Source organism: Acetobacter indonesiensis (genome assembly GCF_000963945.1).
In the GTDB taxonomy this organism is placed as follows: domain Bacteria; phylum Pseudomonadota; class Alphaproteobacteria; order Acetobacterales; family Acetobacteraceae; genus Acetobacter; species Acetobacter indonesiensis.
In genome coordinates this window covers 230,318-287,988 of record NZ_BAMW01000015.1, presented here as the reverse complement: position 1 = coordinate 287,988, position 57,671 = coordinate 230,318, and the positions used below count along the sequence as shown (strand labels likewise).

Genomic DNA, 57,671 nt, shown 5'->3' with positions numbered 1-57,671 from the left:
CGGAATTCACCAATCGGCAGGCCAGTGTCCTGTGCCAGAGCCGCAACCTGGTTTCGCAGGTCAACAACCGTGTCGCTGTGCTTGGCAACAAAGTTTTTCCATGACTTACCAGGCAGCGCGGAAATCATGTCCATCCATGACGGATCAAGTTCGCGACCACGATATTTCAGCAGGAAGTCATCGCGTGACACGCGGCAGCTTTCAGCCAGACGCAGCATACGGCCTTCCAGCACGTTCAGGCTGCGGAACATTTCCTTCAACTGCATCACCAGATCTTCAATCCGGTTGTTATGCAGATGAACCTGCTCAACCTTGCCAACCAGCTCATCACGCAGCTTGGCGTATTCTTCTTCCGACTGATCCTGAACTTCGGCACCGGCCGTCAGCACATCAATACGCTGCACCTGCAACTGACGCAGTTTTTCGTACAGCGGCTCAATTTCTTCAAGATGGGCCAGAATTTCAGGCTTCAGCTTTTCTTCCAGCGCGGAAAGTGACAGGCCGCTGCCTTCACCTTCAACACCTTCGGCTTCCCCTTCAGACTCGGAATCAGACTCGTCTGACTCCTCGGCCTCGTCACCTTCAAAACCTTCGCCGCCTTCACCCGGCGGGTTACCGCCAGCCTGCATGGCTTCCAGGTCAACAATGTCACGCAACAGCATTTCGTTGTTACGGATCATTTCATGCCAGGAGATAATGGCGCGGAACGTCAGCGGGCTTTCACACAGGCCGCCAATCATTTCATCGCGGCCAGCCTCAATACGCTTGGCAATTGCGATTTCGCCTTCGCGTGACAGCAGCTCAACGGTGCCCATCTCGCGCAGGTACATGCGCACCGGGTCGTCAGTGCGGCCCAGATTTTCAGTATTGACGTTGCCAGAAGGTGTTTCAGATTCCTCGGCTTCTTCCTCGGACGCTTCTTCGCCGTCAGCGTTTTCGCTTTTGGCGTTTTCCGCGTCGTCACCTTCTTCGCTTTCAACCACCTGAATGCCCATTTCGGACAGCATGGCCATGATGTCTTCAATCTGTTCTGAAGACATCTTGTCCTGCGGGAGAACAGCATTCAGCTCATCAAACGTGATGCACCCATGCTCACGCCCTTTCGCGATCAGCTTTTTGACCGCGGCAGACTGCGTATCCAGCAGGGTGGTGTCACCATCCTGCTCTGCCTGTGCTACGTTACCTGATGCTGTTTTTGTCGCCATGCCAGACCTGCTCCCTCCCCGCCTGCATCCCCAACAGAATGCAGAACGACCAGTTCACCATACATACTGTTTAGTTTTTCAGGGCGGGCAGGACGTGGGATATCCTGCCTCCGAAGTCAAGAGGAACGCTCCCTGAACGCTTCCAACGCCTACAGCCCATGTTCTTCCATTTCGCCGCGTTTGAGGCGCGCTAACGCTTCCAGACGTGGCTGTAACCGCTTCCATTCTGCCGAATCTCCCCCATTCTGCCAGAAGCGCGCCACCTCGTGCTCAACCTGCTGCTGGAACTGAGAAAAATTTAGTAATCCGTAAAAATGCCACCACTGTGTTCTAACGGCCACAGCCAGAGATGAGTCTTTTTCTTCAAAAGATAAGGGCAACGCGCCGCCGGTCAGAACCCGTTGTACCAGCATCTCCTCATCCTGTCCGGCCAGTGCAGACAGCAGGGCATCGCCCGTTTCAGGCAACGCCCCCTCCGCCGAGAGGTCAAGCAGAATCCCCCTGACGTCTGAAAACGCATCAGACAAATTCAGGCGGCACAGTGCCTCCTCCACTTCTGGCACCATTTCCGGGTAGTGAAGCAGTAACGCCAGCAGAATACGCTGCCGTTCCTGCACGGCGTCCAACTGTATGGGGGCTGCTTCGACAACGCTGGAACGGGACGGGAAAGAGCCACCCGAGCCATTCCCTTTCCCCTTTTTTCGCCTGAAAGTCTCAAAAAAGCGATCAAGCAGCGTTGAACGATATTCTGACGCCAGCGCCTTGTCAGGGATAAGGGCCGCGGTCTCGACCAGTTTGTGGCGCAGTGCCGCCCGTTCTTCCGGCCCCGGATTACTGACACCACCCGCCAGCAGGTCAAACAGAACGTCAGCCAGAGGGCTGGCCGTAGCAAACATTTCCCCCACCACCTGCGCCCCACGGGACCGAACGAGACTATCCGGGTCCTCCCCTTCGGGCAGCAAGCATAAACGCAGGGAGTGATCGGCTTTCAGCAAAGGGAGTGCGACTTCCGCCGCACGCGCAGCAGCCCTCCGGCCTGCGCCATCTCCGTCAAAACAGAGGATGGGCGCACGATCAACCTGCCAGAGAACCTCAAGCTGTTCAGGCGTCAAAGCTGTCCCTAGTGGTGCCACAGCGCCCCGAAACCCGGCCTGATGCAGGGCAATGACGTCCATATAACCTTCAACCACCACCAGATCAGTCACAGGCGCGCCTTTGGGGCGTGGCGCACGCACTGCGGCGCGTGCCTTATCCAATCCGAACAGCAGCCGGCGTTTGGAAAATAACGCAGTTTCTGGGCCGTTGAGGTATTTGGGCTGACCATCCCCCAAAATACGCCCGCCAAATGACACCAGACGGCCCTTGCGGTCGCGTATGGGAAAGGTCACGCGGCCCCAGAACAATTCCCCTTTCGGGCGGCCTTCGTCGTCCAGACGCATCAGACCTGCTTCCGCCATCATCTGCGGAGTGATGTTTTTTGCCGCAAGAGCATTTGTTAGCCCGCCGCGCCCATCACCGGCCCAGCCCAAGCCAAATTCTTCAATCGTCTGGCGGGTCAGCCCACGACCCAGCAGATACTCCAGCCCGGCGCGGCCCGCGGGCGTGTATAGCGCCTGAGACCACACGGATTGTGTCTGCGCCAGAACATCTTCCAGAGACTGGCTATGGGCAACTTCCTCGTGCGTGCGGCGGGTATCTTTTGGCACCGCCATTCCCGCAGAAGTCGCCAGTTCTTCCACTGCTTCAGGGAAGTTTTTACCTTCCATTTGCATGACAAAAGAGATGACATCGCCATGCACGCCACAACCGAAACAGTGGAAGTGATCGTCATACACATAAAATGATGGTGTTTTTTCACCATGGAAGGGGCAGCATCCCTTCCAGTTACGGCCAGACCGCACCAGCTTGACACGCCGCCCGATAACCGATGCCAAAGGTGTGCGGGCACGCAGTTCGTCCAGAAAGCCCGACTCAATACCCATGATGTGCCAGCCCTCCTTTCCCGCCTGTCCGCACTGTTATTATGCGCCTTACTTAGCTTAAGCGGGCTTTTACGGTGCCATTGGCGCGACCCATATCAAGCTCGGCGCCAAATTTGGCTTTCAGGGCCGCCATCACCTTGCCCATGTCTTTCATGGAAGCAGCACCCGTGGCAGCAATCGCTTCGTCCACAGCGGCAGCAAGAGCCGCATCATCCATTTCAGCAGGAAGATAGGCACGGATAACGGCAATTTCACCGTCTTCCTTTTCCGCCAGTTCTGGGCGGCCAGCGTCACGATACATGGTGGCGGATTCGGTGCGGGACTTCACCATGCCGCGCAGGGCGGAAATCGCTTCGTCTTCGTTCAGACCTTCCGCACCCTTGGCACGGCCAGCAATTTCAACATCCTTCAGTTTTGCAGTGATCATGCGGATGGTCGAGACACGCCCGCTTTCTCCGGCTTTCATTGCCGTTTTCAGATCAGCCATCAGGCGTTCACGTAAAGACATGATCCCTCATTCTCCTTTAATTATTCCGTAACGCGATACCACGCTGGACCGTGGCAAAAACTCATCATGCGGGAAAAAACTTCCCACCCATCCAGAGAAAGCCCTTTGCCAAGTGGGAAATTTCTTCCCACCTTGCTTACAGACTGCTAGATGATGTGCCACGGGAGGAACAACTAAGCCATGCCCATGTCAATCGATACCATCATTGCCCGACTAGGTGGCCCCGAAGCAACAGCCCGTCTGACCGGCGTTGGCACGGAAGCCATTCGCAAATGGCGGCAGGCGCAGGCCATTCCTTCCCGCCACTGGCCCATTATTGCACAAACCGCAGGCCTTTCCCTGGCTGACCTTCAGCCCTCAGAGTCCACGCTTCCAGACAAATCCTCCCCGACGGGAGGCAGCATAACAGGATCATCCATGCCCGATGCCCGCCCGGATGGCGCAACAGCCGCCCTTGTTCTTGCAGACGGAACCATTCTGTGGGGCAAAGGCTTTGGTGCCTTCACCCAGCAGCCCAGCATTGGGGAAATCTGCTTTTCCACCAGCATGACCGGGTATCAGGAAACCCTGACTGACCCATCCTTTGCCGGGCAGATTATTACCTTCACGTTTCCACATATCGGCAATGTGGGCACCACTGGCGAAGATGACGAAGCTGATAAAGTTGCGGCCCGCGGTCTGGTGGTCAAGGAAGACATTACAGACCCAGCCAACTGGCGTTCAACCGCCAGCCTGGATGCGTGGCTGAAAAAGCGTGACGTGCCGGGTATCGCCGGGATTGATACCCGCACCCTGACCCTGAAAATTCGTGATCAGGGCGCGCAGAATGCAGCCCTGTTCTTCCCGGAAAATGGCAAGTTTGACCTGCCCGCGCTTGAGGCCGCCGCCAAGGCGTGGCCAAGCCTTGAAGGCATGGACCTTGCAAAGGAAGTCACGTGCAAGGCCCCCTACACATGGGCTGACAGCGTGTGGGAATGGCCTGCTGGCACGCGCCCGGTCTCTGGCCCGCGCCGCAAGGTTGTGGCTGTTGATTACGGCGCCAAACGCAACATTCTGCGCTGCCTTGTTGCCGCCGGATGTGATGTCACGGTTGTGCCTGCCACCACCAGCGCAGAAGAAATTCTGGCCCTGAAGCCGGAAGGCGTGTTCCTTTCCAACGGTCCGGGTGACCCGGCTGCAACGGCCACTTACGCCGTACCTGCCATCAAGGGTGTGCTTGACGCCGGTATCCCGCTGTTTGGTATCTGCCTTGGGCACCAGCTTCTGGCGCAAGCGCTGGGTGGCAAGACCTACAAGCTGGACCGTGGGCACCGTGGGGCCAACCAGCCGGTAAAAGACCTGTCAACTGGGCGTGTGGAAATCACCAGCCAGAACCATGGCTTTGCGGTTGATGCAGACAGCCTGCCTGCTGATGCACACGTGACCCATGTCAGCCTGTTTGATGGATCAAACGAAGGTCTGGCCTCTGACCGCTACGCCGCATTTTCCGTGCAGTATCACCCCGAAGCCAGTCCTGGCCCGTCTGACAGCTTTTATCTGTTTGAACGGTTTGTGGCGATGATTGATGCCCATGCTGGCAAAAACTGATCTGACCCAGCCAGCCATGTGCCCGCACATGGTTACGGCCGATCTTACCCCGTCTTTTTCCCGCTTTTTCAGCCCCTTGCGGGCTACCTGTCAGGACTGAACGCATCATGCCCAAACGGACAGATATTCGCTCCATCCTTATCATTGGCGCTGGCCCCATCGTAATCGGTCAGGCTTGCGAGTTCGATTATTCCGGTGCGCAGGCCTGTAAAGCCCTGCGGGAAGAAGGCTACCGGGTTATTCTGGTTAACTCCAATCCTGCCACCATCATGACTGACCCCGGTCTGGCGGACGCAACGTATGTCGAGCCGATTACCCCGGAATGTGTTGAACGCATCATCCTGAAAGAAAAGCCGGATGCCGTGCTGCCAACCATGGGTGGACAGACCGCGCTGAACACCGCCATGGCACTTGATGCCTCCGGCTTTCTGAAGAAGCACGGGGTCGAACTGATTGGCGCAGATGCGGAAGTGATTGACCGTGCGGAAGACCGTCAGAAATTCCGTGAAGCCATGGATGCCATCGGCATTGAAAGCCCCCGCAGCTTCATTGCCCACACCATGGCCGAAGCACAGGAAGCACTGAAGAAGATCGGCTTCCCCACAATTATCCGCCCCTCTTTCACCATGGGTGGTTCTGGCGGCGGTATTGCCTACAACCGTGAAGAATTTGAACAGATTGTCACATCGGGTCTGGATGCCTCCCCCACCACAGAAGTGCTGATTGAAGAATCTCTTCTGGGCTGGAAAGAGTACGAAATGGAAGTTGTGCGCGACAAAGCGGACAACTGCATTATTGTCTGCTCCATTGAAAATATTGACCCAATGGGCATCCACACGGGTGACTCCATTACGGTTGCCCCGGCGCTAACGCTGACAGACAAAGAATATCAGCGCATGCGTGATGCGTCGCTGGCCTGTCTGCGTGCCATTGGCGTGGAAACAGGTGGGTCAAACGTGCAGTTTGGCGTCAACCCGGCAGATGGCCGCATGGTGGTTATTGAAATGAACCCCCGTGTGTCCCGCTCCTCGGCGCTGGCATCAAAAGCCACCGGCTTCCCGATTGCGAAAATCGCGGCAAAGCTGGCTGTTGGCTACACGCTGGACGAACTGAAGAACGACATCACCACAACTACTCCGGCATCGTTCGAGCCGACGATTGATTACGTTGTGGTAAAGATTCCGCGCTTCACGTTTGAAAAATTCCCCGGTGCGCCAGCCCTGCTCTCCACCTCCATGAAATCTGTGGGCGAAGCCATGGCCATTGGCCGCTCCTTCCCGGAAGCGCTGCAAAAAGGTCTGCGCTCCATGGAAACAGGGCTGCATGGGCTCGATCCGGTCGAAGTGCCGGGTGATGGCGGCGAAGATGCGTTCCGCGCAGCACTGTCCCAGCCGCGCCCGGAACGTATTCTTATGGCGGCACAGGCGCTGCGTGCTGGCCTTTCGGTTGAAGACATCAATGAAGCCTGCCGTTTTGAGCCGTGGTTCCTGCGCCAGCTTGAAAAGCTTGTTCATGCCGAACGTCAGATTGAAAATCACGGCTTGCCGCGCGATGCACAGAGCCTGCGCCGCCTGAAAGCCCTCGGCTTTTCCGATGTGCAGCTTGCCCGCCTTTCCGGCCTTCAGGCTGATGAAGTAGCCAAACTGCGCACGGAAGCTGGCGTTACCCCGGTTTATAAACGCATTGATACCTGCGCGGGCGAATTCGCATCCAGCACGCCTTACATGTATTCCACCTATGAAGGCATGTTCGCGCCTCCAACCTGTGAATCTGACCCAACCGATCGGGAAAAGATTGTCATTCTGGGTGGCGGCCCTAACCGGATTGGGCAGGGGATTGAATTCGATTACTGCTGTGTGCATGCAGCCTACGCCCTGCGTGAAGCTGGTTTTGAAACCATCATGGTCAACTGCAACCCGGAAACGGTTTCAACTGACTATGACACGTCTGACCGCCTGTATTTTGAACCCCTGACGGAAGAAGACGTCATTGCGCTGATCCGTCGTGAGCAGGTCAAGGGTAAGGTCAAAGGCTGCATCGTGCAGTATGGTGGCCAGACACCCCTGAAACTGTCCCATGCGCTTGAAAAAGCCGGTATCCCGCTGCTGGGCACCCCGGCTGACGCCATTGACCGTGCAGAAGACCGTGAACGCTTCCAGTCCATGCTGCACACGCTTGGCCTGCGCCAGCCTGCCAACGGCATTGCCCGCTCCCCTCAGGAAGCGGAAGATGTGGCCGAACGCATTGGTTACCCGGTTGTTGTGCGTCCGTCCTACGTTCTGGGCGGTCGGGCCATGGAAATTGTGTATGACCGCACATCCCTGCAACGCTACATGCGCGTGGCACTGCAACTGGCCGGGCATGAAATCGCATCTGGCCCCGTGCTGATTGACCGTTACCTGAACGAAGCCATTGAAGCCGATGTTGACTGCATTTCAGACGGCACAGAAGTCTATGTGGCTGGCGTGATGGAGCATATTGAAGAAGCGGGCATCCATTCTGGTGACAGTGCCTGCGCCCTGCCACCCTACACACTCTCCCCCGCCATTGTAACGGAACTGAAAGCCCAGACCGAGGCCATGGCACGCGAACTGGGCATTGTTGGCCTGATGAACGTGCAGTACGCCATTAAGGATCAGGAAATTTTCGTTCTGGAAGTTAATCCGCGTGCCTCGCGCACCGTGCCGTTTGTGGCCAAGGCCACAGGCGTTCCGGTTGCCAAGATTGGCGCACGGGTGATGGCTGGTGAAAAACTGAGCGACTTCAATCTGGATGACCGCGCGGTAACCCCGCACGTGGCAGTCAAGGAAGCCGTCTTCCCCTTCAACCGCTTTGCGGAAGTTGACACCATTCTTGGCCCGGAAATGCGCTCAACCGGCGAAGTGATGGGTCTGGATACATCGTTCGAGCGTGCATTTGCCAAATCCCAGCTTGGGGCTGGTGTACGCCTGCCGACAGAAGGCACGGTATTCCTGTCCGTGCGCGAAAGCGACAAGCCGCACCTGCCAGCCCTTGGCCGCCAGTTGATCAAAATGGGGCTGAAAATTCTGGCCACACGCGGCACAGCCAAAAAGCTGCGTGACGCTGGTATTGAAGTCTCACTGGTCAATAAAGTGCTGGAAGGCCGCCCGCATTGTGTGGACGCCATTCGGTCAGGCGATGTGCAGATGGTCATCAACACGGCGCAGGGCGCACAGTCCGTTGCCGACAGTTTTGACATCCGCCGTTCGGCTCTGGTGTTGGGTATTCCGCACTACACAACAATGGCTGGAGCACGTGCTGCAATTCATGCAATTGCCGCCATGCGGGAAGGACCGCTTGATGTTGCGCCACTTCAGTCATACTTTAGCGGCACATTCTGATCAGAACGGGCAGGTCTAACAGCCTGCCCGCCCTGCTCCGGACGGGTGGCTGCCCGCTTTTTAGCGGTGCGGTGCGTGCCCGCTTGTTTGTGTAACTTTAATGCCAGCCTACGTGCTGGCCAAATCACTTTGGGGATACGCCTTGCAGAAAACTCCGATGACGGGCAAGGGCTTGCAGCGGCTTGAAGACGAACTGCGCAGACTCAAATCCGTTGAGCGTCCTGCCATTATCCGCGCCATTGCGGAAGCCCGCAGCCATGGCGACCTGTCAGAAAACGCGGAATACCACGCTGCGCGTGAACGTCAGTCCTTTACCGAAGGGCGCGTGCTGGAGCTGGAAGAAATCATCTCGACCGCCGAAGTGATCGACCCCACCACGCTGTCTGGTGACCAGGTGAAGTTTGGGGCCACCGTTACCGTAGTTGATGAAGACACGGATAAAGAAGCCACCTACCAGATTGTTGGCATGCATGAAGCTGACATCAAACAGAACCTTCTGTCCATTTCCTCGCCGCTCGCCAAAGCCCTGATCGGCAAGCATGAGGGTGACAGCGTTTCCGTTCCGGCACCGGGCGGTGACAGGACGTATGAAATCCTGTCTGTGAAATTTATCTGATATGATCTCGTTTGAGGACATCACGGCCGCGGCGGAGCGGATCAAGGGCAATGTTATCCGCACGCCCACGATTTCCTCTCACGCGCTCTCAAAAGCGACCGGCGCTGACATTACCCTGAAGCTTGAAAACCTTCAGGCCGTTGGCTCATTCAAGGAACGTGGGGCGGCAAACAAGCTGGCCCTGCTGACACCGGAAGAACGCCAGCGCGGCGTGATTGCCGTCTCGGCCGGGAATCATGCACAGGGTGTGGCGCGTCACGCCAGTCTGCTGGGCATTGACGCTGTTATTGTCATGCCCAAGTTCACACCCGCGGGTAAAGTTGTACGCACCCGCAACTGGGGTGCGCGCGTGGTGCTGGAGGGTGAAAGCTTTGCCGAAGCCCTGCTGTTCGCGCAGGATCTTCAGGCCCGGGAAGGCCGCACTTTCATTCACCCGTATGATGACCCCGCCGTCATGGCTGGGCAGGGCACCTGCGCGCTTGAGCTGCTGGAAGATGCAGGCCCGCTTGATATGCTCGTCTCCCCCATTGGCGGCGGCGGCCTGTTAAGCGGTTGCGCCGTTGCAACCCGTGCCCTGCGCCCGGATGTGGAACTGATTGGCGTGCAGGTTGAGGGGTATGATTCCCTGTCGGCGTTTCCCGGTCCGGCAACACACCCCAATGGTGGCTCCACCATTGCGGAGGGCATTGCTGTTCTTCAGATTGGCAAAGCGCCTGACGAAGTCATCAGAAAACTGGCCTCCAAGGTTCTGGTGGTGCCAGAATGTGCGGTGGAAACCGCCATTACCCTGCTGGCGGAAGGCGCAAAACAGATCAGCGAAGGGGCTGGGGCTGCGGCTCTGGCCGCTGTGCTGACCTACCCGGATCTGTTCCGGGGCCGCAAAGTCGCGCTGCCTGTTTCTGGTGGCAATATTGACAGCCGTATTCTGGCTAATACCCTGCTGCGCGCCATGCTGCGTGATGGCCGTATCCTGCGGCTGGTGATGGAAATTCCTGACCGCCCCGGCGTGCTGGCTGATATTTCCAAAACCATTGGGGAAGCTGGCGGCAACATTATCGAAGTGTCCCATCAGCGCCTGTTTGCTGCCCCGTCGGTTCAGGCAGCAGAACTGGAAGTCATGATTGAAGCCCGTGACCCTGAACATGCAGCCCTGATTACCAAGGCGCTCGGTCATTCCTACATCGTGCGTCGCGCCTGACGGATTTTGCACGGATAAAGTCGGTCCCGATTGATCGGCTTTATCCGTGCTTCCTCGTTCTGGTAGGATCGCCTAACACTTGCCCTATTTTTTGCGGGTTGTTTGTATACGTCTCATCAATATCGGGACAGCATCCAGCGCGAAGAAACCTACTTGCAAAAATTATACCGCTCCATGCAAAAAATGCAGCACTTCGTGGCGTAACGCGCCTGACCTGCATCTCTTCAAGACGGAAATCTGCTGTTTCCCCAAGCATTTTCGTTTTTTCTTATCTTCCCGACTAAAGCCGTGAAGCTCTGTTTCAGGCAACGCTCCCTCACCGGAAAAAACGCCTTATAGACTTGGTGACAGAGCCACTTTGGTGGCATGATCTTCCCAACAAAAAAACATAAGAAGGCATGCCCCCGTGAGCGCATCATCCGCCCAGCAGAACCACCGCCCTGTTATGCTCGTCATTCTTGACGGCTTCGGCTGGCGGGAAGACTCCTCTGACAACGCCGTGCAGCTTGCACATACCCCTATTTTTGACGGCCTGTGGGAAACAGCGCCGCGCAGCTTTCTGCGCACCTGCGGTGAGGACGTTGGCCTGCCAGAAGGGCAGATGGGCAATTCGGAAGTCGGGCATCTGAACATTGGGGCCGGACGCGTGGTCATGCAGGAACTCCCGCGCATTTTCACGGCCCTGCGTGATGGCTCGGTTGCCCGTGGTGCCCCCATGCAGGATTTCCTCGCCACGCTGAAAAAAACGGGCGGCACCTGTCATCTGATGGGCCTCGTCTCCCCCGGTGGTGTCCATGCGCATCAGGATCATGCAGTCTATCTGGCACGCATTGTGGCAGACGCTGGTATTCCTGTTGCCTTCCACGTCTTTACAGATGGCCGCGATACTCCTCCGCGCTCCGCACCGGATTACCTGAAAAAACTTCAGGCCGACCTACCTGCAGGTGTGACACTCGCCACGGTTTCCGGCCGCTACTACGCCATGGATCGCGACAAACGTTGGGACCGTGTTGAAAAAGCTTATGACGCAATTGTCAGCGCCAAAGGCCCGGAAGCGGCATCCGCGCAGGATGTCATTGCCAATGCTTATAAGGCCGACATTTCGGATGAGTTCATTCTCCCGACTGTTCTGAGCGGTTACACCGGCATGAAGGATGGAGACGGTGTTCTTTGCTTCAACTTCCGTGCCGACCGTATCCGCCAGTTGCTGGATGCCATGGTAGAACCGGATTTTGATGGCTTTGCACGCAGTACAATCGTCAAATTCTCAACCGTTCTGGGCATGACCCATTACAGCGACACACTGGTGGAACGGATTTCCATCCTCTTTCCGCCTGAAACACTCACCAACATTCTGGGTGAAGTGGTCTCCCGCGCAGGACGCACGCAGTTGCGTATGGCAGAAACGGAAAAATATCCGCACGTCACCTATTTTCTGAACGGCGGCCGGGAAATGCTGTTTGAAGGGGAAGACCGCATCATGGTGCCGTCCCCCAAAGTGGCGACCTACGATTTGCAGCCTGAAATGTCAGCCCCGGAACTGACAGACAAAGCCGTGCACGCCATTGAAAGCGGCAAATACGATCTGATTGTCCTGAACTTCGCCAACCCGGACATGGTAGGCCACACCGGAGTGCTGAAAGCGGCAATCAAAGCGGTTGAAACGGTCGATACCGGCGTAGGCCGTATTCTCGAAGCCCTGAAAAAACAGAACGGTTCTCTGCTGGTGACGGCTGATCACGGTAACTGCGAAACCATGAAAGACCCCGATACCGGGGTGCCGCACACAGCCCACACCCTGAACGTGGTACCGCTGGTGGCCTTCAATGTCGGTTCAAAAAAACTGAAAGACGGCAGGCTGGCTGATCTCGCCCCTACTTTGCTGGACATGATGGGCCTGCCCAAACCGGATGACATGACCGGCACTTCCCTGTTAACCGACTGAATGCCTTTCACCCTGCCTCATCCTTTATCTGCTCGCCCGCATGGCTCCACCCGGATGTGGCGTTGCGGGCTTGCTGCCTTGATGCTGGCAGGGGGAACCGTATTAAGCGACGGCACTTGGGCTGCTGACCATAAAAACAGTGCGCACAAGCCGTCTGCCCAAAGGCACACAAATACGCGCAACAGTAAAAAAACGTCCCCTCACCATACGATAGGCCATAGCGGCAGCTCAGGGGCGGCCAGCAGCGGCAAGGCCAGTACGCCCTCCACCAAAGCCGAACTTCAAGCCGAACAATCGGTCAAACAGGCCCGTGAAGCCCTGCAAACCACGCAGGCACAACGGGACACTGTAAACAGGCAGAAAGCGGCACAAGCAGCGGCTGTCGAGGCGTCCCGTGCAAAAAATGAAGCGGCACAAACACTGGCAATTCAAAGTGCTGCCAAAGCCGCAGCCCTCTCCACAGCCACAGTTGCGGCAACATCCCAGCTTCAAACAACGGAACAGCAGATAGCAGACCTCGATTCCCGGATTACGGAAATCAGAAAAGAACAGGCCAGCCTACGCGCCGCGCTGGAGGAAGACGCCAAGGCTCTGTCTCCGGTTTTACCATTGGCTGAACGTCTATCGCTGTATCCGTCAGATACCCTACTGGCTGCGCCCGTGCCGCAGGGTGAAGCCGTTACGGGTTTTCTTGTCTTACGGGGGCTTTCGCGTGAGCTGGAGCATCAGGCCGAAGACATGCGCACACGGCAGGAAAAACTGACGGCTCTCGATACAGAACTGACCACCCATCTGACCCAGCTTGGCAGTTTGCAAAAAACGCAAACCAAACAGCGTGATGTTGTAAAACAACAGGCGCTAAAAGCCCGTGATGCCCAGCGGCAGGCTAATGCGGCTGCCCGTGCCGCTTCCCTGCGGCTGGAAGACGCCACACGGAAGGCATCCAGCCTGCAAGATGCTGTCTCCAGACTGGATGCCTTGCAGGCCAATGCGGAAGCCGCCCTGCAAAAAGAAGTCGCTGCCGCTGAAAAAGCCCACAAAGCTGCACGCGATGAAGCCGCACGCCGCGCGGCAGAAGAACGGGCTGCCACAGCACGCCGCAAAATACAGGCCATGCAGGCCGCCGCAGGCCCCGGCCTGAGCGAACATACAACACACCCACCCACCAGCAGCACTGACGACAACAGCGGCAGCGGGCCTAGCGGCGGAGGCACACGCCCCGTGGCCGGATCATTGGTCTCAACTTGGGGCTCGGCCACCGAATCTGGTCCGGCCACAGGCATAACCTATCGCACACCTGCCGGGGCCAGCGTGCGCACGCCGTGTTCGGGCCGTGTTGATTTTGCTGGGCCATTCAGAACCTACGGGCAGATGATTATTCTGAATTGTGGTCAGCATTACCGATTTGTCATGGCGGGACTGGGCGGATTGGACGTTGAAACGGGGCAAAGCCTGACAAAAGGCGCACCGATTGGCCATATGGGTGGGTCTGGCACGTTGTTCATTCAGCTTCGACACGGCCAGAAAGCTGTCAACCCGGCCCCATTCCTGTAAGGAAAAACAGACAGGCAGTTTGCTACAGCGGCAGAAGCCGCTAATCTCTCTTGCCGCATGGTAGGCAGAAAGGGTGAGCGATGCCTGACCGGCACTGACCACCCCGCCGTGCGCAACACGACGACAGTACAGGATACGACCGCACGGGCCACGCCCGGCGACAGGAGACGAGATCGCATGAAGTTCCGCACAGGTCTGATGCTCGGCGCTACCTTCCTGGCAGGCCTTGCCGTGGCCTCCCACTCTGGGGCGCTTTCTGGCGCAGGCATGCTCGCCTCCCCCGCTCTGGCTGAAAAAGCGCCTGATGCTTCCCCCACCACAAATCATGCAGAAACCTACCGTCTGCTGACCCTGTTTGGCACCGTGCTTGATCTGGTCCGGGCTGACTATGTTGAGCCTGTTTCTGACAAAGACCTGATTACCAATGCCCTGAACGGCATGCTGACCGGGCTTGACCCCCACAGCTCCTACATGACCGAAAAACAATATGCGGACATGATGGTGCAGATGAAGGGCGAATTCGGCGGTCTGGGGCTGGAGCTACAGCAGCAGGACGGCCATATCCGTGTTGTCTCCCCCGTTGATGGGACGCCGGGGTTCCGGGCCGGTATCAAACCGGGTGATTACATTATTGCGGTTGATGGCCACCCCGTGGACGGCACCCCGCTGGATGAAGCCGTGAAGAAAATGCGCGGCAAACCCAACACCAAAATTACGCTGACACTGGTCCGTGAAAAAACACCCAAACCGATTATCGTCACCTTAACGCGTGAGATCATTCATATCGAAGTGATCAAATCCGCGCTGTATGACCGCATCGGGTACATCCGCATTGCCCAGTTCAATGAGGAAACGGAAAAAGGCCTGATGAAGGCTTACAACCAGTTGAAGCAACAGGCTGGTGGCAAGTTGGCCGGTCTGGTGCTTGACCTGCGGAATGATCCGGGTGGCCTGCTGAATCAGGCAATTGACGTGTCCTCCAGCTTTATCCGGTCTGGTGAAATTGTCTCGACCCGCGCGCGCCACCCCAAAGACAGCCAGCGTTGGGACGCCCACGGCACCGATATTACCGACGGTCTACCTATTGTCGTGTTGATCAACGGCGGTTCGGCCTCCGCGTCTGAAATTGTCTCCGGCGCGTTGCAGGATCATCGGCGGGCGGTTCTGGTCGGCACCAAATCGTTCGGTAAAGGCTCTGTGCAGTCCATCATGCCCATTCCGGGTAATGGTGCCATCCGTCTGACCACCGCACGCTACTATACGCCGTCAGGTCGTTCCATTCAGGGATTGGGCATCACGCCCGATATTGCTGTGAAGGAAACACGCGAAGACCCCGGCTTCAGCCTGCATGAAGCCGATCTGGAGCATATTCTGAAAAATCAGGGCGGGAACCAGACCAAGGCGGCCCCGCGCACGGATCTGCCCGCCATTGCCAAAGATATTGCGGGTGAACCGCCTGCTAACTGGCCAGAATTTGACTACACCAAACCGAAGACTGACTTCCAGCTTCAGCAGGGTTTGCGCGTCGTGCGGTCAATGGCTGGCCTGCCCGCGCCAGACCCGGCAGCATCCCTGCCGCCAGCAAAGGTTGTGACCAAGGAAGAAGCACCCCACCACTAACGCGCGAAACAGGATAACCGTTATGCACAGCACGTCCCTATGGCAGCAGATGCCGTCTTCCGGTCGGGCCTTTGTTCGCTTCTGGGGCGGCACAGCCGCCGCTGCGGGCGTGCTTGCAATCGCGCTTCAGGTCATGGGGCCGCCACGGGGTGAGGTCGCCGGGCAGGATATCGACGTTCCGTCTGGGGACGCTGGGGCTGCACAAGTGGCCAAAACCGATATTCCCCCACCACAGGTTGATCTGCTTGAACGCAAAGCGGGCGCAAACGGGTATGCGCTGCCACAGCGCGGCGCAAATGGCCGCGTTGCCCGACAGGTTTATGCCGCCCCTGTTGTCGATGTTCCCGCAGGCACAGCGCAGGTTGCCCTCCTGATTGATGGCGTTGGCGAGTCACAGGCCCTGACGCAGGAAGCAATGACCTCCCTTCCCGGCCCTGTTTCACTGGCTATTTCGCCCTATGTGTCTGGTGTGGAAGACCTGATGCAGCAGGCGCGTGATCATAAACACGAAACACTGCTGTCGCTTCCCATGCAGGATGGCAAGGCAGGAACTGACCCTAAAGCCCCGTCAAATGCTGGGCCGAATGCTCTTGGCGCATCATTATCTGCCTCCCAGAACATGCAGAATTACCAGTGGGCGCTTTCAAGTCTTGCCGGATATGTGGGTGTCACCAACGCTTTTTCCGGCCAGAATGGGGGTGAATTTGCACATTCTGCGGCCTTTACGCCTATTCTGACGGACATGGATAAACGCGGCCTGCTGTATCTAAACGCCAACCCGGCAGCCAGTATCCAGGGTGGCCCCACCACAGCAACAGCCGATGTTGCCATCAATACCGACACCGACATTGTCAATATCGACATCCAGCTTCTGAAACTTCAACAGGCGGCGCGGCATAACGGACGCGCCATTGGCATTATGGGGCCGCTGCGCCCCGTGGCACTGGCCTGCCTGCGGGCGTGGATTCCACATCTGAAAGATGTTGGCATTACGTTGGTGCCTGTCAGCATGCTGGTTGCACCGGCCCCAGCGTCGGCCGTGGCTCCCTCCGGCCCGACAAAGCCGAGCGGTGACATGCATGTGCACCTCAGCTCACCTAACTGGAACAACAAGAACTCGCTTCAGTCTGGTTTCTGATGATGACGACATCTGACATTACGACCTTGCCCTATCGCCCCAATGTGGGGGCCGTTATTTTCAGGGCAGACGGTAAAATTCTGATTGCACGGCGCACCGATATGCCCGGCGTTGGCGGCTCCTTATCAGAAGGTGTGTGGCAATGCCCCCAAGGGGGCATGGATGATGGAGAAACACCGCGAGAAGCCGTGCTGCGCGAAGTTCAGGAAGAAATCGGTACCGATAAACTGCATATTCTGCACGAACATCCTGATTGGATTGCTTACGATCTTCCGCAGCATCTGATTGGCAAAGCACTGGGGGGCCGTTTTCGGGGCCAGACCCAGAAATGGTTTGCAATTGCGTTCACCGGCACAGATGACGATATCAATCTGGCCGCGCAGAACCCGCCAGAGTTTGATGCCTTTCAATGGGTTGACCTTGATAGCCTGCCAGAACGGAATGTCGGTTTTAAAAAACCGATTTATGAAAAACTGGTTCAGGATTTTGCTTCTTTTTCAAAAGCGACACAAAACTAATTCCTTGCTCCACCACGGCTAATACGCGCACATCTTATCTGGCAAGGATTTTCCAAAGCACAGAGCAGGATCAACGCACCATGAAGCGCACTGCTGATCTTCCGCTCAACCCGCCCCCAGTGGTCGGCTTTTCCGATTATTATGCAGGTGGCTTTGTTGATCGCTTTCACACGCATAATCGCGGGCAATTATCGATTTTTCAGGCTGGCACCGTAACCGTTAATACCCACAACAGCAGCTTTGTTCTTTCGCCCGGCCAAGGCATGTGGCTGCCAGCCCATACACTGCACGAAGCCATCTGCCGCACCGACCTGAGGTTTCAGGTCGTATATGTTGACCCTACCCTGATGCAGACCGAACTGCCCTGCAAAATGTTTGATGTCTCCTCCCTCATGCAGGGGTTGGTCGATGAAGTCATCGCGATGCAATACGACTTCGCCATGGACAGCCGCATGTCTGCTATTGCTCACCTTCTGGTTGAGGAAATAAGCCGCGCGCCACGCATTGCAGAACGGCTTTTACTGCCTGCTGACCAAAGATTACGCCGCGTGTGTGACGCCATTATCGCGCAACCGGGCGACACGCATGATATTGATTTTTGGGCCAAAGAAGCCGGGATGGCGCGTCGTACCTTCACCCGTCTTTTTCAGCAGGAAATAGGTATGGGCTTCGCGCTATGGCGTCGCCGCTTGCGCGTTCTAGAAGCCGCATCACGCATTACCGCAGGCCAGCCCATTGCCCAGGTCGCGTTTGATCTGGGTTACGACAGCGCAAGCAGCTTCAGTGCCATGTTTCATCGCACATTTGGGGCTGCCCCCAGCACACTTCGTACACAGGCATAGCCTCCCTCATCTTCCTGAAAAGCACTTCCCTATTTGGGTGCTTCATAGGGTTTGATGATCAAAAATTGTGTCTAAACGCACAAGAAACCTGAAACGTTTCAACTAACTGCCTGAAAGAGAGTAGCGTTCAGGCAGAATTTCATCGCGTTTGGGCCAACCCGCTTCCTATCGCTTGATACGACTTTCAAACATCGTTATGCGCGCAACTAAGTCTTATTCTTAACACCAGCACGTAGCACCTCCATCTGCGGGAGACGCTGGTCACGAAATGAGTTCGATATGCAGCGCAGCAGACTCCTCTACACGGCCGTTTTCTCTCTGGCTCTGTCCTATATGACGTTGGCTGATACCGCATTGGCAGCCGATCAGGAAAAACGGGCTGATAACCAGAAAGAAACCGCACGCGCCGTTTCTGGCAAAGTCACGAAGACCAATGCACCTAAAAAGCACATGGCCGAAAGTGAACACGTGGAAGTGCGCGGGCACAAGGCATCAACCATTGCCTCAGCCGCCACCAAGACCAACACACCTTTGGTCGAAACAGCGCAATCCGTCAGCGTCATTACGCGTGAAGACATGGATGTGCGCGGTGTGCTGACCCTTAATCAGGCTGTGCGCTATTCTGCCGGTATCACCGCTGACACCCGCGGCGGTGAAGGCACGCGCTATGACCTGTTTACGTTGCGGGGTTTTACCGTACCGACGTTTCTTGACGGCCTGAAAATTCAAGACAGCCCAACAGGGTTTGCTGTTGCCCAGACCGATACATTCCGACTTGACCGTGTTGAACTCCTGAAAGGTCCAGCGTCTTCACTGTATGGGCAGTCCAGCCCCGGTGGTCTGACTGCGCTTTCCAGCAAGCTACCGACCGACCAACGCTTTTATGGGGGCGTGAACACAACTGGTGGCATGTTTGATCTGTACCGTGTCGATGCCGATGTCGGCGGTTATGCCACGGACAATGGCCTTGTGCGCTATCGTGTATATGGAACAGTCAACGGCCAGCATACACAGCTTAGTAAAACCGGCAGCAGGCGTTTTAGCATCAGTCCATCCTTTACTTTTGGCGGGGACGGCCCCACGACCCTGACGCTGCTGGGCAACTATCAATATGACCCCGAAAATGGATCATATGGGGGTTTGCCTCTTATTGGCTCGCTTAAACGCGCATCATACGGTTATCTGCCGCGTAATTTTTATGACGGCGATGTCCCATCAGAAAAATTCAACCGCCGACAGGGTGCGATCACCTACATCTTCAACCATCGCTTCAACGATGACTGGAGCTTTACCACCCGCGGTCGTTATGATGATATCCGCACAATATATCGTAGCGTTTACAATAACGGCTATTACGACAGTGACGACGGCACCAGTGGTCAGATGCTGTCACGCTCCGCTTATGGCACGCAAGAACACACTTATAACCTGGCTTTTGACAGCCAGTTCAAAGGGCACGTCAATACGGGGCCGCTGCGTCATACAATGATGTTTGGCTTTGATTATATGCAGCAGAAGGCCAAAGATTCAGAAGCCTACGCTGATGCTCCTGATCTGGATGTACTGCACCCTGACTATCATATGGTTATCCCTGACCTGACGCCGTCATCAAAATACCTTACGGACTCCCATCAGATCGGGGCCTACGGTCAGGATGAAGTTCGGTGGAAACGCTTCATTGTAACAGGCAGTATCCGAAATGACTGGTATCGGTCTCACCAGATCGAATATCTTTCAGCCTCTGATACGCGGCAGAACAGCAGCCAGATTACATGGCGGGCCTCCGGTTTGTATCATTTTGATTTCGGCCTTGCGCCATACATCAGTTATTCAACATCTTTCCAGCCTCAGTCAGGCATTGTGTCAAACGACAGCGGCAGCAGCTTCCATCAAGCCAGTCCGTCAATCGGGAAACAGCTTGAAGGTGGCCTGAAATATCAAATTCCTGGAACCTCGCTTCTGCTGTCAGCGGCAGGGTTCCATATTGAACAAAGCAATGTCCTCGTTTCCGTGGCGAATACGGGCTATAATATACAAAGCGGGCTGGTACATTCAGACGGGTTTGAATTTGAAGCCCACGCAGAACCGTTCCACAACCTTATGCTGACAGCCGCAGTCGGGTTCCAGAAAGTCAAAGACGATTCAACGGGAAAGCCACTTATTCAGTCCAGCAAAGGCAACGCCACGCTGTTTGCGTTCTACACACTGCCTTCCGGCCGACTGAAAGGGTTTGGTTTCGGTGGCGGCATGCGGTATTCGGCCAAGGTCTATGGGGGTGAAGCAACCTATGGAAGCGTATGGCTGCCGCAATATGCCCTATTTGACGGATCTATCAGTTACGACCTATCAAACCTGTCATCATCATTGCATGGCTGGAAAGCATCAGCCAGCGTCCGCAATCTTTTTGACAAACACTATGTTGCCAACTGCTTTGCCTACGGCTCGGACGGACAATATTGCTATTATGGTGAGCGCCGAAACGCGCAAGCCAGCATAGGCTTTAGCTGGTAATCATTTGCCATCACAAAAAAGGGTGCCTCGCCGGGCACCCTTTTTGCTGTTTATAGCGGCATGAAATCAAAGATCGTTAATTTTGCCCTTAACGGTGCCTTTGACCTGCTCCGCCTTGCCTTTTAGCTGCTGGGCCTTGCCTTCAACTTCAAGTTCTTTGTCGTTGGTCATTTTACCAACGCCTTCCTTGACGGAACCGACAACTTTGTCAGCAGCACCTTTGACTTTATCAGTAAATTCACCCATCTGAATTCTCCTAAGCCATGTTTGGGCCGATTAACCGGGCCCTTGTTTCTATAACGCGGCTTTGTGCTTCGGGTTCATTTAGTGCTGCAATTGGGCATACCCGCATCTGTAATCGCTCGGCTCGGCAACGTTACTTCACACGGCGCAACTGCCAATAGCTCGCCAAGGCACATCTGCATGGCACCTGTATCTCGCATTATGTGCAGGATGTTATGGCAGGAAACTCCCGCTTTTAATTTTCCTCAGCAGACACTCCCTTGCCTGCATCCGCCTGATAAGTTGTGACTGCACCTGAATCACCAGACACATCCTTCGCCCTATTTGGCTCCACCATTCACGAATGATGCTGAATCACACAAAAAAAGCCCTGCCGCAGAAAAATCTGCCGTCAGGGCTTTTTGTTGCACGTCAAGGCCAAACGGCTAATGCGCGCCAGTCGCCTTTCCGTTGCCACTAATGGGCGAGAACAGGAAGCAGAAAGGAACGCACAGAAACGCGCCTATTTCCAAAATCAAGAAAACCTCGTTATAGGTCAGCATCGCAATCTGGCGGCTGAATTCCAGATATTGCACATGCTGCGCTATTGCTTCTGCCGTATGTTCCGGCGCGCCGCGTGCCTGCGCAACCGTTTTAGCCTGTGCCAGATAGTCATTAAACGGTTGATGGTACGGTGTCATCCAGTGCACCATATGTGCCTGATGCGCCTGCTTCCGTTCCATCAACAACGCTGTAGCGCCAGAAATTGCCAAAGACCCCAGCACGTTACGCGACATACTGAACAGGGCTGATGCATCCGCATTCAACCGTTCCGGGATGGTCGAATACGCAATGGTTGAAAGCGGCACGAACAGGAAGGCAAGACAGGCTGTCTGGCTCATACGGAAAATGACCAGATGCTTGAAGTCCAGCAACGGCACCAGATTGGCCGAGAAAAACAGCGCAAAGCCCATCAATGTGAAGCCAAGGGCAATAACGCTGCGTACACTCATCAACGTCATCAGTTTTCCCACAATGGGGATGAGGATGATAACTGCAATCCCCCCCGGCGAGAGGATCAAGCCTGACAGCGTTGCGGTATAGCCCATAACCTGCTGCGCAAACTGCGGGACAATAATGGCGGATGCATAAAGCAGCGCCCCCATTGCCCCCATAAGCGCCGTGCCCACCGCAAAATTACGGTCCTTGAACACACGCAGGTCAACAGCCGGGCGGTCTGTGTGCAGCAGCCACAATACGGCCCCAACCAGCCCCAGAACAGCCAACACACCCATGACGCGAATAAAGGTGGAACCGAACCAGTCTGCGTCCTCCCCTCGGTCAACCATGACTTCAAGGCAACTGAATCCAAGCGTGATCAGACTGATCCCGATAACATCAACTGGCGCTTTGCGTTTTCTGGCCCACGGTGGGTCTTCCACCATGGTGGCAACACCCAGTGTCGTCAGAAAACCGAACGGTACGTTGATGAAGAAAATCCACCGCCATGAAAAGTTATCGGTAATCCACCCACCCAGCGTCGGGCCAATAACTGGCCCCACAACAGCAGCAATTGCTGTCAGACCAAACGCCGCAGCACGTTTTTCAGGAGGAAAGCTATCAAGAATAATGGATTGCTGGTTGGGCTGTAGCCCGCCACCGAAAAAGCCCTGCATCATGCGGAACAGAATAAGTTCGACCAGACTGGTAGCCATACCGCACAGAAACGAAGACACCGTGAACATCACGATGCAGATCATGAAATATTGCTTGCGGCCAAAGACCTTGCCTAACCACCCCGAGATGGTGAGCACGATACCATTGGCCACCAGATAAGCTGTCAACGTCCAGGTTGAATCATCATACGTGCTTGAAAGACTGCCAGCGATATGCGGCAGGGAGACGTTGACAATGGTGGTATCCAGAATTTCCATGAACGCCGCCATTGTCACCACAAAGGCGACGGCCCACGGGTTATGGCGCGGCTTCCACCCCGCCGCGGCTGCGTCGGGCTGATCGCTCATTGCACGGCTGTCTCATGCACTGGTGTCGCAGCCGGGGCGGTGTTGCGTGGTGCGGCATCCGGGTGCCCATCGGTATCAACATGCACCACGGGCACAACGGACAGGCCAAGGGCCAACTGGCGGTCTGGGTCAAGCCCATCATCAATCAGAATTTTAACCGGCACACGCTGCACAATTTTCACGTAGTTCCCTGTGGCATTTTCAGGCGGGAATGCGCTGAAGGTCGCCCCCGTTCCCTTCTGGATTGAGTCGATATGACCATGCAGCTTGATGGAAGAATACGCATCCACTGCGATATCAACCTTTTGGCCGGGACGCATACGGGTAATCTGGGTTTCCTTATAGTTGGCCACAACCCAGACTTCTGGCTCCACAATGGAGAAAATATGCTGACCAGCCGAAACGTAGTTGCCTTGCTCGACATTACGCTGTGAAATCCAGCCATCATGTGGGGCGCGGATTTCAGTCCATTCAAGGTTCAGGTTGGCGTTATCCAGATCGGCCTGAGCCCCTTTGACCTGCCCTTCCTGCTGGCTGACCTGAATACGGGTATTTTCAACATTCGGCTTAACCGGCGTGGCGCGTTCAACCGCACCCTGTGCTTCCATCACTTTGGCTTTGGCGGCATCAAGGGCTGCACGTGCGTAGTCGATATCCTGCTGCGATGTCGCGGCCCGCTCGACCGAACGCTGACGCTTGTAGTCAGACTCTGCCTTCACAAGCTGGGCTTTTGCTTCAGCCAGTGTGCCTTGCGCCTGCGTCAATCGGCCAGGGAACTCCAGTGTCGCAACCTGCGCCAGCATATCGTATCCCTGCGCCGCAGCTTTGGCCTGAATAAGGGACGCATCAGCTTTATCGCGGGCGGCTTTCCAGTCACGCGGGTCGATCCGGGCCAGAAGCTGGCCTTTGCGCACAAACTGGTTGTCGTTGACCAGCAGTTCAGTCACGTAGCCTGCCACATGCGGCGCAACCGAAATTGACCGGCCAGCGGTAAACGCATCATCCGTTTCAACTTCATTGCGCGTCAGGAACCAGTACACCCCTGCGGCCACAGCAAGCACCACAATGACAATGGTCAGAATGATCTTGCCACGGGCACTCTTCTTCTTCGGGGCAGGCTGATTCTGAGTGTCAGAGGCTGCATCAGACTGTTGGTTGTGGTCTTCGGCCATCCTGTTCCTCGTCTTTATAACGCTTAACTGCATCCATTATCGGCCAAAGCTGTGCGGCTTGAACGGCTGACCGATCGGTTCGGTCAGTATGTGACACGATCATGAGACCGCATCAAGCAGGCATCACGCTTCCCGCGCCTGTTTTTCCAGACGCAGGCCGGTTTGCGACAATAAAAAAGCCAGACAGCCAACAGACTTACCCGGCTTTTATAAAAAACTTTTCTATAAAACGACGCCTAGCGGTCCAGACCCTGTGTGCGCACCAACCGGGCATAAAGTCCATCCTGCGCCATAAGCTCGTCATGGGATCCGCACTCAACCGCACACCCTTCACGCATAACCACCACCAGATCGGCTGACCGTACTGTGGACAGACGATGCGCCACAATAATGGTGGTGCGGGTATGCCGCATCTGGGCCAATGCATCCTGCACTGCGGCTTCGTTCTCGCTATCCAGCGCACTGGTTGCTTCATCCAGCAGCAGCAGGCGTGGGTCACGCACCAACGCCCGAGCCAGCGCCACACGCTGCCGTTGACCACCTGAAAGACGCTGCCCGCCGGGTCCTACAACTGTCTGATACCCATCAGGCAGGGCTTCGATAAAGGCCTCGGCTGCGGCAGCACGGGCGGCCTGCTGCACATCATCCTGCGATGCGCCTGGTTTGCCAATCTGAATGTTGTCCCACACTGAATAATCAAACAGCAAAGGGTCCTGACTGACATAGGCGATCGCATCCCGCAGGCTTTCCAGCGTCAGGTGTCGCAGATCCTCCCCATCCAGCAGAATACGACCGGATGTAACATCATGCAGGCGCGGAATGAGCGACAAAGCAGTCGATTTTCCAGCGCCGGATAGGCCGACAAGGGCCACGGTCTGTCCGGGTGAGACTTCGAAACTCAACCCATTTAGTCCAACCCGCCCATCTGGGTAAACAAAGCCGACATTTTCAAACACCAGATGCCCATGGCCCGGTGGCAATGGCACAGCATTGGCTTGCTCTGTTACAGCCGGTTTTTCATCAATCACATCAAACACGCGCACAAGGCCAGCCAGACCTTCCTGCAACGCTGCGTTCAACGCCCCCAAGGCTCGCAAGGGCCTTGCCGCAAGTAAAAGGGCCGCCACAAAGCCGGAAAAATCGCCCAACGTCGCGCCACCCATGGCCGCACGCCATCCGGCAAAACCAAGCACGGCAGCCACCGCAGACCCACCCAAAGCTTCAAGCAACGGGTCAACGCGCGCGCGGCCACGAGTAATGCGCAACATGGCGCTGTAAAGATGATCAAACGACAGGGATGCCCGTGCTTTTTCACGGTCTTCCATACGGTACACGCGCACGGTCCGCGCCTGTGCAAAACTTTCCGTCAGGAACGCAGCCGTTTCCCCGATTCTTTCCTGCATACCGCCAGACGCACGGCGCACACGCTTGCCCAACTTCTGAATTGGCACGGCGGCAATCGGGTATAACAGACCCGCAATCAGGCTAAGTTCCCAATCCATATAGAACATGGAGGCAATCAGTCCCACAACAGTCACAACATCCCCTAAGGAATTGACCGCGCGGATCATGGCTTCGCGGATGGAGACTGCGTCCGTGGTAAATCGGGCTGCCAGTTTGGCAGGCGGTTCACGTTCAATGCGGGTGATATCCGTCTGCACCAGATGATCAAACATCTCACCTTGCAAACCACGAATGACCACCAGAACCAGCCCTTGTGATGCAAGCGTCTGCGCGTATTGAGACAACGCCTTGGCGACCGTAATCAACACCACCAGCAGCGGCACCTGATACAGAATGCGCGAATCATGGGCCGAGAACATATCCAGCGCCCGCTGAATAACCAGAGGATACAGGGCTGTCAGGGCAGCGGTCAGAACGGTCAACGCAATAACAGCCGTAATCCGCCCCGGATGCAGCCGCACCTGATCACGCCACAAACGGGTCAACAGGACGCGGGTATCATCAGGCAGCAGGGTCTTCTGCTTCTTCCCTTTCACTGGCGCGGACACCGCCGCTTCTTCCGGCCGTACGGCAGCAGACGCTGGCGGCGCGGACTTTACGGTAGCAGAAGTCGGGTCAGAAGAAGCCTGTGCAGGCTGGGGGCGAGCCGGATGAGAAGACGTCATGCCCGTCCCTCTACCAGTCTCACGCCGCGCCGTAAAAGAGAGGCTCTGTTTTTTCTACTCTAAATTTTCACTTAAAGCCGCGGAAAGCTGTGCAAGGCACGCATCGCGGCTGGCCGTGCAGCCATTTTGCATCCACCAGTCCTGGACTTTCTGAAGCACTTTCCCAACGTCAGGTCCGGAGGGGTGACCTGCGGCCAGAACATCCCGCCCTGCCAACGGAAACACTGGCCGCGGCATGGCCGCCAGTCTGGCCCGGAGTGCCTCGTACCCGGTAGTATCATCACCTTCCGGCGTATCTGCCGCATTTATGTTTTTGCCAGTTCTATCTGCACCCCTATCAGCCTGCGCCAGCCAGACACGGCCTATCAGACTTTCTGCGGGTTCCTGTGCAAGCAGGCGACGCAGGGCATCATCCGTTGCTTCCACCGACGGAACACTCCCGCTGGAGACCGCGACCAAAAATGCTTCTTCGGCTTTTGACAGTTTGAGACGACGGGCCAAGATGGTCTTGTTTCCGCGAGCCAAAGCCGCCAAACGTAACGGCGCATTGGCAGGCGCACCGGCCTGCACCAACGATGTAAACCGTTGAACATCCGCGCCCTCTGGCAACAGACGGCTCAAGACGCCGCACTGGTCCATCAGCACAATCTGGCTAATCGCGCTCGGCCCGGTCAGAATACGTTGCAGTTCTGACCAGACACGCTCAACCGATAATAGCGTCAGCAGATCACCATGCCGGGTGATCGCCTGCATGGCCTGACTGTCTGGCATCCCTGCGCCATAGCGCCCCTGAAAGCGAAAAAAGCGCAGAATGCGTAACGCGTCTTCTTCTATCCGGGTTGTAGCGTCCCCAACAAAGCGGACCAGCCCCTGCGTCAGATCATTCTGTCCCCCGAAATAATCGTGCAGACCACCATCCTTGTCGCGTGACATGGCGTTGATGGTGAAATCCCGGCGGGCGGCATCTTCACGCCAGTCCGTAGTCCAACTGACAACAGCATGGCGACCATCTGTTTCCGTATCGCGCCGCAAGGTCGTGATTTCATACGGTGCCGAGGCAATAACAGCCGTAATCGTACCATGTGACAGCCCGGTGGGCACAGCTTTCACTCCTGCCTGCACCAGCAAGTCAAGCACGCGTTCTGGCGGTTCCGGGGTGGCGAGGTCAACATCCGCCACAGGGCGCTGCATCAGCAGGTCACGCACCACACCGCCCACCAGTCTGGCTTCGGGGAAGATGCTCCATATTTGGTCAAGCGCCTGTCTCTGCGCTGCCGTCAGCCCTTTGCTCCCTTTGTTCTGGAAGAGCGTATTGTCAGCTTTCACGCAATTTTGCTTTCAGCACACAATCGCGCCAGCGGAAAAAAACAGTCACAACTCCACACCCCCATGCACGGCACGCCGTTGCACGAACCGGGTTCCGCCAGAGCCGCCAGTTCATACCAGACAGAACGGGAAAGACGCGCTTCCACCGGGTAGGAGCCATCTCCCTGCCTGACCAGCAGATAGGGCGGGCAGCCTCCGTCACCACAGGCATCGGGCGGTACGTCCCAGATTGCGCGAATCGGGTGTTCACGGCTGGCAACAACGGGTTCGTCCACATTTGTGCGGAAACACAGGCGCTGCATACGGCCGCACCCCTTCCAGTCCAACTCTACTGCCAGAAAAGGCACGTCCTCAACCTCAATATACCCGGTCTCAAACGGTGTGCGCAGCAGATAACCGCCGTTTTTGTCTCTGGTCAGCATGGAGCTAAACAGACACATCATGGTTTTACGGTTTATCGGCGTACCCCGATACAGCCACACACCATCCCGACGGATTAAAAATGGCAGTTTTCTGGGCTCTCCGTCACCATGGGCGGTCTCCGCACTGGCGGAAGGGCATGGAAACGCGCTTTCGTGGAGTGGGCCTTCATCATGCACTGACAGATAATCCTGTTATGACTGTTTCACTGCGTGGAGAATGATATAGGGATCATACCCCGCTTGATGTAAGCCCTGTATCTGCACAGACTGGACCCATGACCGCATCAGACACACAGCCCCAGCCCGCCCTGACCCAGCCCGATGTGCGCGAAGCCGACCGGCTTTGTGAGCACCTGCAGGCCGTGCAGCAGGAAACATCCCGCATTATTTTTGGGCAGGGCAAGGTAATCAACCAGACCCTGACCGCCATTCTGGCAGGCGGCCATGCCCTGCTGGTGGGCGCACCCGGTCTGGGTAAAACACTGCTGGTCACAACACTTGGCACCGTGTTGGGGCTTGATGCCCGCCGCGTGCAGTTTACCCCGGACCTGATGCCGTCTGATATCACGGGTAGCGAAATCCTAGATGAAGACACGACCGGCCGCCGCAGCTTCCGCTTTGTGCCCGGCCCGGTTTTCTGTCAGTTGCTTATGGCCGATGAAATCAACCGTGCCAGCCCCCGCACCCAGTCTGCCCTGCTTCAGGCCATGCAGGAACGCCGGGTGGCCGTAGCGGGTGCGGACCATGAACTGCCACACCCGTTCCATGTTCTGGCAACGCAGAACCCGCTTGAGCAGGAAGGCACATACCCCCTGCCTGAAGCGCAGCTTGACCGCTTCATGCTTCAGATCCCCCTCACCTTCCCCGATGCTGAAGCCGAACGCACCATGCTGCTGGCCACAACGGGTGCAGACCAGTCTGCCCCGCAGCAGATCATGACGGCTGAAAACCTGATTGCCGCACAAGCACTGGTACGCACCCTGCCGGTTGGTGAAAAAATTGTGGACGCCATTCTGGCGCTTGTGCGGGCCGCACGCCCTGAAACAACGCCAGATAAAACACTGGCCAATCAGATTGCCTGGGGCCCTGGTCCGCGCGCGGCACAGGCGCTTATGCTGGCAACCCGTGCCCGTGCGTTGCTGGATGGGCGGCTGTCACCCAGTCTGGACGATGTTGTAGCGCTTGCCCGGCCTGTTCTTGCCCACCGTATGGCATTGACGTTCTCGGCCCGTGCAGAAGGTGTGCATCTGGAAGACGTGATCACCCGGCTGATCAATCGGCTAGGCTAGACGCCTTGGCTCGGTCTGCCTTTTCACCCTCCGCCCTGCTGCATCGCCTGACCAGACGGTCTAGTCCTGCTCATGATCGCGCCCCCAGCCAAAGCGCTTCGGCTTTTGCTTTTGGGCAGCAAGAAGAACAAGCGGGACCTTCCTCCCTGACCGCTGCCCATCAGGCTGCATCGCTGGTCGCACGCCTGCCGGAATTGGTGGTGCAGGCAGACCATATCGCGGCGACGCTTTATGCGGGGCAGCATGGCCAACGCCGCGCCGGGTGGGGTGATACATTCTGGCAATACAGGCAAGCCCAGCCGGGTGAGCCCTCCAACCACATAGACTGGCGGCAGTCAGCCCGAAGCACCCATGCTTATGTGCGCGAGACAGAGGCCGAATCAGCCCAGACCATTGTGCTCTGGTGCGATCTTTCGCCCTCAATGAACTGGCGTTCCTCTTCCGCGCTTCCATTCAAGCAGGAACGGGCCATCTTGTTGCTGCTCAGTATGGCTGGGCTGTTTCTGCGTAACGGCGAACGGGTGCGTCTGCTCACCCCCTCCGGGATGGCAGCTCTCCCCAGCAACTGCACCCGGCTTGAACGTCTGGCTCTTGGTTTTGCGCATCTTGCGGCATCCCCCACCGCAGCAGATGGTACCACGACAGAGTTTCAGCCCCTTCCTCCCGCTGAACTGGTTCCGCGCCGTGCGCACCTGCTGATAGCCAGTGATTTTCTGTGCCCTGATCAGACACTTACGACCTGCCTCAACCATCTTGCCGGACGCCCTGTAAGGGCGCATCTCATTCAGGTAGCTGATCCGGCAGAACGTGCGTTGCCCTATAACGGGCGCGTGGCATTTGAGGGATTGGAGCACGAAAGCCCCATCGACCTGCCGCATGTGCAGACATTGCGACCAGATTATGAAGCCCTTGTGGCTGGCCGCGACAGCTTTCTGGCAAGTCAGGCTGCGCAGCATGGTCATGACCTGACCTTGCATTGCACGCAGGATGCACCGTTACCAACGCTGCTCAACCTGCACGAAAAAATAGGTGGGAAGCTTGGCCCCCTGCACAGGGGCATACGCATATGATCATTTTTCTAACCCCGCTGGCATTGCTCGGCCTGCTGACGCTGCCTCTGGTCTGGTGGCTTCTGAAAGCCACGCCGCCTGCTGCCCGCCCCCAGCGCTTCCCCCCTATCCAGATTTTGCGTCAGCTTCGGGCTCGCGAAAGCGATGTTGCGCGCTCGCCTCTTTGGCTGCTTCTTGTGCGGCTGGCTGCTGTCTGCCTTCTGGTTCTGGGCCTTGCCCACCCGGTGTTGCCCGGTGACCGTGTTCAAAGCACCGATCACGGCACAATGCTGCTGGTTGTTGATGATGATATGCTTGCGGCCTCAAGCTGGGCCCAACGCATGGCAACCGCCCGCAGTATTGTGGAAGATGCGGCCCATGCTCATCGGCGGATAATCCTGCTTCGCACCGCTGCTGTGGGTGAAACGGCTATCGATCAGAATACGCTGACCCCGCGTGATACCAACGCTGTCCTGCAAGATCTTACCGCTTTGCATCCCCAACCCTGGGGAACTGACCGAGCCGCCACAGCACAGCGACTGGAAGCCCATCCCCCTGCTGATATCGGGTCTGTGTTCTATCTGGCCAACGGAGTAGCATCGTCTGGGGATGCCGCATTTGCCACAGCATTACGACGCTTTGGCAAAGTGCAGGAAATCCGTTTTACGGAAAACCCGGTTGCCGCACTGGTGCCCGCGCCGCCGCATAGCGGTTCCATTCTGGCGCGCCTTGTCGCATTGCCTGACCCCACATCTCCCCGCGCCTTTACCGTCCGGGTCCATACGCAGGATGGGGGAACACTAGCGGTTGTACCCGTCACGCTGCCTGCTGGTGCAAGCAGTGCCGACGTGCCAGTTGATCTGCCTAACACAGTGCGAAACCGGATTGACCAGATTGCTCTGACATCACCCTCTGGCCCTGCAGCGACCGTGTCGCTTGACGAGGGCGATCGCCTGCGCCCTGTTGGATTAATGACATCAGGCGCGGCAGATACCCCCCTTATTGGACCGCTATTTTATCTGCGGCGGGCTCTGGCACCTACGGCTGATCTGCATGAAGGCACAGGGGCTGCCCTGCTGGCGCAACCCCTTTCAATTATTATTGCGCCAGATGGTACCCTCACCGACCCCGCCCTCCGCAAAAAAATAACGGAATGGGTCAAAAATGGTGGCACGTTGATCCGCTTTGCCGGCCCTGCTCTGGCAGGTGCACATCACGACACGACTGATGCACAGGCAACAACGCAGGAACAGACGGACCAATCAACGCCGTCAGACCCAACAGATAACCTGCTACCGGTGGCCCTGCTGGATGGCTCGCGTCAACTTGGCGGCACCATGACGTGGGGAGCCCCCCAGAAGCTGGCTCCGTTTGACACCAACTCTCCCTTCCACGGCCTTCCCATTCCGGCTGACGTCACCATTTCCCGGCAGGTTCTGGCCAGTCCGGCAGCAAACCTTGCCGACCATAGCTGGGCCAAACTGGCAGATGGCACACCGCTTGTTACTCACTCTTCCTTGGGGAAAGGGGATATCGTGCTGTTTCACATCAGCAGCACAGCTGACTGGTCTAATCTTCCCCTGTCGGGGCTATTTGTGGCCATGCTGCAAAGGCTGACAGACCACGCGAATGGTGTGAGCATCCCTGCCGATGACAGCATGCTTATACCGGTCATGACGCTGGATGGTGAAGGCGTGCTTGGCCCGCCCCCGCCTTCTGCACGTGGGCTGAAAGCCAGCGCATTTGCTAATACGCCTGTTTCCCCCGCTCACCCTCCCGGTCTGTATGGCCCACGGGCCGCACGGCGCGCCCTGAACGCTGGCACGCAACTCAACCATATGGCTCCTGCCGTCCCTGTTGGCACGCTGACAAACCCCGCTGGGCGCAGGCCGGATACACCACTTGGTCGCTACTGCCTGATTGCGGCTGCTATGCTGCTGTTGCTGGATGCTGCGCTGGTTTTGCTTATGCGGTCTGGATTTTCATTTGGGAAAAGCCAGCACAGACCCAAGCAGGCACTGTCCATCGCTCTCCTGCTCTCGTCCACGTTGGCCGCCGGTTACGTGCACGCCGAGCCCGAGCAGCACGGCCCATCCGCTAAGATTGGGCAGCAAACTATGCCTTCAACAGGCAATCAGCCCGCCAGTACGGTCACGCCACCAGCCCCAACCACCTCCGCAGCCGCACCATCTGTGCCCGGCGCTGCGTTAGAGACACGGTTGGCTTATGTGCTGACGGGCCATGACGACGTTGATGCCGTATCCCGTCAGGGCTTGCAGGGATTGTCTGACTACGCCAACGCCCGGACATCGGCCAAACTGGGCCACCCTGATGGGGTCAGGCCGGGTCAGGACGACCTTAGCTACTACCCCCTGCTTTACTGGCCCATTACGCCCGATGCCAGCCCAACCGCTGCACAGACAGCGGCACTGACTGGCTTTATGGCACATGGGGGTATTCTGCTGATTGATACGCAGGGGCAGGATTCAGCCAGCCAGCAAGACGAAAACGCTAACGGCAGTTTTGCTGGCGATGCACCCGGCACCCGTTCAGCCTTACGCCGCGTCACCAGCGGTTTGCCTATTCCTCCCCTTGCCCCCATGACAGACCATCATCTGCTGGCCCACACCTTTTACATGCTGCACGATTTTCCCGGCCGCTATGCAGGCCAGCCTGTCTGGGTGGCGCGTGAAGGCGAAGCGGAAAATGACGATGTCAGTCCGGTTATTATCGGTTCGGCAGACTGGGCGCACGCCTGGGCGGTTGATGACAGCGGCAACACGCCGTTCGCCGTTATTCCTGAAGGAGCGGACCAACGGCAACTGGCCTATCGGTTTGGTGTCAATGCCGTGATTTATGCTCTGACAGGGAATTACAAAGCAGATCAGGTGCATGTGCCCATGTTGCTGAAGCGGCTGGGGGAATAATGCCCATGCTAACCCATATATCGCAGGCCTTTGGCTTTGCTCCGCTTGTTCCGCTCTGGCTTCTGGCACTGCTTGGCCTTGTGGCGGTTGGCCTTTGTGTTCTGGCGCTCCTTCGTCGCACGAAGGGGGCCATCTTCAGGTTGCTGGCACTTGCGTCCTTACTGGTATGGCTCTCTGGCCCGCAACGGCTGCATGAAAGCTGGCATGTTCTGCCGGAAACAGCACTCCTGCTGGTTGATCAATCTCCCTCCATGACCATTGGCCAACGCGCAGACATCGCCCGGCAAGCCACGCACGCTATCGAGCAAGCCCATACCGATGGACTGAACCTGCGCACCGTCACCGTGCGTAATTCCGGGCATAATGGCACGCGACTGTTTGAAGCACTTGATCAGGCTGCCGCAGACATTCCGCCAGACCAGTTTGCGGGGGCCGTCATGCTCACGGACGGGCAGATAGCTGATATCCCAACAGATGTCCCTGAACGACTGACCCCAACGGCACAAAATGACGGCAAGGCACATCTGCCCCTGCATGTATTGCTGACAGCAAAAGGGGAAGAAACCGACCGGCAACTACGCATTCTGCAAGCACCGCCCTATGCCATTGTGGGGCAACCGGCCAAATTACGGGTGCAAATTGATGATTCCGGCCCCGGAACCCGCGCAGGCACCCATGCGGACGTGACTTTGCGCGTGAATGGTGATGAGCCTGTCTCCATTCCGGTAACGACAGGTGCGCCGCAGGATATCTCACTGCCTGTCTCTCACCCCGGGCAAATGCTGGTCAGCCTGGCTGTCTCACCGCTTGAAGGTGAAGTTTCACAACTGAACAACCAGACCATTACCCGCATGACGGGCATTCGCGACCGTCTGCGTGTGTTGCTGATTTCCGGCACCCCGAATCAAGGTGAACGAGTGTGGCGGCGTCTGCTTAAGGCTGACCCGTCCGTAGACCTGATTCACTTCACCATTTTGCGGCCACCGGACAAAGACGACGGCACCCCGCTGTCTGATCTGGCGCTGATTGCCTTCCCTGTGCGGGAATTGTTTCAGGAAAAAATCAATCAGTTTGATCTGATCATTCTGGATGGATTTGAAAACCAGAATATTCTGCCGCATGCCTATCTGAACAATATTGCCAATTTTGTGCGCAAAGGTGGCGGCCTTCTGCTGACCGCCGGGCCAGAATTTGTCGGCCCCGGCACCCTGCAGGATACGCCGGTGGGGGACATTCTGCCCGCCCATGTACCGCTTGAAAACGGTATGATTGAGCAGCGCTTTCGTCCACACCTGACTGCGGAGGGACGTCGGCACCCTGTAACTGCGGCCCTTCCGGGCGCACCACAAACGGGAGCGGATACCAATGCCCTGACCGTACCCGGACAATGGGGCCCATGGTACCGTGCCCTGAAGCCCGACACCACACACGGCAATACGTTAATGAGCGGCCCTGACAACGCCCCGCTGCTGGTGCTTGATCATGTTGAGCAGGGCCGTGTGGCATTACTGCTGTCAGACCAGATTTGGCTTTGGTCTCGTGGGGAAGGTGGCGGAGGACCGCAGGCTGAATTGCTGCGCCGTATTTCACATTGGTTGATGAAAGAACCAGAACTGGAAGATGAACAGCTCAATGCCGCAATTTCCGGCGGGGAGCTGACCGTTACACGTCGCAGTACGGCGTCAGAAGCGCCGCGCACCGTAACCGTTACAGCACCTGACGGCAAAACCACATCGCTGCCCCTTCATACGGTTGCTTCAACACAGCCTGAAGGAAAAGACCGACCAGCCACTGCTCCACAAACAGATGATAGCCAGACCGGCATGACAACCGCCCGCATGGCAGCCGAGCAGCCCGGTATCTGGCAGGTGGATGATGGGACACACAAAGCCTTCGCGGCCCCAACGCCACCAAACCCGCAGGAATTCAGTGATGTGCGGGCCACAGCCAGTAAAGTGGATGCAATCGTAACGGCTACTGGCGGCGGTATTCTGTGGGCGGGTGACACGCCCTCCGCCCCTTCTGTGCCCAAGCTTCAGTTAGCGGATGGAAACACCCTGCACGGTGCAAACTGGTTTGCATTCCCACATAGAAATGCGCATGTCGTGACGGGCCGCAGCGCAACGCCGCTTCTGCCTGTATGGGCCATGCTCTGCCTGTCTCTGGCCCTGCTATTTGCCGGATGGTGGAGAGAAGGACGAAGCTGACCGGGTTGTCCTTCCCGCAACCCCGCCAGTATGGTAATTTGTACGTGACGTTTCCTGTATGGACAGAACATGACCCGTTTGTTCCGCATTATTCCGGCTGCCATGGCATGCAGCAGTTTTCTGGCTCTTGCCTATCCGGCCACAAGCTGGGCCCAGTCTGCGCGTGAGCAGGAAGCTCAGGCCGAAGCTGAAGAAGCGGCACAAAAAGCGCAGGCCGCCAAGGATGCCAAGCGCGCGGCCCCTCCGGCTGCGGTGCCGGGTGCCAATGGCATAGAAGATGACGATGGCGAACATGCCAACACGGATATGGAGCCAACGGCAGCCCTGTTTGAAGCCATTAACCGCGGTAGCATCAGTGCTGCCAAGGAATCGGTAAACCGTGGCGCTGATCTGAACAGCCGGAACGTTCTGGGCCAGACGCCGCTGGAAATGTCCATTGACCTAAACCGTAATCCGATCACGTTCCTTCTGCTGTCGCTCCGAGGCGCGGACGATCGTCCCCGCACGGATGTTGCGACTGAAACCCGCAGCATGAAAATGGAAAACGGCAGCGGCCACCTGACAATCGGCGGCAGCGCGGGGCGTCACGGCAAAAACAGCGTTACGCGTGACAGCCGGTATGACACCAGTGGTGGCAGACCTCAGCCTGAAGTTGGCTTTCTGGGCTTTGGCGGCGGCTGACCTAACAGCCCTCCGCTGTCAAACCAGTTCACTATGCCATAAAAAAAGCCGCCCTCATCAGGCGGCTTTTTTCGTTAGGCCTTTGACTTAAAACTCACCCAACCGCAGCAGCTTTGGTCACTGTCTCCGGCACAATATTTTTCGCGCGCTCCAGGCTTTCCTGCCGCAACACATCAAGCGGCAGCAATTCGCCATTGCGTTCAAAATGCCAGAAGGTCCATCCGTTGCATGATGGCGCATTCGTCAACTGCGCACCCAGTTTGTGAATAGAGCCGCGCTTCGAGCCACTGACCAACGTTCCGTCTGGTGAGACTGTCGCATTGACCCGCTGTTTTTTGTCACACAATGCCGTGCCGACCGGCAGCAACCCTTGCTCAACCAGACTGCCAAACGGCACACGAGGCGCTTCCCGTTTATCCTGCGTCGTAACAACAGCATCATCCGCCAGCGGTGTTTCGCTTGCGACACGCTTCAAGGCCGCCTCCACATAATCCGGATGACGCTCAATCCCGATAAAGCGGCGACGCAGTCTGCGGGCCATAGCCGGTGTGGTACCGGAACCGGTGAAGGGATCGAGAACCACATCGTCCACAGTAGTAGATGCCAGCAGAACGCGGTGCAGCAGGCTTTCAGGCTTCTGCGTTGGGTGCAGTTTCAGACCATGTTCATTACGCAGACGCTCATTGCCTGTGCACAGCGGCAAATACCAGTCAGACCGCATCTGAACATCATCATTCAGCGCCTTCATGGCCTGATAGTTAAAGCGGTAGCGGCTATCTTCGCTTCGGGCGGCCCAGATCAGGGTTTCATGCGCATTGGTAAAGCGCCGACCGCGAAAATTCGGCATCGGGTTTGACTTGCGCCAGACAATATCATTCAAAATCCAGAAGCCAAGTTCCTGCAGAATAGCCCCGATACGAAAAATATTGTGGTACGAACCAATAACCCAGATGGTCCCATCTTTGTGCAGCACACGCCGCGCCTCTGTCAGCCACGCACGGGTAAAGCGGTCATATTCCTGAAGGTCAGAAAACTTATCCCAATCATCATCCACGCCATCCACCAAAGAATCATCCGGGCGGCGCAGTTCCCCACGCAACTGTAGATTGTATGGCGGGTCAGCAAACACGCAATCAACGGAACCTGACGGCAGGGTGCGCATTGTTTCTACACATTCGCCACGCAGAATCTGGTCCAGAGGCAGTTCCATGCTCATTGATTTTGCGCCGCTCATGCCCGGCCCTCCGTATAGAAATGTTCAATTTGCCGGCGCACAGTGCCGAAGGTTTTGCGATGGTGTGGGGTAATCCCCGTTGTAGTCAGCGCCAGTCGATGGGCAGCGGTGCCGTAGCCCGCATTTTTCTCCCACCCATAGGCAGGCCAGCGTGTATCAAGTCGGGCCATGATGCGGTCACGCACCACTTTGGCGACGATGGAGGCCGCGGCAATAGACAGGCTTAACCTGTCACCGCCCACGACGGCATCGGTGCGACACCCGAAATCAGGCTTCTTGTTCCCGTCCACCAGCACATGGTCTGGCAGACGCGGCAAGCGCGCCACGGCGCGCTGCATGGCCAGATGGGCCGCGTGATGGATATTCAGGGAATCAATTTCAGCCGTTGAGGCCGCACCCAGACCAATTTCAATGCCGGGCACGGTGGGCAGGCGGGCAGCAATTGCCTCACGCACTGCGGACTTCAATTTTTTGGAATCATCAATAACGGCAGCCAGATCTGCCGGCACACCGGCAGCAAACACAACAGCGGCTGCAACGACAGGACCAGCCAGTGGGCCACGCCCCACTTCATCTACACCGGCGACACGTCCGCCCAGTTGCTGTTCCCGCGTAAAATCCGGCATTGCCCCTCTTTCCATCGATTTGGTGCGACTCGGTTAAAATTACCGAGTCGCACCAACTGCGACTCCGTGGGGCAAGGAGAATCACTTTTCACCGCTTAACGCAAGAGTCGCGGTGAATGATTTTTCAGGAACGCTTGCCGCGCGGGAACACCAGCCAGCCGACCAGCAGCCCAAATACGGAAACAATTCCCAACGAAAGCAAGGGCTTATCACGCACAAACGTGACAGCTTTTTCAACGACGCCTTCACCTTCTTCATACAGATCAGCAAATTCCTGCTGCGCCATACCAGAGAACTGATCGAACTTGCCTTCAGCCTGCAGACCCAGATCCCCTGTCAGACCACCAGCCGCATCTTTCAGACGGCCCTTGGCTTCATCTGCAATGCCTTCAACCTTGTTTGCCACTGTCTTCAGTTTATCGTCAGCCATTGGGCTTTCTCCTTTATTTTTGACCGTAGCCGCTCCTTTCGTCGTCATGAAAAGAGCATCCTGAACACGGTCTTCTGTTGCATCAGAACGCAAAAACTCGTCTCTGGCTAGCATGCCGTCTGTCAGTCGCGTCCACCTTACCGCCCTCATCGTTGCCTCCATGCTGTTCATGGAGCAGCTTGATGGCACCATCCTTTCAACTGCACTGCCGTCTATTGCTAACAGTTTGCAGGTGGATACGGTTGCAACGTCCGTTGCATTAACGTCCTATATTATAGGATTAGCCATATTTATCCCCGCTTCCGGGGCTTTGGCCGACAGGTTGGGCAGCCGCACGGTTCTTACCGGGGCCATTATCATGTTTGTCACATGCTCGGTGGCATGCGCTTCCGCCCATAGCCTTCTGTTTCTGGCTTGTATGCGCACTTTGCAAGGCATTGGTGGCGCATTGATGGTGCCGGTAGGCCGTCTGGTGGTTCTGCGCAGCACCCCGCGTGAAGAACTGGTCCGCACCATGACGTGGATGATGCTGCCAGCAACGCTCGGTCCCTTGCTCGGGCCAGTCGTGGGTGGGCTGATTACCACCTATCTGTCTTGGCGCTGGAATTTCTACCTGAACATTCCGGTGGGCATTATCGGGTTAATCCTGACGCGCCGCTTCATCCCTGAAGTTAAAATGGAGCACCCGCCCCCGTTCGACCTCAAAGGCCTCCTGCTGGCGGGCAGCGGCTTGGCTTTTCTGTCAATCGCGGCTGAACTGATTAGCCATAACGAGGGCACAACGACCCTTCTGCTCGTGCTTCTGGGCGCAGGTGGCAGCCTGATGGGCGGATATGGACGTCACGCCAGCAGCCTCAGCACGCCTCTGCTTGACTTCAGGCTGTTGGCCACCCCCACCTTTCGCATTTCCGTAATGGGCGGCGCGGCATCCCGTATTGCTGTGGGGGCATTCCCTTTCCTTATCCCCACGTTTCTGCAAATTGGTGCGGGGCTAACGGCCGCACAAAGCGGTATGATTACTTTTGCAGCACCTGTGGGGGCCATTGCCATGCGCCCCTGGGTTCCGGCTTTGCTTAAACGCTGGGGGTTCCGAAAAGTACTCATGGCCAATGGTGGGTCAGCCGCCATTCTAGCGTCCATTATCGCACTGTTTCAGCACGGCCAGACACTCTGGCCGCTCTATCCTATTCTGTTTGCAGCAGGCATGGCACAGGCCACCCAGTTTTCGGCCTACAACACCATTGCCTACGCTGACATCCCGGCAACACGCATGAGTGCGGCCACCAGCTTCTATTCCACTATGCAACAGCTTATGCTCTCGCTCGGCATTTGCATTGCTGCGGGAAGCCTGACGGTAAGCTGCCTGTTGCATAAACATGCCGAACCACGAGGGGCCGACTTCACAGCGGCCTTTTTGACTGTAGGGCTTATTTCCCTGCTTGCTGTACCTGCGGCGGCAGCTCTTTCCCCGACAGCCGGGGCCACATTAAGTGGAAAAAAAGACTGATATTCAGCCGCCTACAGACATCAAGGCACAAAGAAGGCCAAGTTTTTTAAGTTTTTATTTATACTCATACTCTGCCTGCATAATCCTTGGACGCTCCCTGTATTCTGGTATAGGCTGACCTTCGTTCTGTTGCCTGTCTGCGGCTAATTTTGTCTTAAGTTGTTTCTTAATGGCATTGAATCTGGCAGAGATACCCGCAGAGCTACCGCTCCGTTTTCTGGCTGGCGCGGGTGCATTACGCCCCGTCGGCTTTCAACACTCTCTTAGGTGAACGACCCGCGCGCCCCATGGATAATCACCCTACGGACCCTCGATCCGATTCACCCCAGCCTCCTCGCACATCAACCAGAAAAAAACGTCTGATCTGGAGCGGCGTTGCCGTTGCCGGTGTGTGCGTGCTGGCATTTGCATTCCTGCGCCCGCATGGTGGTCAGGATACGGGGTCGGGCAAACATCGTCATCGCCACGCCACACAACAGCAGGCTCCGGGGGCCGCTGGTGGTACTGATGTTCAGCCTGTTGCGGTTGAGGTTGTCAAAACAGGTCAGATGCCTGTTGTCCTGACCGAACTTGGCACGGTGGTGCCGATTACCAACGTGACGGTCCAGACCCGCGTTGAAGGGTATCTGATGGATGTGCTGTTCAAGGAAGGACAGCATGTTCACAAAGGTGACCTACTGGCTCTGATTGATACGCGCCCATACGAAGTGCAGCTCGCTCAGTATGAAGGCCAGTTACAGCAGGCCAAGGCGCAGTTGGCACAGGCACGTGTTGACAACGCCCGGTATCAGCGCCTGATCAAACAGGACAGTATCGACGCAAAAACGGCGCGTGATCAGGAATTTACCGTCGAACAGATGGAAGGCACGGTTAAATCTGATCAGGCTCTGGTCGATAACCAGAAACTTCAGATTATCTACTGTCACATCATCGCCCCGGTTGATGGTCGCATTGGTATCCGTGCGGTTGATAAAGGGAACTACGTCACGGCAGGGCAATCAGGCGGTCTGGCCGTCTTGACCCAGATGCAGCCTATTTCCGTTATTTTCACGCTACCGCAAGATCAGCTTCCGCAGGTTGCCGAGCAGCTTCGCGCCAATGGCTCGCTTCAGGTTGAAGCGTGGGATAGCTCCAACACCCACAAAATTGCAGACGGCACAGTCAGCACGCTTGATAGCCAGATTGACACCGCAACGGGCACCGTGCGCCTGCGCGCCATCTATCCCAACACGGATGAACATCTGTTCCCCAACCAGTTCGTTAATGCTCGGCTGTTGGTGAAGACGCTGCAAGATGTCATCCTTGTTCCGGCTACGTCTTTGCAAACCGGCCCGTCCGGCCAGTTTGTGTATGTGGTGAAATCGGATAACACCGTGGAAGTGCGCCCCGTTACGGTTGGCATTTCTGATGGCAACCGCACGGTTGTCAGCGGCGGCCTGAAAACGGGTGATCGCGTTGTGACAGATGGCACGGACCATCTGCGGGCTGGCACCAAAGTCAGCATCCCCGCGGCAGAACCTGCCTCTGACAAATCAGACCCAGCGAAACCCTCAGCAGGTACACCGACCCCGTGAACCCATCAGGTCTCTTTATCCGCAGGCCGGTTGCCACCACCCTGCTGATGTTCGCCATTCTGATGGCGGGCCTGCTGGGATACCACTTCCTGCCCGTGTCGGCCCTGCCGCAGGTCGATTACCCAACCATTACGGTTGAAACATTCTACCCCGGTGCCGGGCCAGACGTCATGGCAACGTCCGTCACTGCCCCGCTGGAAACGCAGTTTGGCCAGATGCCGGGTCTGGACCAGATGACGTCTCGCTCATCGGGCGGGGCATCCGTCATTACGCTGCGTTTCAGCCTGACCATGTCGATGGATGTGGCAGAACAGGAAGTGCAGGCCGCCATCAATCAGGCTAACTCCCTGCTGCCAACTGACCTGCCCGCCCCGCCAATCTACGCCAAGGTCAACCCGGCCGACACACCCGTTCTGACACTAGGTATTACGTCCTCAACCATTCCGCTGCCTGAAGTTGAAGACTATGTTGATACACGGCTGGCACAGAAAATCAGTCAGATTTCAGGCGTCGGGCTTGTCACCCTGTCGGGCGGCAACCGCAAAGCCATTCGCGTGCGGGTCAATATTCCCAAGCTGACATCCTACGGCATAGACCTTGATACGCTGCGCACCACCATTGGCAACGTCAACGTCAACTCCCCCACAGGTACGTTTGACGGCGCAACCCGTGCGGCAACATTGCGGGTCGATGGGCAGATTACATCCATTGATACGCTGCTGAATCAGGTCATTGCCTATCAGAACAGTGGACCTATTCGTGTGCGCGATGTGGCAACTGTTGTAATTGGTGCGGAAAATACACAGCTTGCAGCATGGTCCAATCTGACCCCTGCACTGATTATGAACGTGCAGCGTCAGCCCGGTGCCAACGTGATTGCCGTGGTGGACAACATCAAGGCAGAGCTTCCCATCCTGCGTAAGTCTTTGCCGCCGGGCATTGATATTGTGCCGCTGACAGACCGCACCACCACCATTCGCGCCTCCGTGGCCGATGTGGAGTTTGAGCTGTTTCTGGCGCTGGTTCTGGTTGTTGCGGTTATCTTTGTTTTTCTGCGCAACGTGCCTGCCACCATTATTCCCAGCCTGTCCGTGCCGCTGTCCATTATCGGCACGCTGGCCATCATGTATCTGCTTGATTTCTCGCTCGATAACCTGTCGCTGATGGCGCTGACCATCGCCACCGGCTTTGTGGTGGACGATGCGATCGTGATGATCGAGAACATCTCGCGCTATGTTGAAGCTGGTGAAGACCGGATGTCTGCCTCGATAAAGGGCGCAGGTGAAATCGGCTTCACCATTATCTCGCTGACAATTTCGCTTATTGCGGTGCTTATCCCGCTGCTGTTCATGGGTGACGTTGTGGGACGCCTGTTCCACGAATTTGCCATGACGCTGTCAATCACCATCGTGCTCTCGGCCGTTGTGTCGCTGACGCTAGTGCCCATGATGTGCGCCCGCATGCTGACCGAACGCCCGCATGATGAAGCCAGCGCCACAACAGCGTTTCAACGCTGGTCTGCCCGGGTGGAAATCGCGACTGAAAAGCTGATTGCCGCCTATGACCGGGCGCTGGATGTCGTGCTGGCACACCGCGTTCTGACGCTGATGGTTGCCATTGGCACATTGGTGCTGACCGGCGTGTTGGCTTTCGTTATTCCCAAAGGCTTCTTCCCTGAACAGGATACAGGCGTCATTCAGGGGATTTCTGTCGCCGCGCAGTCAATCTCGTTCGACAGCATGAAGGACCATCAGCAGGAACTGGCCAAGGTCATTCTGAAAGACCCGGACGTTGTCTCCCTGTCCTCCTTCATTGGTGTGGACGGGCAGAATGCGACGCTGAATCAGGGCCGTTTTCTGATCAACCTGAAAGACCATGATGCGCGCTCCAGCAGTGCTGCGGCCATTGCTCGCCGACTGTCGCAGGAAACGGCGCAGGTAACCGGCATCAAGCTGTATATGCAGCCCATTCAGGATCTGTCCCTGGATACGACGGTAACGGCAACGCAGTATCAGTTCCTGCTTGAAAACCCGGATTACGATGCCTTCAAAACCTGGGTGCCCAAGCTGCTCGAAAAACTGCGGGCACAACCTGCCCTGTCTGATGTGACCTCTGACCTTCAGGCGCAAGGACTGGTGGCAAAAGTCACGCTCGACCGGACAACGGGTGCGCGCTACTCCATCACGCCCCAGACCATTGATAACGTGCTGTATGACAGCTTTGGCCAGCGTCAGATTTCAACCATCTACACTCAGTCAAACCAGTATCGCGTTATTCTGGAAGCTGACCCACGCTTCCAAAGCAGCCTGTATTCGCTGAACCAGCTTTATCTGCCGGGTATCAGCGGTAATTCGGGTGAAAGTTCGTCTGGGCCAACGCGCTCCCCAACGTCAGGCCTGGTGCCATTGGCTGCTGTAACGACTGTTACGCATGAAACGGCCCCGCTGCTCATCACGCATTTCGGTCAGTTCCCGGCAACCACAATCTCCTTCAATCTGGCACCCGGCTATTCTCTAGGTGACGCCACGGATGCCATCCGTAAGGTAGAAGAAGAAATCGGCCTACCAGCGTCATTCCAGACATCGTTTCAGGGCACAGCCGCAGCATTTGAAGGCTCGCTCAGTAACGAGCTGTTCCTGGTCGCTGCGGCGTTGATTGCTGTGTATATCGTGCTGGGTATTCTGTACGAAAGCTTCATTCACCCTGTTACCATTCTCTCCACCCTGCCCTCCGCCGCTATTGGTGCCCTGTTAACCCTGTGGGTTGCTGGGGCCGGGCTGGATGTCATGGGCATTATCGGCATTGTTCTGCTGATTGGCATTGTGAAGAAAAACGCCATCATGATGATCGACTTTGCACTGGAGGCAGAGCGTGAGCATGGCATGGACTCCCTGCAATCTATCCGTCAGGCGGCAACCCTGCGTTTCCGGCCTATTCTCATGACAACTCTGGCAGCCATGCTGGGCGCTGTGCCTATGGTCATTTCACAGGGCACCGGGTCTGAACTGCGCTACCCGCTAGGACTGGCGATTATTGGTGGTCTGGCACTGTCACAGTTGCTAACGCTGTTTACCACACCGGTGATCTACTACACGCTTGATACGTGGGCACACCGCTGGAACACATGGCGGCAGCGCGGACATGGCACTTCTCCATCCGAGCAGACAGCGCCGTGAACATCAGCCGGATCTTCATTGACCGGCCTGTTGCCACCATCCTAATGACCGTGGCGCTTCTGATTGCAGGGGCGCTGGGTTACAGGAGCCTGCCGGTAGCAGATCTGCCGAACGTCGATTTCCCGGTTATTCAGGTGCAGGCCCGCCAGCCCGGCGGGTCACCTGAAGAAATTGCCAGCGCCGTTGCCGCCCCGCTAGAACGTCATTTGGGTCAGATTGCCGACCTTACGGAAATGACGTCGCAATCTTCACAGAACACCACACGCATCACGCTTCAGTTTGCGCTGTCACGCGATATCAATGGTGCAGCGCGAGATGTCGAAGCGGCCCTTCAGGCCGCCCATGCTGACCTGCCGTCGTCCCTGCGGCAGAACCCCAGCTATTCAAAAGCCAACCCCAATGGCGCGCCTATTCTCATTCTGGCGCTGACATCTGACACGCACACCCCTGCACAGCTTTACGATTATGCAACCAATGTTCTGGTGCAGCATCTTTCACAAATTCGGGGTGTTGGGCAGGTTGAAATTGGCGGCAGTTCCCTGCCCGCCGTACGTGTGGAAATCAACCCACTGCCTTTGTACCAATATGGCATTGGTTTTGAAGATGTCCGTGCCGCTCTGGCGTCCGCAAATGCGCATGGTCCAAAAGGGATTATTGACCAGAACGGCACGCGCTTCACGCTTGATACTAATGATCAGGCCCGCAGCGCCCAATCATACCGTGATCTGATTATTGCCTGGCGCAACAGCCGCCCCGTCCGGCTGGCAGATGTGGCCGTTGTAAATGATAGCGTTGAAGATTTACGCAATGCGGGTTTCTTCAATAGTTCACGCTCTGTCATTGCCATCGTCTTTCCGCAGGCGGGTGCAAATGTCATCCAGACGGTTGATGAAATCAACGCGAAGCTGCCCATGTTGCGTGCCGCACTGCCGGGCGGTGTTGACCTTCATATCGGGCTAGACCGCTCCCTCACCATCCGCGCGTCTCTGGCCGATACACAACTGACACTTGTTATCTCGGTCATATTGGTGGTGCTGGTTGTGCTGGCGTTTCTGCACTCCGTCCGCATGACATTAATTCCCGCAATCGTGGTACCGACATCCATTATCGCCACGTTCGGCGTTATGCGGTTGCTGGGCTATTCGCTCGATAATATGTCCCTCATGGCTCTGACGGTTTCCACCGGGTTTGTGGTCGATGACGCCATTGTGGTGATGGAAAACATTGCCCGCTACATCGAAGAAGGCTTCTCCCCACGTGACGCGGCGCTTAAAGGCAGTAGTGAGGTCGCATTTACGGTTATTTCAATTTCAATTTCACTGATTGCTGTTTTTTTACCCATTCTGTTACTCGGCGGTCTGGCCGGACGATTGTTCCATGAATTCGCAATGACAGTCTCCATCACCATTCTTATTTCAATGGTGCTGTCACTGACCCTTACGCCCATGATGGCGGCACAGCTTCTGAAGCCAGAAGACCTTCATAAAAAATCGTCTGGTATTGCTGCGGTTTTGACTGCGTTCATGACCCGACAGATTGACGGCCTTCAGTCAGCATATGCGCGGTCACTGGAAGTGGCTTTAAAATACCGCAAGCTGGTGCTGCTTTCCCTGCCCCTAACGCTGGTCATGATTGTCACCCTGTTTATCAGCATGCAGAAAGGGTTTTTCCCAACCGAAGACACTGGCATGCTGATGGGCCACGTACGCGGTGACCAAAGTATTTCCTTTCAGTCTCTTTCTAAAAAGCTGATTGAAATTCAGGATGTCATTAAAAAAGACCCTGATGTGCAAAGTGTTGCCAGCTTCATGGGGGGGCGTGGTTCTTCCAATTCAGCCAATATGTTCCTTCAACTGAAGGACAAGAGCGAACGTCACGATACCCCGACGGAATTAATTGAACGCATTGAAAAGAAGTTTGCCAACATGGTTGGGGCTCAGTTCTTTCTGATGCAGCCCGGCGCAGTACGGGCTGGGGCGCGCCAAAGCAATGCGGCCTATCAATATACCCTTGAAGGGGAAGATGCATCCGAACTGTATCACTGGACAGACGCGCTGCTTGCCGCACTTGGCAAACATCCTGAACTGACCGAACTCTCTTCCGATGTGCAGCAGGGTGGATCGGCCGTTGATGTTGATATCGACCGTGACACATCCTCTCGTGTCAGCATCACGCCACAGCTTCTGTCTAACACGCTGTATGATGCTTTCGGCCAGCGCGCTGCTTCTGTCATTTACAATTCGCTGAACCAATACCGCGTTGTTATGGAAGCAGACCCGAACTACTGGTCTAACCCAAACAGCCTGATGCAGGTCTGGGTCAGTGTCTCAGGTGGTTCTGCCGGCGGCGGCACAAAGTCCAATACCGTGCGTGTACGCAATACAACGGGGCGGAATTCCTCTGGCAACAGTTCGGCTGCGTCTCTTAGCAGCCAGTCTTTCAAAAACCAGATTGCCAACGCTTTGGCTGGCGGTAATGGGGCGTCAAACGGATCAGCTGTTTCTACATCGTCCTCTTCCATGGTGCCCCTGTCTCTGGTCTCGCAGATCAAGCCAACCAATACCCCCCTTTCCGTTAATCATCAGGGGCAGTCGGTCGCCACCACCATCTCCTTTAATCTGGCCAGCGGTGTGTCACTTGGGGCCGCAACGCAGATTATTCAGGCCGAACAGGTGGCACTCCACATGCCATCAAACATTCACGGCAGTTTTGCTGGTAACGCCGCGCAGTTTCAGAAAACCGTGAATAACGAACCACTGCTTATTCTGGCCGCACTGGTTGCCGTGTATGTCACGCTGGGTGTGCTATATGAAAGCTACATTCACCCGCTGACCATTCTTTCCACGCTGCCATCGGCTGGTGTCGGTGCGTTACTGGCGCTGCAATTAGCCGGTGAGGAATTTTCCCTCATTGCCATGATTGGCGTCATCCTGCTGATCGGGATTGTGAAAAAAAACGCAATTATGCTTGTCGATTTTGCAATCGCGGCTGAACGCGAAAACAACCTTTCCCCGCTAGAGGCCATTCGCACAGCCTGCCTGCTGCGCTTCCGCCCCATCATGATGACATCCATTGCCGCGGCCTTGGGCGCTGCGCCCTTGATTGTTGCCAATGGGTATGGGGCTGAACTGCGCCGCCCGTTGGGTATTGCCATTGTAGGGGGGCTATTCGTCAGTCAGGCGCTTACCCTCTATACAACGCCCGTTATTTACCTGATGCTGGATACCCTCCGCCTGCGGTTGCAACAGGTGAAATTCCGGCCCCTCTTTTTCTCCCGTAACACGCAAGATACCTGAAGAATACAGATGACGCTTTTTCCCTCCCGTCCGTTTTCACGCCGTCTGGGTATCCTGCTGGCACCGCTTGTTCTGACAGGCTGCATGGTTGGTCCGTCTTATAAACGGCCTACGGCTATCGTTTCACCCAAGTTCAAGGAACTGCGCCCCGCCCCCGGTTGGAACTACGCCAACCCCGCGCTGGCAGAACTGCCCAAAGGCTCATGGTGGACCATTTATAATGATCCCATCCTGAACCAGCTTGAAGCGCAGGTTGAACTGAATAACCAGAACGTTAAGGAATACGAGGCCCGCTATAGCAATGCACGGGCAACCATCAACTCGGTGCGGGCGCAGCTTTATCCGACCTTAAGCGGCTCTCTGTCCTTTAACCGCCAGAGTACGGGCCGTGGTTCACGCTCAAGTGGCACCATTGTCAATTACGGCACAACGGACGCCTCAACAGGCTATACGCCATCAAACTCCACCGAAAACACTTATGGCATGGGCCCCACCGCATCGTGGGATCTTGATCTATGGGGTAAAATCCGCCGTCAGATTCAGGCGCAGGTGACGGAAACACAGGCCAGTGCAGCAGATCTTGCCAATGCACGGCTTTCCTATCAGGCTCAGCTAGCAACCGCCTATTTCAATATGCGGTATCAGGACAGCCTGTATGATCTGCTACAGCGAAATGTAAAATTCTACGAACGCTCTTATCAGATTACGCGCAACCAGTACGAAGCTGGCACAGCCGACCCAACAACCCTGCTACAAGCCCAAACCCAGCTAGAGCAGACACGGGCACAGGCGACAGCCACTCAGGCCAACCGTGCGGTCTATGAACATGCCATTGCCGTTCTGATTGGTAAAGCCCCGGCTGATCTGTCTCTGGCCCCCGGTCAACTGCCACGCACTATCCCTGCCATTCCGGTTTCTGTACCCGCACAGTTGCTGGAGCGCAGGCCGGATGTTGCGGCGGCTGAACGACGCATGGAAGAATACAACGCCCAGATTGGTGCAGCGATTGCTGCCTTCTACCCCGAAGTCAAACTCACAGCATCGTACTCCTACAGTGGGGACCCTGTCGGCACATTGGTTCAGGTTGCCAACCGTATCTGGTCTCTGGGCGCATCTGCTACCGAAACGCTGTTTTCAGGTGGCAGCCGTACAGCCGCGGTGCATGAAGCAGATGCCAATTATGATTACTACGTTGCCACCTATCGGCAGACCGTCCTGACCGCCCTGCAAGGTGTAGAAGATCAGCTTTCAAACCTGCGTATTCTGGCCCAGCAGGCCGACCAGCAGCAGGTGGCTGTTCAGGCTGCAAACCGTGCGGTTACAGTGGCCCTGAACCAGTATCTGGCAGGCACACAGATTTATACCACGGTCATTACGTCAGAAGTGACAGCCCTTTCAAACGCTGAAACGGCCCTGCAAATTCAGCAAAACCGTATTCTTGATTCTGTCACGCTTATTCAAAATCTGGGTGGTGGCTGGAATGTTTCCGAACTTCCCAGCAAAAACTCCATGCAGAAAGACAATCCGTTCCTGCCGTCTTTTATCCAAAAAGACAAAAACTTCCTGCCCAGCAACAGAAAATAAGTCCAGCAGAGCGGAGATTAGATTTTGTAAAAAGACCCACCTGCATGGGGCTTTTTTATTAGCCCCTAAAAAACAAAAAAAGACCCCGGCTTTTTCAAACCGGGGTCTTTCGTTTAATAAAAATTATGTTCGGTTATCGCGTTATCGCTCGCCCGGCCAGCAGAGCGACCACCAGGAAGACAACAAACAGAACAATCGCAATAAAGAACAGAATTTTTGCCATACCAGCGGCTGCGGAAGAAATCCCCCCGAAGCCGAAAAGACCGGCGATAATGGAGATTACCAGAAAAAATAAGGCCCATTTCAGCATGTCACATACTCCCTAAACACAGCAGAACCGTAAAAATACTGGATAGAACTCAGACTTTTCGCGCCAGCACAGCACCAAGCACAAACCCGATAAAACCAGCTACAGCAACTGACACAACCGGCTGATCAACCACACAATCGCGCACGGCATCTAACGCAGCGCAGCCTTTGTTGCAGGCCAGATCATCTACCGTGTCAGACACTTTATGGCGTAGGCTGTCCACACCGTCCTGTACACGGCCAACATTTTCTTCCAGTTTGTGCTGAATGTCGTTTTCTTCACTCATCACATGACTCCTTCCAATAATCTCTGCTAACGCGTTCGCATGCACAGAGATGCATTGGCAAGCCAAATTTCTTTCCGAAAAATCTTATATTTCAGCCGAGTGCCAATAAGCCGCGCCACCCGGATCAGGTTCTCCGGCAATCATGGCGCGCAGACGCGTGGCATACATTTTGAATGCAGGTGATTGGGGATCTTTCTGCCCCTCGCCCACCAACAGTTCGCCCGTGATGCCTGCCGGTGCACCGGCCAGCACAACAATACGGGTCGCCAGCTTTAGGGCTTCTTCAATATCATGCGTTACAAACAGAACCGTTTTGTGCGTCTGCTGCCATATCTTAAGCAGTTCATCCTGAAGGCTGCTGCGCGTAATGGGGTCAAGCGCCCCAAAGGGTTCATCCATCAGTAATAAATCCGGATCAACTGTCAACGCACGGGCAACGCCCACACGCTGGCGCTGCCCACCGGAAAGCCGACGCGGCCACCTGTCAGCAGCTTCCTCCAAGCCTACCAGCCGCAGTGCTGCCATGGCCCGATCATGTTTTTCCTGCCGGGACAACGCCAGTCCTTCAAGCCCAAACATCACATTACGCAACACGCTACGCCACGGCATCAACCGGGCATCTTGAAACACCATTGCCTGTGCACGGCGCTTACCTGCTTCACGCTGTCCGGCTTTGGCTCCGGCCGCACTTTCACTGGCTTGTGTCACAGTGCCTTCTGTCGGATTACTTAGGCCCATAAAAACACGCAACAAGGTCGATTTACCGACACCGGACGGACCAAGTAGCGCTACGAACTCGCCTTTTTGCAAAGACAGACTGACATTCCGTAAAATAAAACTCTGGCCACCGTCGTGGGACAGGCCAACATCGTCAAGGCAGGCCACTGCATCATCACTCATGGCTGCCACCGCAGAATATAGGTTCTCACAAATCCAAACAGGAAGTCTGTCAGCGCGTACAGTAGCGCCATTGTCAGCATGTAAACCACGACCACATCCGTCGCCAACAGACTGGAAGCCTGCATCATGCGTGCGCCAATACCGGGCACGCCAAACAGTTCAGCCGCCACGACAGACATCCACCCCTGCCCCAAGCCAGTTCTCAACCCTGCCATCAGGCCCGGAGCCGACGCTGGAAGCACTACTTTGAACAACCGCCCCCAAAATCCGCCATGGCCAAACGCAGCAGCCAGTTCGTAAAATTCAGGGTCAACGCCCCGGACCGCAGCATAAGCGGCGTAGAAATTGATCCAGAAAACGGAAATAGCAATGACAAAGGTTGCGCCCGCCGTATTCAGGCCAAACCACAAAATGGCAAACGGCACCCAAGCCAGACCGGGCACGGGGCGAAGAAGCCTGACAACGCCTTCCAGCAGGCCGTCCACAACAGCCACCATACCGCAAAGAAGCCCGAGCAGAGCACCAAGAACAGACCCAACCAGTAGGCCCAGACAATAGTGGCTTAGGCTATCGAGAATGGATTGCTGCCAGAAGCCACCATGCACTTCGTCCCGCCATGCCTGCCACAAAGAGCTTGGCGCCGGCACCATACCAGACGGCAAAAGCCCCGACTGAACCGAGGCTTCCCATGCACCGAAAAAAATCACCAGCCCGACTGCTGAAAGAAGCAGCCGGGTACGCTTTGTCAAAGTCTGCATTACTGTTTCAGTTGCCGCCACAAATCCAAGTCGAACAGATCATCAACCGGTTGTGCCTTACGGAGCAAGCCCTGCTCGACCTCAAAGTCCTGCAACTGCTTCACGCCCTCGACAATACGGGTCGGGTCGCTGACAAAACGCGATGCTGAACGCTCCAGCGCTTTCTTCATGACGTCTTCATTCAGAATACCACCACCCAAGGCTTTGGTGACAAAAGGCGCTGCTTCATCAGGATGATTGGCCAGCAAGGTTGTCGCCCTGACAAACAGGCCAGCCAAAGGCTTTGCCCAAGCCTGATGTTCAGGCGCTTCCGGCTTTACAATCGCCAATACGGACCCCGGCTGGTCGGGCAACAGATCATGACCCGTAGCGAGTGTACGGGCTTCTGGCACACGCGCCCGCACGACAGTCAATGCTGGCTCACGCAAAACGGCGGCATCGACAGCCCCGGCAAGAAAGGCCTGCTGGGCGGCATCAATATCGACCCCCACAATGCTGACAGAGTCTGCAACGGCTGCAAGACCGACTTTCTTCTGGAGCCAGTAGCGAAGCAGGCTGTCGGGAACCGATCCGGCTGGCTGCGCAGCAAGCCGAGGCAGATGAGACTGCGTTTTCTTGTAGTCTGCAAAAAAGCCCTTCACAGCGTCAGCCGAGAAACCGCCTTCCTGTCCCTTCGGTAATTCTGCGGCCAGCGCGCCGCGTGTCACAACTTCCAGCTCCTCAACAGAAGCGGCCGTAACCACTTTCACATCAGAACCATGCGCACGCGCCTGCAACAGGGGAAGAACGCCCGCCACATATGCGTCAATCCGCCCGGAAACCAGCGCCTGAATAGCCTGTGGGCCAGAGGTAAACCGGACCAGTTGCAGGTCAAGCCCTGCCTCTTTAGCCCAGCCTTCGCCATCCACAACGAACAGGGCTGAAGACCCAAGCACCGGAATATAACCCACCCTTACGGGGGTTCCCGCGTGTGCGGGTAATGTGACCGCAGCGAACGCAACGGCACCCAACAGAAAAAGCTTTGAAAAAAAGCGTCGCATTTCGGCCCCAGCTAGAGAGATATTTTTAATACTCAAATAGCATAGTGTTAAAATTCCGGTCCGTGTCAATATTACAAAGCAGACTGGGCATTATGAGCATTTACCCCGATAGAGACCGAGTAAATCAAACAAAAAACGCGCAAGGCTGAGACAACCTTGCGCGTTCTTCTCGTATGCTATGTCAGCCGAAAAAGTAGCGTAAAACTTACTGGTTCCCGACTGCATGCATGGCGGCTTCTTTCTCCAACTGAGATTCAGCGCGTTCCGTTTGCCGGATATAGGCTTTTGCTTCAGGCGAGACAGTGATCAGAACCGTCAGCAGCGCAGACACCACGTATAGACCGCTGAAAATCCAGATAACTCCTTCCACACCATGCCAGGCTTCAAACCATGTCACGATTGCCGGGCCAACCCATGTGCTGGCACCCGCGCCAAGCCCAAGAATGGAAAGTGCAGCCGCTTTTTCTTTCGGGCATACCTGTGGCATCAAGCCTGACAGGGGCACAAAGGCTGCCAGAGAAGCGCCATACAATACACCCATGGCCGCTGCGATTGGGAAGTTATGCGGCATAGATAGCGGCACATAATAAAAAAGAGGCACAGATATAGCAGCCCCTAAACCGCCACCAACAGCAACAACTGTCCGCGGGCCAAGACGGTCAGCCAAAATACCAGACAGTAGATTGAAAATGATGTTGCTAAGGAAAACGATGGAAAGCAGTTGCAACCACTGTTCCAGCGAGAAGCCCACCAGTTTTGTAAACACACCAGGCATAATGACCAGAAAGGCGTATTCTGAAGACGTATTGATGGTACGGACGATGCCCGCAATCATTGTCTTTGGTTCACGCCAGATAATGCTGATGGACCCAAACATGGCCTGACGCAGTGTGACGTCCGGCGCACTGAGACGCTGCGACCCTTTGGGTTCACGCGTAAACAGGAGGGCAACAAAGCCCCCGACCATCACCAGAGCCAGAGACGACCAGAATGTGCCCATTTCCCCAATACGTGGGATAGCAAAGCTGGCAAATAGCGAGCCAAGAGTGGGCAGCCCGCCCGAGAACGCAAACCAGAACCACCCGGCAGCAGACCCAAGCTGCCGCGCAGGTGTAGCCGCCGCAATCCAGACCAGAAAGCCGTAAGCAAAAAGCGGATACCCAAGACCACGGGCCGTATAGGCCAGCATCATCATCTTGTAGTTATTCGGCTGGAGGCCAAGCACAAGAAACAGGATTTCAAAAACACCCCAGATCCACAGCCCTAGCCACATGACCTTTTTAGGGCCCCACATGTCTGACAGTGGGCCAGAAAGCCATGATGAAATTGAAACAGCAACGCCATAGACAGTAAACAGCAGCGCAACGCGAGTTGAGGATTGTCCTTGGCTTTCAAGAAACGGTGCCAGATATCCGGCTTCCACCCCGTCCCCGATCATGAAAAGCAAAAGGCCGACAAAGCCCCAAACCAAAGGACGTGGAATACCTATTCGGTCTAAAAGATTCTGCGATTCCTGCTGAGTTGCTGTCTGCATCTACATGCTCTCCTTACATGCGATGACGGCACATATATCCTACGCCTCATTGCGCGGGCTTTGGGCTCATCATCACGAACCATGGCGGGAGTGCTCACCCGGTCCGTCAGAAAAAGATTTTTGTTTGGGGCACTACCAGAAGGCAGATTAGACAGGTCTTAAAAGACCTCACCCACACAACACGGGACGGAGCCAAACTCGACATCCAATGTTGTCTCAATCATTCACAGGGGTGAATGACATGCCTGAAAAGGCAAAGGGAGCCGTCTCCGGCCCCCTACAAAACCGTCAGCTTTAACTTAAGCTGCCAGATCGTGCTCTTCCGTCACTTCCGGACGGGGACCGCTGTCCTGGCCCTTCGCGCTTACGTCGCGATCAACCAGTTCAATCACAGCCATGTCTGCTGCATCACCATAACGCATGCCAGCGCGCATAACGCGGGCATAACCACCCGTGCGGCCTTTGTAACGTTCTGCAATGGCAGAAAACAGCTTCTTCACGATCACATCGTCACGCAGCAGAGAGAATGCCTGACGACGAGCGTGCAGATCACCACGCTTGCCCAGCGTGATCAGCTTTTCCACAACCGGACGAAGTTCTTTAGCCTTCGGCAGCGTGGTGGTGATCTGCTCGTGCTTGAGCAGTGCAACAGCCATGTTACGGAACATGGCAGCGCGGTGGGAAGAGGTAACGCCGAGCTTACGGCCGGCAATACGGTGACGCATAGTTCAGTTCCTAGTCAAGAAGAGGGCTTAGAACGGCTCATCAAGCCGTTTAGCCAGATCTTCAATATTTTCCGGCGGCCACGCCGGCACATTCATACCGAGAGAAAGCCCCATGGAGGTCAGGACTTCCTTGATCTCATTCAGAGACTTACGGCCAAAGTTCGGAGTCCGCAGCATTTCCTGCTCGCTCTTCTGGACCAGGTCCCCAATATAGATGATATTGTCGTTCTTCAGGCAGTTTGCACTACGAACGGACAATTCAAGCTCATCAACCTTACGCAACAGGTTACGGTTGAAGGGCAGGTCATCCTGCGGTTCTTCAGCCTGAACAGGGCGAGGTTCATCAAAGTTGATGAATAGCTGTAGCTGATCCTGCAGGATTCGTGCAGCCAGTGCAACTGCATCTTCCGGCGTGATCGCGCCATTGGTTTCAACCGTCAGCAGCAGCTTATCATAATCGGTCACCTGACCCACACGGGTTGGCTCTACCTTGTATGATACGCGCTTTACCGGAGAATAGATGGCATCAACCGGAATAAGGCCGATCGGTGCATCTTCTGGGCGGTTAGCAGCAGCAGCTACGTAGCCTTTGCCCATACCCACCACAAATTCCATGCCCAGCTTCACACCGTCATCCAGTGTGCAGATAACCAGATCTGGGTTCATGATTTCAATGTCATGACCTGTCTGGATCTGGCCTGCGCGAACTTCACCCGGACCAGTTGCCGTCAGCACCATGCGCTTCGGGCCTTCGCCATGCATACGCAGCGCAAGCTGTTTGATGTTCAGAACAATGTCCGTAACATCTTCACGCACACCTGCAACAGAAGAGAATTCATGCAGAACGCCGTCGATCTGCACTGCGGTAACGGCTGCTCCCTGAAGGGAAGACAGAAGTACGCGGCGCAGGGCGTTACCCAGGGTCATCCCGAAACCACGTTCCAGCGGCTCAGCAACAACCGTTGCAATACGTGTCGGCTCCACTCCGGATTCGACTTCAAGCTTTTCGGGCTTGATCAGAGATTGCCAGTTTTTCTGAAGGACCAAGGTGCCGGCCTTTCAATACGAAAAACCACTGCTCTGCAGCGATTTCTCTGAACATTAACAAACAAACCGAAAGACTGCGGCTACGAGTGTAGCCGCACACTTTCAATCCTTAGACGCGACGACGCTTACGCGGGCGGCAGCCGTTGTGCGGAACCGGTGTCATGTCACGGATAGAGGTAATGGAGAAGCCAACTGCCTGCAGAGCACGCAGCGCGCTTTCACGACCTGACCCAGGACCGGAAACTTCGATTTCCAGCGTTTCCATGCCGTGTTCGCGTGCCTTGCGGCCAGCATCTTCAGCAGCGACCTGTGCCGCATACGGCGTAGACTTACGGGATCCCTTAAACCCCTGAGCACCAGCTGAAGACCAGGAGATAGCATTCCCCTGAGCGTCAGAAATGGTGATCATGGTGTTGTTAAACGTGGACAGAACGTGTGCCACGCCAGAGATAATGTTCTTGCGCTCTTTTTTACGAATACGCGGTGTTGCGGCTTTCGCCATAGTTTTTCTACCTCAGTCCCTGCCCAGAAGCCCGCTAAAGCCATCCGGAATTGTTCAGCAAATCGGATTAGCGTGTAGCTTTTTTCTTACCAGCAATCGCAACAGCCTTACCCTTACGGGTACGGGCGTTGGTATGCGTCCGCTGACCATGCACAGGCAGGCCACGACGGTGACGCAGACCGCGGTAGCAGCCCAGATCCATCAGACGTTTGATGTTCATCGCAACTTCACGACGCAGATCGCCTTCAACGCGATACTGGGTATCAATCAGCTCACGCAGCTTCATGATTTCGTCGTCGCTCAGTTCGTTCACGCGCTTCGCTTCAGGGATACCAGCAGATTTACAAATCTGGTCAGCCTTGGTTGCGCCAATCCCGTAGATATACTGAAGCCCGATAACAACCCGTTTGTTTGTCGGGACATTCACGCCGGCAATACGTGCCACGCCTTACACTCCTGTCGTTCTACCCAGAATGGGCAGACACTCATAGCTTCCATCACCGGAAGCAGATTTCACTCAGTGGCCGCGAAATATACCGGCCACCCGCACAAGTCAACGAAAACAGATCACTTTTTCGTGATCGATCACTGTCCAGCCATAACTGCTTCAATCTGCGCCGTAACTTCGGCGGTCGACAGCATGCCGTTAATTTTATGAAGACGGCCCGTTTTTTCATAAAATGGCAGAATCGGGGCAGTCAGCTTCCGGTATTCTTTCAGCCGTTCCACAACGGTTTCACGCTTGTCATCAGCCCGACGTTTGAATTCGTGGCTGCCACATGCGTCACAAACGCCTTCCTGCTTGGGCGGATTTGAAACTTCGTTATACGTCGCACCACATTTGGCACAGGTGAACCGTCCAGATATTCTGTCAGCCAGAATATCTTCGTCCACATCCAGAAACAGAACGACGTCGATTTTTTTCTTATCCGCTGTCAGCATCGTATCAAGGGCTTCAGCCTGCCCTGTCGTGCGCGGGAATCCATCCAGGATAAATCCCTTTGCACAATCAGGCTGCTCAATACGAGATTTCAGCATGGCGATAATCAGCTCATCCGGCACCAGACGACCGGAATCCATCAGGCTTTTGGCTTGATTCCCGACGTCT

At 56.1% G+C, this 57,671-nt stretch carries 44 protein-coding genes (2 of these 44 running past the window's edge); 21 read left to right on the top strand and 23 right to left on the bottom strand.

Features of this window, described 5'->3' with window-relative positions; all coding sequences use genetic code 11:
* From rpoD to Abin_RS06180, 3 genes are all read right to left on the bottom strand, one after another.
* Nucleotides 1–1,205 carry the 5' portion of an RNA polymerase sigma factor RpoD gene (gene rpoD, locus Abin_RS06190; RefSeq protein ID WP_048845452.1) on the bottom strand. 769 nt of this gene lie to the left of the window's left edge, so only the first 1,205 of its 1,974 coding nucleotides appear in the window; it begins with the start codon at nucleotides 1,203–1,205; its stop codon lies off the left edge, out of view.
* Between the two features lie 149 nt (nucleotides 1,206–1,354).
* Nucleotides 1,355–3,187 carry a DNA primase gene (gene dnaG, locus Abin_RS06185; protein ID WP_048845451.1) on the bottom strand — a complete coding sequence of 611 codons (1,833 nt, stop codon included), beginning with the start codon at nucleotides 3,185–3,187 and terminating at the stop codon, nucleotides 1,355–1,357.
* 52 nt (nucleotides 3,188–3,239) lie between these two features.
* The gene (locus tag Abin_RS06180; RefSeq protein WP_048845450.1) at nucleotides 3,240–3,695 is read right to left on the bottom strand and encodes a GatB/YqeY domain-containing protein; all 456 of its coding nucleotides are present in this window, start codon (nucleotides 3,693–3,695) and stop codon (nucleotides 3,240–3,242) included.
* 180 nt (nucleotides 3,696–3,875) lie between these two features.
* On the opposite strand from Abin_RS06180, the gene carA reads away from it, so the two are divergent.
* The 11 genes from carA (at nucleotide 3,876) to Abin_RS06125 (ending at nucleotide 20,586) form a co-directional block, all read left to right on the top strand.
* Nucleotides 3,876–5,282: a glutamine-hydrolyzing carbamoyl-phosphate synthase small subunit gene (carA, locus tag Abin_RS06175; protein WP_048845449.1), complete on the top strand. Its 1,407-nt coding sequence runs from the start codon at nucleotides 3,876–3,878 to the stop codon at nucleotides 5,280–5,282.
* Between the two features lie 107 nt (nucleotides 5,283–5,389).
* Nucleotides 5,390–8,644 carry a carbamoyl-phosphate synthase large subunit gene (carB, locus tag Abin_RS06170; protein WP_048845448.1) on the top strand — a complete coding sequence of 1,085 codons (3,255 nt, stop codon included), beginning with the start codon at nucleotides 5,390–5,392 and terminating at the stop codon, nucleotides 8,642–8,644.
* A gap of 142 nt (nucleotides 8,645–8,786) precedes the next feature.
* Nucleotides 8,787–9,260 carry a transcription elongation factor GreA gene (greA, locus tag Abin_RS06165; protein ID WP_048845520.1) on the top strand — a complete coding sequence of 158 codons (474 nt, stop codon included), beginning with the start codon at nucleotides 8,787–8,789 and terminating at the stop codon, nucleotides 9,258–9,260.
* A gap of 1 nt (nucleotide 9,261) precedes the next feature.
* Nucleotides 9,262–10,458 (top strand): threonine ammonia-lyase, encoded by a 1,197-nt coding sequence (locus Abin_RS06160; RefSeq protein WP_048845447.1) that lies wholly within the window; start codon nucleotides 9,262–9,264, stop codon nucleotides 10,456–10,458.
* Nucleotides 10,459–10,903: 445 nt separating this feature from the next.
* Nucleotides 10,904–12,403 (top strand): 2,3-bisphosphoglycerate-independent phosphoglycerate mutase, encoded by a 1,500-nt coding sequence (gene gpmI, locus Abin_RS06155; protein ID WP_048845446.1) that lies wholly within the window; start codon nucleotides 10,904–10,906, stop codon nucleotides 12,401–12,403.
* The gene (locus tag Abin_RS06150) at nucleotides 12,404–13,957 is read left to right on the top strand and encodes a murein hydrolase activator EnvC family protein (protein WP_052948173.1); all 1,554 of its coding nucleotides are present in this window, start codon (nucleotides 12,404–12,406) and stop codon (nucleotides 13,955–13,957) included.
* 177 nt (nucleotides 13,958–14,134) lie between these two features.
* Entirely contained in the window at nucleotides 14,135–15,577 is a 1,443-nt protein-coding gene (locus Abin_RS06145; RefSeq protein WP_048845445.1) for a S41 family peptidase, read from the top strand.
* A 22-nt stretch (nucleotides 15,578–15,599) separates the two neighbouring features.
* The gene (locus tag Abin_RS06140; RefSeq protein ID WP_048845444.1) at nucleotides 15,600–16,715 is read left to right on the top strand and encodes a divergent polysaccharide deacetylase family protein; all 1,116 of its coding nucleotides are present in this window, start codon (nucleotides 15,600–15,602) and stop codon (nucleotides 16,713–16,715) included.
* A gap of 2 nt (nucleotides 16,716–16,717) precedes the next feature.
* On the top strand, nucleotides 16,718–17,233 hold the full coding sequence (locus Abin_RS06135) for an RNA pyrophosphohydrolase (RefSeq protein ID WP_048845518.1): 516 nt from the start codon (nucleotides 16,718–16,720) through the stop codon (nucleotides 17,231–17,233).
* Nucleotides 17,234–17,313: 80 nt separating this feature from the next.
* Nucleotides 17,314–18,075: an AraC family transcriptional regulator gene (locus tag Abin_RS06130; RefSeq protein WP_048845443.1), complete on the top strand. Its 762-nt coding sequence runs from the start codon at nucleotides 17,314–17,316 to the stop codon at nucleotides 18,073–18,075.
* Between the two features lie 279 nt (nucleotides 18,076–18,354).
* Nucleotides 18,355–20,586: a TonB-dependent siderophore receptor gene (locus Abin_RS06125; protein ID WP_048845442.1), complete on the top strand. Its 2,232-nt coding sequence runs from the start codon at nucleotides 18,355–18,357 to the stop codon at nucleotides 20,584–20,586.
* 66 nt (nucleotides 20,587–20,652) lie between these two features.
* Here Abin_RS06125 and Abin_RS06120 read toward each other — a convergent pair whose 3' ends face one another.
* From Abin_RS06120 to Abin_RS06095, 6 genes are all read right to left on the bottom strand, one after another.
* Complete coding sequence (locus tag Abin_RS06120) at nucleotides 20,653–20,832, bottom strand: CsbD family protein (RefSeq protein WP_048845441.1); 180 nt, start codon at nucleotides 20,830–20,832, stop codon at nucleotides 20,653–20,655.
* 422 nt (nucleotides 20,833–21,254) lie between these two features.
* Nucleotides 21,255–22,832, bottom strand: a complete 1,578-nt coding sequence (locus tag Abin_RS06115; RefSeq protein ID WP_048845440.1) for a DHA2 family efflux MFS transporter permease subunit — start codon at nucleotides 22,830–22,832, stop codon at nucleotides 21,255–21,257.
* Nucleotides 22,829–24,004, bottom strand: coding sequence for an HlyD family secretion protein (locus Abin_RS06110; RefSeq protein WP_048845439.1), 1,176 nt, complete (start codon nucleotides 24,002–24,004; stop codon nucleotides 22,829–22,831). Before Abin_RS06110 ends, Abin_RS06115 begins: the two co-directional genes overlap by 4 nt.
* A gap of 236 nt (nucleotides 24,005–24,240) precedes the next feature.
* The gene (locus tag Abin_RS06105; RefSeq protein ID WP_084593487.1) at nucleotides 24,241–26,133 is read right to left on the bottom strand and encodes an ABC transporter ATP-binding protein; all 1,893 of its coding nucleotides are present in this window, start codon (nucleotides 26,131–26,133) and stop codon (nucleotides 24,241–24,243) included.
* A 54-nt stretch (nucleotides 26,134–26,187) separates the two neighbouring features.
* On the bottom strand, nucleotides 26,188–27,414 hold the full coding sequence (locus tag Abin_RS06100) for a CCA tRNA nucleotidyltransferase (RefSeq protein WP_048845516.1): 1,227 nt from the start codon (nucleotides 27,412–27,414) through the stop codon (nucleotides 26,188–26,190).
* Between the two features lie 41 nt (nucleotides 27,415–27,455).
* Entirely contained in the window at nucleotides 27,456–27,968 is a 513-nt protein-coding gene (locus Abin_RS06095) for a DUF1285 domain-containing protein (protein ID WP_255319263.1), read from the bottom strand.
* A gap of 188 nt (nucleotides 27,969–28,156) precedes the next feature.
* Here Abin_RS06095 and Abin_RS06090 point away from each other — a divergent pair, with 188 nt between their 5' ends.
* The 5 genes from Abin_RS06090 to Abin_RS06070 all read left to right on the top strand — a co-directional run bounded on the left by Abin_RS06090 (nucleotide 28,157) and on the right by Abin_RS06070 (nucleotide 36,034).
* A complete protein-coding gene (locus Abin_RS06090; RefSeq protein WP_048845437.1) occupies nucleotides 28,157–29,170 on the top strand; it encodes an AAA family ATPase in 1,014 nt (337 codons plus the stop codon).
* A 5-nt stretch (nucleotides 29,171–29,175) separates the two neighbouring features.
* A complete protein-coding gene (locus Abin_RS06085) occupies nucleotides 29,176–30,240 on the top strand; it encodes a DUF58 domain-containing protein (protein ID WP_084593485.1) in 1,065 nt (354 codons plus the stop codon).
* Entirely contained in the window at nucleotides 30,240–33,146 is a 2,907-nt protein-coding gene (locus Abin_RS06080; protein WP_048845514.1) for a DUF4159 domain-containing protein, read from the top strand. The genes Abin_RS06085 and Abin_RS06080 overlap by 1 nt, the downstream gene beginning before the upstream one ends.
* A gap of 5 nt (nucleotides 33,147–33,151) precedes the next feature.
* Nucleotides 33,152–35,353: a hypothetical protein gene (locus Abin_RS06075; RefSeq protein WP_084593495.1), complete on the top strand. Its 2,202-nt coding sequence runs from the start codon at nucleotides 33,152–33,154 to the stop codon at nucleotides 35,351–35,353.
* 69 nt (nucleotides 35,354–35,422) lie between these two features.
* A complete protein-coding gene (locus Abin_RS06070) occupies nucleotides 35,423–36,034 on the top strand; it encodes an ankyrin repeat domain-containing protein (protein WP_052948172.1) in 612 nt (203 codons plus the stop codon).
* A 94-nt stretch (nucleotides 36,035–36,128) separates the two neighbouring features.
* Here Abin_RS06070 and Abin_RS06065 read toward each other — a convergent pair whose 3' ends face one another.
* The 3 genes from Abin_RS06065 to Abin_RS06055 all read right to left on the bottom strand — a co-directional run bounded on the left by Abin_RS06065 (nucleotide 36,129) and on the right by Abin_RS06055 (nucleotide 38,324).
* The gene (locus Abin_RS06065) at nucleotides 36,129–37,268 is read right to left on the bottom strand and encodes a site-specific DNA-methyltransferase (protein WP_048845434.1); all 1,140 of its coding nucleotides are present in this window, start codon (nucleotides 37,266–37,268) and stop codon (nucleotides 36,129–36,131) included.
* Complete coding sequence (locus Abin_RS06060) at nucleotides 37,265–37,909, bottom strand: ribonuclease HII (protein WP_174766816.1); 645 nt, start codon at nucleotides 37,907–37,909, stop codon at nucleotides 37,265–37,267. Before Abin_RS06060 ends, Abin_RS06065 begins: the two co-directional genes overlap by 4 nt.
* Nucleotides 37,910–38,018: 109 nt before the next feature.
* Nucleotides 38,019–38,324, bottom strand: a complete 306-nt coding sequence (locus Abin_RS06055; protein WP_048845513.1) for a CsbD family protein — start codon at nucleotides 38,322–38,324, stop codon at nucleotides 38,019–38,021.
* A 112-nt stretch (nucleotides 38,325–38,436) separates the two neighbouring features.
* Between Abin_RS06055 and Abin_RS06050 the strand changes: the two genes are divergently transcribed.
* The 5 genes from Abin_RS06050 to Abin_RS06030 all read left to right on the top strand — a co-directional run bounded on the left by Abin_RS06050 (nucleotide 38,437) and on the right by Abin_RS06030 (nucleotide 49,461).
* Nucleotides 38,437–39,831 carry an MFS transporter gene (locus Abin_RS06050; RefSeq protein WP_048845432.1) on the top strand — a complete coding sequence of 465 codons (1,395 nt, stop codon included), beginning with the start codon at nucleotides 38,437–38,439 and terminating at the stop codon, nucleotides 39,829–39,831.
* Nucleotides 39,832–40,118: 287 nt separating this feature from the next.
* Nucleotides 40,119–41,405, top strand: coding sequence for an MdtA/MuxA family multidrug efflux RND transporter periplasmic adaptor subunit (locus Abin_RS06045; RefSeq protein WP_048845431.1), 1,287 nt, complete (start codon nucleotides 40,119–40,121; stop codon nucleotides 41,403–41,405).
* Nucleotides 41,402–44,581: an efflux RND transporter permease subunit gene (locus Abin_RS06040; protein ID WP_048845430.1), complete on the top strand. Its 3,180-nt coding sequence runs from the start codon at nucleotides 41,402–41,404 to the stop codon at nucleotides 44,579–44,581. The genes Abin_RS06045 and Abin_RS06040 overlap by 4 nt, the downstream gene beginning before the upstream one ends.
* Entirely contained in the window at nucleotides 44,578–47,877 is a 3,300-nt protein-coding gene (locus Abin_RS06035) for an efflux RND transporter permease subunit (RefSeq protein ID WP_048845429.1), read from the top strand. Before Abin_RS06040 ends, Abin_RS06035 begins: the two co-directional genes overlap by 4 nt.
* A 9-nt stretch (nucleotides 47,878–47,886) precedes the next feature.
* Nucleotides 47,887–49,461: an efflux transporter outer membrane subunit gene (locus Abin_RS06030; protein WP_048845428.1), complete on the top strand. Its 1,575-nt coding sequence runs from the start codon at nucleotides 47,887–47,889 to the stop codon at nucleotides 49,459–49,461.
* A 133-nt stretch (nucleotides 49,462–49,594) separates the two neighbouring features.
* Here the strand turns inward: Abin_RS06030 and Abin_RS06025 are convergent, their stop codons facing one another.
* The 11 genes from Abin_RS06025 to Abin_RS05975 form a co-directional block, all read right to left on the bottom strand.
* Entirely contained in the window at nucleotides 49,595–49,771 is a 177-nt protein-coding gene (locus tag Abin_RS06025) for a DUF1328 domain-containing protein (protein WP_048845427.1), read from the bottom strand.
* Nucleotides 49,772–49,820: 49 nt separating this feature from the next.
* A complete protein-coding gene (locus Abin_RS06020) occupies nucleotides 49,821–50,057 on the bottom strand; it encodes a hypothetical protein (RefSeq protein ID WP_048845426.1) in 237 nt (78 codons plus the stop codon).
* 84 nt (nucleotides 50,058–50,141) lie between these two features.
* Entirely contained in the window at nucleotides 50,142–50,966 is an 825-nt protein-coding gene (locus tag Abin_RS06015) for an ABC transporter ATP-binding protein (RefSeq protein ID WP_174766815.1), read from the bottom strand.
* Nucleotides 50,954–51,715, bottom strand: coding sequence for an ABC transporter permease (locus Abin_RS06010; RefSeq protein ID WP_048845424.1), 762 nt, complete (start codon nucleotides 51,713–51,715; stop codon nucleotides 50,954–50,956). Before Abin_RS06010 ends, Abin_RS06015 begins: the two co-directional genes overlap by 13 nt.
* Nucleotides 51,715–52,785 carry an ABC transporter substrate-binding protein gene (locus Abin_RS06005; protein ID WP_371862207.1) on the bottom strand — a complete coding sequence of 357 codons (1,071 nt, stop codon included), beginning with the start codon at nucleotides 52,783–52,785 and terminating at the stop codon, nucleotides 51,715–51,717. Before Abin_RS06005 ends, Abin_RS06010 begins: the two co-directional genes overlap by 1 nt.
* A 175-nt stretch (nucleotides 52,786–52,960) precedes the next feature.
* Nucleotides 52,961–54,289: an MFS transporter gene (locus Abin_RS06000; RefSeq protein WP_048845422.1), complete on the bottom strand. Its 1,329-nt coding sequence runs from the start codon at nucleotides 54,287–54,289 to the stop codon at nucleotides 52,961–52,963.
* A 299-nt stretch (nucleotides 54,290–54,588) separates the two neighbouring features.
* A complete protein-coding gene (gene rplQ, locus Abin_RS05995) occupies nucleotides 54,589–55,014 on the bottom strand; it encodes a 50S ribosomal protein L17 (protein WP_048845421.1) in 426 nt (141 codons plus the stop codon).
* 27 nt (nucleotides 55,015–55,041) lie between these two features.
* Nucleotides 55,042–56,061: a DNA-directed RNA polymerase subunit alpha gene (locus Abin_RS05990; protein ID WP_048845420.1), complete on the bottom strand. Its 1,020-nt coding sequence runs from the start codon at nucleotides 56,059–56,061 to the stop codon at nucleotides 55,042–55,044.
* Nucleotides 56,062–56,170: 109 nt separating this feature from the next.
* Nucleotides 56,171–56,563, bottom strand: a complete 393-nt coding sequence (gene rpsK, locus Abin_RS05985; protein WP_006557780.1) for a 30S ribosomal protein S11 — start codon at nucleotides 56,561–56,563, stop codon at nucleotides 56,171–56,173.
* Nucleotides 56,564–56,630: 67 nt separating this feature from the next.
* Nucleotides 56,631–57,008, bottom strand: coding sequence for a 30S ribosomal protein S13 (gene rpsM, locus Abin_RS05980; RefSeq protein WP_006557779.1), 378 nt, complete (start codon nucleotides 57,006–57,008; stop codon nucleotides 56,631–56,633).
* Between the two features lie 140 nt (nucleotides 57,009–57,148).
* Nucleotides 57,149–57,671 carry the 3' portion of an adenylate kinase gene (locus Abin_RS05975; protein ID WP_048845419.1) on the bottom strand. The gene runs 128 nt beyond the window's last position, so only the last 523 of its 651 coding nucleotides appear in the window; its start codon lies beyond the right edge, outside the window — the gene reads right to left on this strand; it ends in the stop codon at nucleotides 57,149–57,151.

Bases quoted from the DNA above. Each gene is read 5' to 3' on its own strand.
- dnaG (WP_048845451.1), bottom strand. From the start codon at position 3,187: ATGGGTATTGAGTCGGGCTTTCTGGACGAACTGCGTGCCCGCACACCT.
- Abin_RS06180 (WP_048845450.1), bottom strand. From the start codon at position 3,695: ATGTCTTTACGTGAACGCCTGATGGCTGATCTGAAAACGGCAATGAAA.
- carA (WP_048845449.1), top strand. From the start codon at position 3,876: ATGCCCATGTCAATCGATACCATCATTGCCCGACTAGGTGGCCCCGAA.
- carB (WP_048845448.1), top strand. From the start codon at position 5,390: ATGCCCAAACGGACAGATATTCGCTCCATCCTTATCATTGGCGCTGGC.
- Abin_RS06160 (WP_048845447.1), top strand. From the start codon at position 9,262: ATGATCTCGTTTGAGGACATCACGGCCGCGGCGGAGCGGATCAAGGGC.
- gpmI (WP_048845446.1), top strand. From the start codon at position 10,904: ATGCTCGTCATTCTTGACGGCTTCGGCTGGCGGGAAGACTCCTCTGAC.
- Abin_RS06150 (WP_052948173.1), top strand. From the start codon at position 12,404: ATGCCTTTCACCCTGCCTCATCCTTTATCTGCTCGCCCGCATGGCTCC.
- Abin_RS06145 (WP_048845445.1), top strand. From the start codon at position 14,135: ATGAAGTTCCGCACAGGTCTGATGCTCGGCGCTACCTTCCTGGCAGGC.
- Abin_RS06140 (WP_048845444.1), top strand. From the start codon at position 15,600: ATGCACAGCACGTCCCTATGGCAGCAGATGCCGTCTTCCGGTCGGGCC.
- Abin_RS06135 (WP_048845518.1), top strand. From the start codon at position 16,718: ATGACGACATCTGACATTACGACCTTGCCCTATCGCCCCAATGTGGGG.
- Abin_RS06130 (WP_048845443.1), top strand. From the start codon at position 17,314: ATGAAGCGCACTGCTGATCTTCCGCTCAACCCGCCCCCAGTGGTCGGC.
- Abin_RS06125 (WP_048845442.1), top strand. From the start codon at position 18,355: ATGCAGCGCAGCAGACTCCTCTACACGGCCGTTTTCTCTCTGGCTCTG.
- Abin_RS06120 (WP_048845441.1), bottom strand. From the start codon at position 20,832: ATGGGTGAATTTACTGATAAAGTCAAAGGTGCTGCTGACAAAGTTGTC.
- Abin_RS06115 (WP_048845440.1), bottom strand. From the start codon at position 22,832: ATGAGCGATCAGCCCGACGCAGCCGCGGCGGGGTGGAAGCCGCGCCAT.
- Abin_RS06110 (WP_048845439.1), bottom strand. From the start codon at position 24,004: ATGGCCGAAGACCACAACCAACAGTCTGATGCAGCCTCTGACACTCAG.
- Abin_RS06105 (WP_084593487.1), bottom strand. From the start codon at position 26,133: ATGACGTCTTCTCATCCGGCTCGCCCCCAGCCTGCACAGGCTTCTTCT.
- Abin_RS06090 (WP_048845437.1), top strand. From the start codon at position 28,157: ATGACCGCATCAGACACACAGCCCCAGCCCGCCCTGACCCAGCCCGAT.
- Abin_RS06075 (WP_084593495.1), top strand. From the start codon at position 33,152: ATGCTAACCCATATATCGCAGGCCTTTGGCTTTGCTCCGCTTGTTCCG.
- Abin_RS06070 (WP_052948172.1), top strand. From the start codon at position 35,423: ATGACCCGTTTGTTCCGCATTATTCCGGCTGCCATGGCATGCAGCAGT.
- Abin_RS06065 (WP_048845434.1), bottom strand. From the start codon at position 37,268: ATGAGCGGCGCAAAATCAATGAGCATGGAACTGCCTCTGGACCAGATT.
- Abin_RS06060 (WP_174766816.1), bottom strand. From the start codon at position 37,909: ATGGAAAGAGGGGCAATGCCGGATTTTACGCGGGAACAGCAACTGGGC.
- Abin_RS06055 (WP_048845513.1), bottom strand. From the start codon at position 38,324: ATGGCTGACGATAAACTGAAGACAGTGGCAAACAAGGTTGAAGGCATT.
- Abin_RS06050 (WP_048845432.1), top strand. From the start codon at position 38,437: ATGCCGTCTGTCAGTCGCGTCCACCTTACCGCCCTCATCGTTGCCTCC.
- Abin_RS06045 (WP_048845431.1), top strand. From the start codon at position 40,119: ATGGATAATCACCCTACGGACCCTCGATCCGATTCACCCCAGCCTCCT.
- Abin_RS06030 (WP_048845428.1), top strand. From the start codon at position 47,887: ATGACGCTTTTTCCCTCCCGTCCGTTTTCACGCCGTCTGGGTATCCTG.
- Abin_RS06025 (WP_048845427.1), bottom strand. From the start codon at position 49,771: ATGCTGAAATGGGCCTTATTTTTTCTGGTAATCTCCATTATCGCCGGT.
- Abin_RS06020 (WP_048845426.1), bottom strand. From the start codon at position 50,057: ATGAGTGAAGAAAACGACATTCAGCACAAACTGGAAGAAAATGTTGGC.
- Abin_RS06010 (WP_048845424.1), bottom strand. From the start codon at position 51,715: ATGCAGACTTTGACAAAGCGTACCCGGCTGCTTCTTTCAGCAGTCGGG.
- Abin_RS06000 (WP_048845422.1), bottom strand. From the start codon at position 54,289: ATGCAGACAGCAACTCAGCAGGAATCGCAGAATCTTTTAGACCGAATA.
- rplQ (WP_048845421.1), bottom strand. From the start codon at position 55,014: ATGCGTCACCGTATTGCCGGCCGTAAGCTCGGCGTTACCTCTTCCCAC.
- rpsK (WP_006557780.1), bottom strand. From the start codon at position 56,563: ATGGCGAAAGCCGCAACACCGCGTATTCGTAAAAAAGAGCGCAAGAAC.